37 protein-coding genes, 4 tRNA genes and 2 pseudogenes are annotated in these 52600 nt (G+C 41.0%); 20 read left to right on the top strand and 23 right to left on the bottom strand.

Going from position 1 to position 52600, the window contains the following annotated elements:
* Window positions 1–475: pseudogene (locus tag H140_RS16430) on the top strand (RNA-guided endonuclease InsQ/TnpB family protein); the annotation flags it as partial.
* Window positions 476–563: 88 nt separating this feature from the next.
* Window positions 564–1904, top strand: a complete 1341-nt coding sequence (locus H140_RS0109385) for a S1C family serine protease (protein ID WP_019673401.1) — start codon at window positions 564–566, stop codon at window positions 1902–1904.
* 150 nt (window positions 1905–2054) lie between these two features.
* Here H140_RS0109385 and yfaE read toward each other — a convergent pair whose 3' ends face one another.
* The 3 genes from yfaE to H140_RS0109370 all read right to left on the bottom strand — a co-directional run bounded on the left by yfaE (window position 2055) and on the right by H140_RS0109370 (window position 4289).
* Window positions 2055–2312, bottom strand: a complete 258-nt coding sequence (yfaE, locus tag H140_RS0109380; RefSeq protein WP_019673400.1) for a class I ribonucleotide reductase maintenance protein YfaE — start codon at window positions 2310–2312, stop codon at window positions 2055–2057.
* A gap of 56 nt (window positions 2313–2368) precedes the next feature.
* Window positions 2369–3502, bottom strand: a complete 1134-nt coding sequence (nrdB, locus tag H140_RS0109375; RefSeq protein ID WP_019673399.1) for a class Ia ribonucleoside-diphosphate reductase subunit beta — start codon at window positions 3500–3502, stop codon at window positions 2369–2371.
* Between the two features lie 256 nt (window positions 3503–3758).
* The gene (locus H140_RS0109370; protein WP_019673398.1) at window positions 3759–4289 is read right to left on the bottom strand and encodes a DUF6985 domain-containing protein; all 531 of its coding nucleotides are present in this window, start codon (window positions 4287–4289) and stop codon (window positions 3759–3761) included.
* Window positions 4290–4844: 555 nt separating this feature from the next.
* Between H140_RS0109370 and H140_RS16130 the strand changes: the two genes are divergently transcribed.
* On the top strand, window positions 4845–5045 hold the full coding sequence (locus H140_RS16130; RefSeq protein WP_208596156.1) for a hypothetical protein: 201 nt from the start codon (window positions 4845–4847) through the stop codon (window positions 5043–5045).
* A 62-nt stretch (window positions 5046–5107) separates the two neighbouring features.
* Here H140_RS16130 and nrdA read toward each other — a convergent pair whose 3' ends face one another.
* The 5 genes from nrdA to H140_RS14375 form a co-directional block, all read right to left on the bottom strand.
* Window positions 5108–7384, bottom strand: a complete 2277-nt coding sequence (gene nrdA, locus H140_RS0109360) for a class 1a ribonucleoside-diphosphate reductase subunit alpha (protein WP_019673396.1) — start codon at window positions 7382–7384, stop codon at window positions 5108–5110.
* A gap of 711 nt (window positions 7385–8095) precedes the next feature.
* Window positions 8096–8416 (bottom strand): YbeD family protein, encoded by a 321-nt coding sequence (locus H140_RS0109355; protein WP_051086888.1) that lies wholly within the window; start codon window positions 8414–8416, stop codon window positions 8096–8098.
* Window positions 8417–8616: 200 nt separating this feature from the next.
* The gene (gene rpoD / locus H140_RS0109350; RefSeq protein ID WP_019673394.1) at window positions 8617–10482 is read right to left on the bottom strand and encodes an RNA polymerase sigma factor RpoD; all 1866 of its coding nucleotides are present in this window, start codon (window positions 10480–10482) and stop codon (window positions 8617–8619) included.
* A gap of 569 nt (window positions 10483–11051) precedes the next feature.
* The gene (dnaG, locus tag H140_RS0109345; RefSeq protein WP_019673393.1) at window positions 11052–13346 is read right to left on the bottom strand and encodes a DNA primase; all 2295 of its coding nucleotides are present in this window, start codon (window positions 13344–13346) and stop codon (window positions 11052–11054) included.
* A 276-nt stretch (window positions 13347–13622) separates the two neighbouring features.
* Window positions 13623–14867 (bottom strand): outer membrane protein assembly factor BamD, encoded by a 1245-nt coding sequence (locus H140_RS14375; RefSeq protein WP_019673392.1) that lies wholly within the window; start codon window positions 14865–14867, stop codon window positions 13623–13625.
* A gap of 867 nt (window positions 14868–15734) precedes the next feature.
* On the opposite strand from H140_RS14375, the gene H140_RS0109335 reads away from it, so the two are divergent.
* The 3 genes from H140_RS0109335 to H140_RS0109325 all read left to right on the top strand — a co-directional run bounded on the left by H140_RS0109335 (window position 15735) and on the right by H140_RS0109325 (window position 18690).
* Window positions 15735–16787: an RluA family pseudouridine synthase gene (locus H140_RS0109335; protein ID WP_156819143.1), complete on the top strand. Its 1053-nt coding sequence runs from the start codon at window positions 15735–15737 to the stop codon at window positions 16785–16787.
* Between the two features lie 73 nt (window positions 16788–16860).
* Window positions 16861–17814 (top strand): polyphenol oxidase family protein, encoded by a 954-nt coding sequence (locus H140_RS14370; protein ID WP_019673390.1) that lies wholly within the window; start codon window positions 16861–16863, stop codon window positions 17812–17814.
* Between the two features lie 246 nt (window positions 17815–18060).
* Window positions 18061–18690, top strand: a complete 630-nt coding sequence (locus H140_RS0109325; RefSeq protein WP_019673389.1) for a flavodoxin family protein — start codon at window positions 18061–18063, stop codon at window positions 18688–18690.
* A 28-nt stretch (window positions 18691–18718) separates the two neighbouring features.
* Here the strand turns inward: H140_RS0109325 and H140_RS15905 are convergent, their stop codons facing one another.
* The 5 genes from H140_RS15905 to tolQ are packed head-to-tail and all read right to left on the bottom strand — an operon-like array spanning window position 18719 to window position 22398.
* Complete coding sequence (locus H140_RS15905) at window positions 18719–18883, bottom strand: hypothetical protein (protein ID WP_019673388.1); 165 nt, start codon at window positions 18881–18883, stop codon at window positions 18719–18721.
* Window positions 18884–18915: 32 nt separating this feature from the next.
* Entirely contained in the window at window positions 18916–20226 is a 1311-nt protein-coding gene (locus tag H140_RS0109315) for a PD40 domain-containing protein (RefSeq protein ID WP_019673387.1), read from the bottom strand.
* Window positions 20227–20277: 51 nt separating this feature from the next.
* Complete coding sequence (locus tag H140_RS0109310; RefSeq protein ID WP_019673386.1) at window positions 20278–21168, bottom strand: hypothetical protein; 891 nt, start codon at window positions 21166–21168, stop codon at window positions 20278–20280.
* 24 nt (window positions 21169–21192) lie between these two features.
* The gene (gene tolR / locus H140_RS0109305) at window positions 21193–21645 is read right to left on the bottom strand and encodes a protein TolR (RefSeq protein ID WP_019673385.1); all 453 of its coding nucleotides are present in this window, start codon (window positions 21643–21645) and stop codon (window positions 21193–21195) included.
* Window positions 21646–21663: 18 nt separating this feature from the next.
* Entirely contained in the window at window positions 21664–22398 is a 735-nt protein-coding gene (gene tolQ / locus H140_RS0109300) for a protein TolQ (RefSeq protein WP_019673384.1), read from the bottom strand.
* A 338-nt stretch (window positions 22399–22736) separates the two neighbouring features.
* On the opposite strand from tolQ, the gene H140_RS0109290 reads away from it, so the two are divergent.
* The 6 genes from H140_RS0109290 (at window position 22737) to H140_RS0109265 (ending at window position 29076) form a co-directional block, all read left to right on the top strand.
* Complete coding sequence (locus H140_RS0109290) at window positions 22737–24032, top strand: NCS2 family permease (RefSeq protein ID WP_019673382.1); 1296 nt, start codon at window positions 22737–22739, stop codon at window positions 24030–24032.
* Between the two features lie 79 nt (window positions 24033–24111).
* The gene (locus H140_RS15200; protein WP_156819141.1) at window positions 24112–24342 is read left to right on the top strand and encodes a hypothetical protein; all 231 of its coding nucleotides are present in this window, start codon (window positions 24112–24114) and stop codon (window positions 24340–24342) included.
* Between the two features lie 63 nt (window positions 24343–24405).
* Window positions 24406–24534, top strand: coding sequence for a hypothetical protein (locus tag H140_RS16395; RefSeq protein WP_265088603.1), 129 nt, complete (start codon window positions 24406–24408; stop codon window positions 24532–24534).
* A 394-nt stretch (window positions 24535–24928) separates the two neighbouring features.
* On the top strand, window positions 24929–25684 hold the full coding sequence (locus H140_RS0109275; RefSeq protein ID WP_019673380.1) for a hypothetical protein: 756 nt from the start codon (window positions 24929–24931) through the stop codon (window positions 25682–25684).
* A gap of 184 nt (window positions 25685–25868) precedes the next feature.
* The gene (locus H140_RS0109270) at window positions 25869–27848 is read left to right on the top strand and encodes an AAA family ATPase (RefSeq protein ID WP_019673379.1); all 1980 of its coding nucleotides are present in this window, start codon (window positions 25869–25871) and stop codon (window positions 27846–27848) included.
* A gap of 67 nt (window positions 27849–27915) precedes the next feature.
* Window positions 27916–29076: a type I glyceraldehyde-3-phosphate dehydrogenase gene (locus tag H140_RS0109265; RefSeq protein ID WP_019673378.1), complete on the top strand. Its 1161-nt coding sequence runs from the start codon at window positions 27916–27918 to the stop codon at window positions 29074–29076.
* A gap of 191 nt (window positions 29077–29267) precedes the next feature.
* On the opposite strand, the gene H140_RS0109260 is transcribed toward H140_RS0109265, so the two are convergent.
* The 7 genes and pseudogenes from H140_RS0109260 to H140_RS0109225 form a co-directional block, all read right to left on the bottom strand.
* A tRNA-Ser gene (locus H140_RS0109260) sits at window positions 29268–29358 on the bottom strand.
* Between the two features lie 192 nt (window positions 29359–29550).
* Window positions 29551–29641, bottom strand: a tRNA-Ser gene (locus tag H140_RS0109255).
* A gap of 274 nt (window positions 29642–29915) precedes the next feature.
* Window positions 29916–30245: a hypothetical protein gene (locus H140_RS14360; RefSeq protein WP_051086887.1), complete on the bottom strand. Its 330-nt coding sequence runs from the start codon at window positions 30243–30245 to the stop codon at window positions 29916–29918.
* Between the two features lie 379 nt (window positions 30246–30624).
* A tRNA-Asn gene (locus H140_RS0109245) sits at window positions 30625–30700 on the bottom strand.
* Window positions 30701–31160: 460 nt separating this feature from the next.
* Window positions 31161–32852: pseudogene (locus H140_RS0109240) on the bottom strand (flotillin); the annotation flags it as partial.
* A 253-nt stretch (window positions 32853–33105) separates the two neighbouring features.
* The gene (locus tag H140_RS14355; protein ID WP_019673374.1) at window positions 33106–33894 is read right to left on the bottom strand and encodes an OB-fold-containig protein; all 789 of its coding nucleotides are present in this window, start codon (window positions 33892–33894) and stop codon (window positions 33106–33108) included.
* 223 nt (window positions 33895–34117) lie between these two features.
* A tRNA-Asn gene (locus H140_RS0109225) sits at window positions 34118–34193 on the bottom strand.
* A 400-nt stretch (window positions 34194–34593) separates the two neighbouring features.
* Here H140_RS0109225 and H140_RS0109220 point away from each other — a divergent pair.
* The 4 genes from H140_RS0109220 (at window position 34594) to uvrB (ending at window position 39123) form a co-directional block, all read left to right on the top strand.
* Window positions 34594–35157, top strand: coding sequence for an acyl-CoA thioesterase (locus tag H140_RS0109220; protein WP_019673373.1), 564 nt, complete (start codon window positions 34594–34596; stop codon window positions 35155–35157).
* Window positions 35158–35256: 99 nt separating this feature from the next.
* Window positions 35257–35859: a DUF2059 domain-containing protein gene (locus H140_RS0109215; RefSeq protein ID WP_019673372.1), complete on the top strand. Its 603-nt coding sequence runs from the start codon at window positions 35257–35259 to the stop codon at window positions 35857–35859.
* Window positions 35860–35889: 30 nt separating this feature from the next.
* Window positions 35890–36573, top strand: a complete 684-nt coding sequence (locus H140_RS0109210) for a DUF2059 domain-containing protein (protein WP_019673371.1) — start codon at window positions 35890–35892, stop codon at window positions 36571–36573.
* Window positions 36574–37005: 432 nt separating this feature from the next.
* Complete coding sequence (gene uvrB / locus H140_RS0109205) at window positions 37006–39123, top strand: excinuclease ABC subunit UvrB (RefSeq protein ID WP_019673370.1); 2118 nt, start codon at window positions 37006–37008, stop codon at window positions 39121–39123.
* 15 nt (window positions 39124–39138) lie between these two features.
* On the opposite strand, the gene nirD is transcribed toward uvrB, so the two are convergent.
* Window positions 39139–39516 (bottom strand): nitrite reductase small subunit NirD, encoded by a 378-nt coding sequence (gene nirD / locus H140_RS0109200; protein ID WP_019673369.1) that lies wholly within the window; start codon window positions 39514–39516, stop codon window positions 39139–39141.
* A 72-nt stretch (window positions 39517–39588) separates the two neighbouring features.
* Window positions 39589–42225 carry a nitrite reductase large subunit NirB gene (gene nirB / locus H140_RS0109195; RefSeq protein WP_019673368.1) on the bottom strand — a complete coding sequence of 879 codons (2637 nt, stop codon included), beginning with the start codon at window positions 42223–42225 and terminating at the stop codon, window positions 39589–39591.
* A 925-nt stretch (window positions 42226–43150) separates the two neighbouring features.
* On the opposite strand from nirB, the gene H140_RS0109190 reads away from it, so the two are divergent.
* The 4 genes from H140_RS0109190 (at window position 43151) to H140_RS0109175 (ending at window position 52089) form a co-directional block, all read left to right on the top strand.
* Window positions 43151–44656 carry a NarK family nitrate/nitrite MFS transporter gene (locus H140_RS0109190; protein ID WP_019673367.1) on the top strand — a complete coding sequence of 502 codons (1506 nt, stop codon included), beginning with the start codon at window positions 43151–43153 and terminating at the stop codon, window positions 44654–44656.
* A 199-nt stretch (window positions 44657–44855) separates the two neighbouring features.
* Window positions 44856–47096: a protein kinase domain-containing protein gene (locus tag H140_RS0109185; protein ID WP_019673366.1), complete on the top strand. Its 2241-nt coding sequence runs from the start codon at window positions 44856–44858 to the stop codon at window positions 47094–47096.
* Between the two features lie 120 nt (window positions 47097–47216).
* Window positions 47217–48689, top strand: coding sequence for an NAD(P)/FAD-dependent oxidoreductase (locus H140_RS0109180; protein ID WP_019673365.1), 1473 nt, complete (start codon window positions 47217–47219; stop codon window positions 48687–48689).
* 232 nt (window positions 48690–48921) lie between these two features.
* Window positions 48922–52089: a molybdopterin-dependent oxidoreductase gene (locus H140_RS0109175; protein ID WP_019673364.1), complete on the top strand. Its 3168-nt coding sequence runs from the start codon at window positions 48922–48924 to the stop codon at window positions 52087–52089.
* A 248-nt stretch (window positions 52090–52337) separates the two neighbouring features.
* On the opposite strand, the gene H140_RS0109170 is transcribed toward H140_RS0109175, so the two are convergent.
* On the bottom strand, window positions 52338–52600 hold a 263-nt coding region (locus H140_RS0109170), incomplete at its 5' end, for a transposase (protein ID WP_019672900.1).

Raw genomic sequence — 52600 nt, 5'->3', positions numbered from 1 at the left:
ACCAAACAGGCAAAAAGGCACTTAAATCAACCATTCAGCTGTCACTGGTCAAAGGTAAAAAACACAAGATTAGATGCAATACACAAATTCACCACCCAATTAGTTAAGGACAATGCCTTAATTGTGGTTGGTGATGTTAAATCACGCTCACTTACAAATTCGATGACCAAACTGGCTAAATCAACATACGATGTAGCATGGTTTGAATTTAAGCGACAACTGGAATATAAATGCAAATATACAAGTATGTAAGTATGCAGGTTGTCAGCCTGAGATAGTAAATGAGAGTTACACTACCCAAATCTGCTCACACTGTGGCAAAATAAGCGATAGTAGTCCGAAAGGTAGAGCAGGTCTTGGAATAAGAGAATGGAGGTGTGCTGAGTGTGGCACATGGCATGATAGAGATATCAACGCCAGTAAGAACATTCTTGCGGTCGGGCTTGACCGTCTTGCGGAAGGAATCCCCTCTTAGCGAGGGGAGGAAGTCAAATATCCAGTTATAACTGTATCCAAAACCATATATCATTAGCCTTAGCTTAGTACTACTATCGAGGAGTGACATGTCTGCATCTTCAAAATCAAATATCATTTGGAGGATTTTACCCTGGCTTTTATTGCTTGCGGTGTTAGTGGCTTTTATTTGGGTTTATATTGACCAGAAAACACGCCAACAAGCGACTTGGCAACCGCCACGTAGTGAGACCACATCGATTCCATTAGGTTCAGAGAGACTATCTGACAAACCAGAACCTATCGTATCCTATCACAACGCAGTGGTTCAAGCAGCACGCTCTGTGGTTAATATTTATACCACCCAAACGGTTACCCACAATCCGTATATGAATGATCCTATTTTGCGTCGTTTTTATGAGTTTCATGGACAAGCACCGCAAGCTGGTTCAGAAACTAACTTAGGCTCAGGGGTGATCGTTTCCACAGATGGATATATCGTCACTAATGCGCACGTAATTGCCAAGGCAGATGAAATTGTAGTTGCTTTAAATGATGGGCGTAAAGCAGTAGCAGAAGTAGTAGGTACAGATCCAGATAGTGACTTGGCAGTGATTAAAGTAGAGATGTCAGGGCTTGAGCCGTTGGCTTTTAGAGAGCGTCCCATTGAAGTGGGTGACGTGGCGCTTGCGATTGGTAATCCCTTTGGTGTAGGTCAGACAGTAACGCAGGGTATCATTTCCGCTACTGGTCGTACTGGATTGGGAGTGAATACTTTTGAAGATTTTATTCAAACTGATGCGGCTATCAACCCAGGTAATTCAGGTGGTGCTTTGGTCGATGCTTATGGTGAGTTAGTGGGGATTAATACTGTTATTTTCTCACGCTCAGGGGGATCAATGGGGATAGGTTTTGCTATTCCAACTGCTTTGGTTGAGCAGGTAATGAATGCTATTATTAAAGATGGTAAAGTAAGTCGCGGCTGGCTAGGTATCGAAGTATTGTCGCAGTTGCGGGATCCAACCAAGTTGGATAATTCTACGGGTGTGTTGGTGCGTAATATCATTCCCGCTAGCCCAGCAGCCAAAAGTGGGTTACAAATTGGTGATATTATTCTATCTATTGATGGCGTGGAGATGACAGATGCTAATAGCCTGATTCAATATGTTGCACGCAAACTGCCAGGCACGGTATTGTCAGTACAAGTATTACGTAAGTCACAAAATATGAATATTAACATAACCTTGGCTGAGCGTCCGACTCAAAATGACTTGATCATGCCACAGATTGAAGATGATCCTGGTAGCTTATTTGATCACCCAGAAGGATCAGTGCCATTGACTCAAGAGCAGCGTGAACGGATGCGTGAGGAATTGATTGAGCTGTTTGAAAATGGTGCTAGGCCCAATGTAGATCCTATATTACCTGAAGAAGATGGCGAGTTTGAATAATATTTTTGCAGTTGCCATAGCAAAATTAAAATCTACTTCAAAAAACCACTACTGACCTTCAGTAGTGGTTTTTAAATCGGTTACTAGGGGTTACAGTATAGTTTTTTAGTAGCTCAATATAGCCACAGGGCATTAGCAAGGGCAATATAGTCAGCGAACATCTTTGAGCCGTATTACTCCTTGAATCTGACAGCAACAAGGCAATATCTCTGAGTCATCAATCATTGCCAGTGGTGGTTTGGCATAAGTTACTGGATAAGAGGCTGCGGTTAGGGTCACTCGGCAACTACCACAATAACCTTCTTTGCATTGATAGTTAATATCATGTCCAGTGCGTAATAGCCCGTCGAGTAAGCTTTCACCATCATGCAAATAAAAGCGTGTTTTTGCAGTAATTACCCAAGTCATAACAAACCAACCGCTGCCTGTATTTTGAAAATATCCTAACTTGTTTTGATTATGGCTTATAACTCAAAATCATCAAAGTCAGCATCAGATAAATCAGAATCAATCTGACCTACTAAGTAAGAGCTAATCTCTGTCTCTTGTGGCGCAACTTGGACATTATCTGATGACAGCCAGGTATTAATCCAAGGGATTGGATTGGTTCTTGAGTCAGGGAATAGGGCGGGTAAGCCAACCGCTTCCATACGCAAGTTGGTAATATACTCCACATATTGGCACAAAATATCTTTATTAAGCCCGATCATAGAACCATCTTTGAACAAATAACCTGCCCAGTCTTTTTCCTGCTCAGCTGCCTTACGGAAAATATCAATACTGTCCTCATAACAGTCTTTTGCAATTTGAACCATTTCTGGATCATCTTTACCCGATGCCATGATATTGAGCATGTGCTGGGTACTGGTCAAATGCAGCGCTTCATCACGAGCAATTAGCTTAATAATTTTGGCATTACCTTCCATAAGTTTGCGCTCAGCAAAGGCAAACGAACAGGCAAAGGACACATAAAAGCGAATTGCTTCTAATACGTTAACAGCCATCAAGCATAGATACAGCTGTTTTTTTAGTTTAGCAAGATCTACATATTTTTCCTCACCATTGATGATGTGAGTGCCTGCTCCAAATAGGCTGTATAGCTGCGAGCTTTGATACAGATCGTCATAATAATAGGCAATATCTGAGGCACGTTGTAAGATGTGCTCATTTTGCATAATGTCGTCAAATACCACAGATGGATCGTTGACGATATTACGGATAATATGGGTATAACTGCGTGAGTGAATGGTCTCAGAGAATGACCAAGTTTCAATCCAAGTCTCAAGTTCAGGGATAGATACCAGTGGCAACAGCACCACGTTCGGACTACGACCTTGAATAGAGTCTAGTAGGGTTTGGTACTTTAGGTTACTGATAAAGATATGCTGCTCATGTGCGGAAAGGTTGGCATAATCAATACGGTCTTTTGACACATCAACCTCTTCTGGACGCCAGAAAAAGGAGAGTTGTTTTTCAATAAGTTGCTCAAAGACGGGGTGTTTTTGTTGGTCATAACGAGCAACGTTGACGGGTTGACCAAAGAACATTGGCTCTTTGAGCTGATCATTTGGAGTTTGGCAAAAGATTGAATAATTCATGATTTTACCTTTCGTTTTTGGGTTTGTTTAACTGTTTATTTCTTAAATTTTAAAGCCGTTTTTATTTTGGGTAGGGTGCGCCCCGCGCACCGATTTAATCATAATGTTTTATTGGTGCGTGAGACGCACCCTACGGCTTATTAGCTTACAGTAGGTTGGTGTCGAGGTACGAGACCCAACAATGCTTAAAGTTTGAATCGTTGGGTGTCGCTAGATTCACCCAACCTACAATTCTTTTATGAGGGTGTCAGCTCTATTAGTTAGAAAATGAATGATACACAACATTTTCAAGTTTTGGGTCTGCATAGCTATCAGCGTAAGATAGGTGACCATCATACTCACCTATTTTGCTAACGAATAGTCCTTGTTTAAATATAATTTGCAAGCCGTGTTCAGGCTCCCAATCGCACTCAGATTCTAATGATATATAAACCGCTTTATCACCATATGGGCGACGCTGGACAATAGGTGTATCACCTAATTGAATATGATGCCAGACATCACTTGGGTTATTAATTTTGACGATATCATCTTCATCTAATAACGCTTTGATATCTTGATAATATCGATAGATATCATTTTGAGCTTGCTTGAGAATACTTTCATCTATGGACAAAAAATTAGCTATGGCTTGATGATATTCTTCCTTATTTTCATCTTGCTCATAGTCATCTAAAATAAAGCGACATTTTTTATCGCCTAAAACTTTGACAGTTATGGGTTGGCTAATTAGCCAGTTATCACAACTGTCTTTCTCAAGTTTGCCTAAATAAGGAACATCGACCATTTGAATACCTTTGTTTAGTTTTCAATATAATAAATAAGTTCAAGCATAGGGTATTAATTATAGTGTAATGTTTAATTGGTGGGTTTCACTGCGTTGCACACACGCTACGTTTGCTAAAATTGACTTCTAAAATTATTATCAAACTTTATTGCTTGCCAAATTAAAAAACTCAAACTTGAAAATTTAATTGTAACTATAATCAACGAAAGTATTATCGTTAGACCACTTGCTATATTGATATTGAACGCACTATATAAAACACTAACAAAAAGAAATATTGCATTTAATATATAGATTGAAGTAGTTTTCTGGTAAACAGATTGATTATTACCAAAGAAAATATCGCTTAATAAATTCAAAATTTTATATTTCATTTCAAGTCCTTATTAAGTTATCGCTTATTAATAGAGAGGTGTTTAATTCGTGTGTTTCACTGCGTTGCACCCACGCAACGCTTGCTTGCTACTTATGATGGTATTACGACAGCATATTTTATAAAGTATTCATATTGAGACTTAGTGAGTATAGGAAGTTTGAAGTTCTAGTATAGTCGCCTTGGGGTGCGGTTTAGCCCCGACAGTAGCGGGTATCCTTGGTGAGGCACAGGGTTGCGGGTGCTTGGTGAAGGGCGTTATCGCTGAGTCAGGAACGCACTTCACCATTAGCAACCGCCCCTGTGCAAACCAAGATATGAGCGTATGGCGGGATTGGCTACATCCTAAGCTTTTAAAGCATGCTCCTTTAAATATCCCCTAAAAAAGGGGATGTTTAGGGTAATGCAAAATCTAAAGAAGTTTTACAAACAGGGGCTTTAAGGATTAAAGCTTACAAGCACCACTGGCACAGCTATCATCGATATCAGCTTGAGCGTCATTAGCACCATCTCGAGTGTTGTGATAATAAAGTGTCTTAATGCCTAGTTTGTATGCCATGAGAAGGTCTTTAAGTAGTACTTTCATTGGTACACGATTGCCCTCAAAGCGAGATGGGTCATAGTTGGTATTGGCTGAGATACTTTGGTCGATGAATTTTTGCATGATACCGACCAGTTTTAAGTAGCCATTGTTGTTTGGCATTTGCCAGAGTAATTCGTACTGATCTTTTAAGTTTAAGATATCAGGTACGACTTGTTTTAAAATACCGTCTTTTGAAGCTTTTACCGATACCAGTCCACGTGGTGGTTCAATACCGTTGGTCGCATTGGCAATTTGGCTTGAGGTTTCAGATGGCATCAAGGCAGATAGAGTAGAGTTGCGAAGACCGTGCGCTTTAATATCGCTACGCAAGGTTTCCCAATCTAAGCGTAATGGCTCTTGGCATACTTGGTCTAAATCAGACTTATAGGTGTCAATTGGCAAAATACCTTGAGCGTAGGTAGTCTCATTGAAGGCTGGGCAAGCCCCTTTTTCTTTTGCTAATTTATTCGATGCTTTTAATAAGTAATACTGTAATGCCTCAAAGGTTTGGTGAGTAAGACCTAGTGCTGAGCCATCTGAGTATCTGACTCCATTTTTTGCTAAGTAATAGGCATAGTTGATTACGCCAACGCCTAGTGTACGGCGGCGCATACTGCCATTTTCAGCCGCTTTGACTGGATAGTCTTGATAGTCTAATAGTGCATCTAGGGCACGTACAATCAGTTCTGCTGGTTCTTCGATATCATCTAAGTTTTCGACTTCACCGAGGTTGACAGCTGATAGAGTACACAGAGCGATTTCGCCGTTTTCATCATTAATATTGTCTAGTGGCTTGGTTGGCAAGGTAATCTCCATACACAAGTTAGACTGACGAATTGGGGCAACGCTTGGATCAAAGGCACTGTGGGTATTACAGTGATCTACGTTTTGGATATAGATACGTCCAGTGCTGGCACGCTCTTGCATCATCAGGCTAAATAAGTCTGCTGCTGGTACGTGACGTTTGCGAATATTTTCATCTGCTTCGTACTTGTGGTATAGCTCATCAAACTTATCTTGATCTGCAAAGAAGGCTTCATATAAGCCTGGTGTATCAGATGGTGAGAAGAGGGCAATGTCCTCACCCTTGATTAAGCGGGTGTATAAGGTTTTGTTAATTTGTACCCCATAATCCATGTGGCGAACACGGTTGTCTTCAACACCACGGTTGTTCTTTAGGACCAATAGTGACTCAACTTCTAAATGCCACAGTGGGTAGAATAAAGTAGCTGCACCACCACGCACACCGCCTTGCGAGCAGCATTTAACCGCAGTTTGGAACAGTTTGTAGAAAGGAATACAGCCGGTGTGCTGTGCTTCACCGCCGCGAATTGGACTGCCGAGCGCACGGATGTTACCTGCGTTAACACCGATGCCAGCACGCTGTGACACATAGCGAACGATGGCGCTGGTAGTGGCGTTAATAGAGTCTAGGCTGTCGCCACACTCGATTAACACGCACGAGCTAAACTGACGTGATGGGGTACGCACGCCTGACATGATCGGGGTTGGTAGGGAGATTTTGAAGGTTGAGGCAGCGTCATAAAAGCGTTTGACATAGTGCATACGCTCAGACTTATCGTATGAGGCGAACAGACACATACCGACCAACATATACAAAAACTGCGGGCTTTCATAAACGGTTTTGGTTACTCGGTCTTGTACTAAATACTTACCCGCCATTTGCTCAGCAGCAGCGTAGGCTAGGTTCATATCACGCCAGTGATCGATATAGTCGTTTAGCTCATCAAACTCCTCACGTGAGTAGTCTTGCAAGATGTGCTCGTCATATTTGCCATCTTGGGTCAGCTTGGTGACATGATCAAATAAATGAGGTGGCTCAAATTGATTGTAAGCAATTTTACGTAAGTGAAAAATTGCCAAGCGAGCAGCTAGGTATTGATAATCTGGCGTGTCTTCAGAAATTAAGTCAGCAGCAGCCTTGATGATGGTCTCATGGATATCACGAGTCTTAATACCATCGTAAAACTGAATATGTGATTTTAATTCAACTTGTGATACAGAGACATTATCTAGCCCTTCCGCAGCCCAAGTAATAACCTTATGGATCTTGTCTAAATTGATTGGCTCTAAACGGCCATCTCTTTTTGTTACGCTTAGTTTATCCATATTTGTCATTGCTGTCTCCACTAGTTATTACGATATTTATAGAGTAAAAGCGTTCAGATTAAAGAAATAGTCCTGGTATCAATGGTGGCTGTATTTTAGCATAACCACAATATATAGGGCTAATTCCATGCTTTAGACACAATATAAAGGAAATTTTTTTATTTTTCCATATTGACAAATGGCAGTTAAGAGGTTCAGAACATCAGCTGGATGGCGATGACTTGGTTATAAAAAGATATTAACTGTTGGCAACTGCCGAGCGGCTATTGGTTAGCGACGAATTGCAAAAATCAGTAAGGGTTAAAAAATGAAGAAAAAGCTGTTTTTAAAAAATTGTAAACGAAAGGGTCATGATTAAAGTTTTTTCACGCTAAACTGCAAAAGCAAAAAATAAATTCAGTTTAATAGGTTCGCCAAATTTGTTTCCTAAAACTGTGAAAAATGCAACTGCTAAATAGGGGTAAAAAATGATTTCAGCAAAACATGTTTGACTCATAATAAATTGTTATTGGTTACTCAAAAAAAAGCAAAAGAGCCAAACTCTTTTGCTTGTTATAGTCGTAGTTAATAAATTAAGTTACAAGACAATTATAAGATAACCGTATGAAAGTACTACTGTCGTAAGCTAAATGAGGCTCACATTGCAACTCTTTTGTTTGCCTAAGTGGAAGATCAAAGTCCATGCCTGTCCATGATACTGAGTTAGTAAAGTGGTTAAGCTTAAACGACTGTACGTACAGTTTTGGCCTTGTCTAAGGCGGCATACAGCTCATTTACTTGCTCTGCTTCAGTAAAGTAGAGTTTGACCCGTACTGAGCTAAAACGACCAGTGCTTGATTTTTTGACCTTGATGGTTTCGTGATCAAAGTCTGGGAACTGAGTACCCAAGATCATTTTCACCTCATTGATTAGTGTGTCATGTTCGCCTTCATGACCGATGATGCTCATCGGATAGTCCATTGGAAAAGCCCAAAGACTTGGGTTTTGAATGTCTGTTTTTTTGGCAAATGGATTGCTGTATAGCGTTAAATCACGAGTCATGTCGATGTTTTTATTGTTGTTAGCCATGGTATCTCCAATATAATAGTTTGTTTTTTGCCATGGCAATTATATGGGGTTATTTGGGCTAAACTTCAAGCATATCCAGTGTAGTCAGCGAACTGCTTAAATGTTAGCCATAAAAAAAGCTGAGAGATGTCTCCCAGCTTTTTTCATATCTAACGATTAAACTAAATTGAAGATTAGTCGTTTTCTAAGAATGAACGTAAGTGCTCTGAGCGAGAAGGGTGGCGCAGCTTACGCAACGCTTTGGCTTCAATCTGACGAATACGCTCACGGGTAACGTCAAACTGCTTGCCCACTTCTTCTAGAGTATGATCCGTTGGCATGTCGATACCAAAGCGCATACGTAATACTTTCGCTTCACGCTCGGTCAGATTACCTAACACATCACGTGTGGCTTCTTGTAGACCAGCAGCTGTGGCATCTTCCACTGGGCTTGAAATGGTCTGGTCTTCAATAAAGTCACCTAGGTGCGAATCTTCATCATCACCAATGGGTGTCTCCATAGATATTGGCTCTTTGGCAATTTTTAATACCTTACGAACCTTAACCTCGTCCATTTCTAAACGTTCGCCCAATTCCTCTGGTGTCGGCTCACGTCCCATTTCTTGAAGCAACTGACGAGACACACGGTTTATTTTGTTAATGGTCTCAATCATGTGCACAGGAATACGAATGGTGCGTGCTTGGTCAGCAATCGAGCGGGTGATTGCCTGACGAATCCACCAAGTGGCATAGGTTGAGAACTTATAACCACGGCGGTATTCAAACTTATCTACCGCTTTCATCAAGCCAATATTACCTTCCTGAATTAAATCAAGGAACTGTAAGCCGCGGTTGGTGTATTTTTTGGCGATAGAAATTACCAGACGTAAGTTGGCTTCGACCATCTCTTTTTTGGCACGGCGGGCTTTGGCTTCACCGATTGCCATACGACGGGCGACTTCTTTCATTTCAGTGATTTCCATGCCCAGCTTGTCTTCATGGTCACGGATACGGCGCTGTAATACCACCACATCATCAACAACTTTGGCCAAGCTTTCAGCAAATTTTGGATTGCCCTTAAGACGATCCGTTAACCAGTCAACGTTGGTTTCGTTACTTGGGAAGGTTTTACGGAATTCAGCACGAGGCATCTTACCGCGGCGAATAACCAAGCGCATGATTTGACGCTCTTGCTTACGCACATCATCGTAGACATCGTGCATAATCGCCATGACATTATCTGACATGCGGTTGTTTAGCTTCAATAACATAAAGCGATCTGCCATCTGTGCATACGCTTCTTCCGCTTGCACACTGCCACGACCATAGTCATTCAATGCTTGTTTGGCGACAGTGAATAGCTCACGGATTTCTTCAACACGTTGACGCACCACTTCTGGGTCAAGGCCGCCAACTTCTTCGGCTTCTTCCTCCTCTTCCTCTTCTTCTTCGTCCTCATCATCAATGTCTTTGGCTTTTGACTTGCTGGTGATGACAGGGATTTTTTCCTCTTCTTCTTTGATATCAGACTCTTGCTCTTCAGGGTCTAAAAAGCCGGTAATCACATCCGATAGCTTCTTTTCACCTGCTTCAACTAGGTCGTATTCATCAAGAATAAACTGAACAGTACCCGGCCAATACGCCATCGCATGCTGGACGTCACGGATACCTTCTTCAATGCGTTTGGCAATGACAATCTCGCCTTCACGAGTCAGTAGGTCGACTGTACCCATTTCACGCATGTACATACGTACAGGGTCAGTGGTACGACCAGGTTCAGTTTCTACAGCGGCCAGAACAGCGGCGGCTTCGTCTGTGGCCATTTCGTCATCGTTGGCTTCATCATTCATCAAGATATCATCTGCATCTGGCGCAGATTCGAAGATTTTAATACCAACGTCCGTTAGCATTTGAACGATGTCTTCAATTTGGTCGCTTTCGGTAATAGAGGCGGGGAGTTGGTCATTCACCTCAGCATAAGTCAAATAGCCTTGTTCCTTACCCATTTGGATAAGTGTGGCTAGTTGAGAGGTAGATTGAGAGGCTGCCTTATCGGTCATAATATCTCGCTTGCAATAGAAGATGTGGGTTAAAGGTAGAGTAAGGGGTGCCAGTTTTGTTTTATCTTCAATTTAGAATAAATCAGAATGAAATGCACTGTGATTCATTATTGATGGCAGAAGGTTGTCTTATTTGTGCGTTGTCATTTTTATAATCCTGTTGATAGCACTGAGTGATACAAGGGATTATAAAACTTGAGACATAACACTGAGCAACCTAGTACTTGCCAAACCTAGTACTTGCCAAACCTAGTACTTGCCAAACCTAGTACTTGCCAAAATAGGCGTTTGCCAAAATAAAAATGGGTCTGACATTATAACATAATATCTAAAATTGCACCGCAAATACCCGTATAGACAGTCGGCTGTTAGTGCTGTAACTGATCTATCTGGTGTATTTATTATTCTTTGCTAATAGTACAAACCACTATTAGCACTACCCGCGAATATAATTATACATGGGGGCTTTGCGCTAAATTTAAAGCCCTGTGCTGTATATTGATGGTAAACGAATGAGGGTTATACGCAACTACACTGAGTACAATTAACTTGAAGCAATTACAAAGCCTTTAGCTGTCAAGTTTTGTTGCTTGCTCGGCTTGTTGTTTTTTTAGCCAAATAGATAATGTTTGGCGCTGTTTATTTAACTGATCGGTAAGAACTACACTGTGTGAAAGTGATATCTTTTTGGATAGAGCTTGTAATATCAATTGTGCCAATAAGTCGTCTACCAACTCATCCACATCAATAATACCACGCTGATTTAAATTTGACCAAAATGAATACCAGCGTTTTGCTAAGTTTTGCTGCGCCTGAGCAGGCAGGTTGGCCATGATAAAGTGGGCAGCAGCATTGGTATCTTTTGGCAGATAAGGTAGTAAGCGTTTAATTACTTGTACTAGCTGCAATAGGCTTGGGGTGTTAAAGTCTTGCCAACCTGGTGCTGCTGGAAATTGCAGCGACTGCTGCATATGCTTTTTGCTTTGGTGTGGTTTAATAGCTGCCACCCCTGAATCTTGCCATAAGCGTTCAATGGGGTCTGGATCTAGTAAGTTGGGCGCAAATAACAAACATAACTCCAACTGGCGACTGACCGTCACTTCACTGTCGAAATTCAGCAAAACATCATGTGCTGCGTTTTTCTGTCCTTTACGGCCACCAAGCTTTTGATAAATGTCATTATTTAATAGATATTTAAAGCTTGAACCTTTGGGTAAATTATTGGTCAGTTGTCGCACTTGAGACATCAACTTGGCTTTGCCTTCGGCCATGGATAAATCGTAACGTTCGCTCAAATAGGCAAAGACATACTGAGACAGTGGCATGGCACGTTGGATTTGTTCCCGCATCGCCTCAACGCCATGAGCTGCGACATAAGTGTCCGGATCATGACCACCAGGTAAGGTTAAAAAGCGCAGCTCTTTGTCATCACTCAGGACTGGCAGGGCTACCTCAAGCGTGCGCCAAGCGGCTTTTTGCCCAGCGCTATCGCCATCAAAGCAAAGGGTCAACGTGGGGTTTAGCTGCAATAAGCGCGCAATTTGAGTCTCGTTAATGGATGTGCCCATAGAGGCAACTGCGCCATAGATACCAGCTTGATACAAGGCAATAACATCCATATAGCCTTCTACTACCAACCAGTCATTGGCACGGTGCTGGCGGGACTCATAGTAGCCGTAGAGGATATGCTGTTTATGAAACACAGGGGAATCACTGGAGTTGATATATTTTGGTTTGACCTCGTTGTCCAGCGCACGTCCAGCAAAGCCAATCACACGACCTTGGTTGTCACGAATTGGGAAGATGACCCTATCTCTTAGCAGGTCATAATCACGCCCTTTTTCTGACTTACGCACTAAGCCTAATATCTTTAAGCCTTCAATGTCATGCGGAAAGGCTTCTTCAAGGTGTTGCCAGCCACGTGGCGCATAGCCTAAGCCAAATTCTTGAATGGTTTTGTCCGATAAGCCACGTTCTTTGAAATAGCTCAATGCCAAGGCGTTGTTGTACAAATTGTGCTGATAAAATTGTGCGACACTAATCAGCAGGTCATATAAGTTACCTTCTTGTGCGCCCGGCACGTTTTGGTTGTTTGGCGCATGCTCATGCCCCTGCTGTCCAAAACCAGGATCAAAGTAGGCTTGAGTATCCATCATTGCAGGATCTGTCAGTGATGGGTCGCCAACATCGGGCCAGTCTGCTAATGGCGCATTGTCATAACCATAAAAGCCAGAGTCACTTGCGTAAGCAGCCTCATCGAAGTAGCCGTCGCTAGGTAGTGATTGAGTGTCGTCTATATGGTCAATACCCTCAGGATTATTCTGACCACCAAGAGGAGTTAGGCTGTCACGATTATCAAGATGAGTGGCGCTTTGGGTGGTGTTGTGAGTGTCTGGCGTTATTGATGTGCCAGCTTTGCCAGCAGCTACTTGGCTGCTGTCAGGGTTATGAGTCTGCGCTTGTTGTGGTTGCCGTGGTTGTGTAGCGGTAGAAGGCGGCTGAGTAGGGCGTGAGGGTGGCTGTGGCTGAGTAGGTTTCGCCCGGCGCTTGTATTGTAACTGTCGGTTGTCCTCTTTTGGAATATCAATTCCAGTTTGGCGTGAAAGCTCTTGTATGGCCTCCATAAAGGTAAGGTTTTCGTAATCACGCAAAAAGCTGATGGCATTGCCACCAGCGCCACAACCAAAGCAGTTGTAAACATTTTTTTGTGGATTGACATAAAAGGAAGGCGTTTTTTCACCATGAAACGGGCAGTTGCCTTTAAACTCTTTGCCAGCTCGTTTTAAGGTGGTATGTTTGCCAATAATTCCCACCAAATCTGCTTGGCTATTGAGCTGGTCGATAATATGGTTTGGGATGCTCATAGAAGACTTAGAAGATAGATGATCTAATGAAAAATAAGGGCGTATTAAAATGCAGCTTAAAGGGTGCTGAACACAGGCTTGTATAATTTATAGCGTTATTCAATGATTATAGCGTTATCGAATGATTTATAGCGTTATGCTGTATTGAATTTATATTGCAATCTCAACTCTTAACGTAAGCTGTGGCTTTAGCCCAGCATCTGTCATAAAGATTTATTCTTTTGCTGGGTTAAAAGCACCAGCCTACAGCAAATGCTAATAAGTTGAGAATGGGGATTAGTTACTTAGAGCAGGATCTGTCAATTCAATAGTAGCGTCTGTTGTATTGGGGGGCTCTGGCTGTGTGATCACACCGTCACTCTCAGGATACATATCGCGTGGACTTGATATTCTGCGAATTGGCTGAGGTGTGGTTTGAGGTGTGCCAGCGATATCATCCTCTGGTAAGCCAAGACCTAAAGTAATACCACGGCGGTTACTTGATAATGAAGGTGGCGTATTTGGCGTATTATGGTCATCTGGTAAGCTTAGCTGTGCTGCTTGCTGAATAACTTGTGTTTTAGTAGCACCAGTATAGGTGCTTAGGTTGCTTGGGCCTTGGTCTTCGTTTTTATCAGCACGGCCAAGTTTGCCATAAGTCATACGGTTGAGTAGGCTGCTGGTGCGATTACTGCTAATTTTGACCTTGCCGCTGGCAGTGAGCCATTCAGGATAGTTGATTTGTAATAAGGTGCGGTACTGCTGAGCTAAATCTGTCAGGCCTAATTGTTGGTTGCTATATGCTAAGATAGCAATGGCTTCAGGTACTTGTTCACTTAATGGATAATATTGGAATACCCATTTTGCACGGTTGGCAGCGGCTACATAGGCCTCCCGTTTGATATACCAACGTGCAGCAGCCAGCTCACTTTCAGCAAACTGGTTGTAAATATAAGTCAAACGTTGCGCTGCATCTGGTGCATAGCTACTGGTAGGGTAGCGACTGATCAACTCTTGAAAGTTGTTAAATGCTAAGCGATAGTATGAGGTATCACGGTGCGCCTGATCCATACGCGCAAAGCTTAATAGACTGCTGGTACCAGCTTGCATATTTGCAACGCCACGCACATAGTAGGCATAGTCTACTTGGATATTACGAGGATATAGTTTAATAAATTGTTCGGCACTGGTGACAGCCAGCTCATATTCCTTGGTTTGAAATTGAGCATACATCAAGTCTAGCAAAGCTTGCTCAGCATAAGGACCTGTTGGATAGAAGGTGCGTAGTTCTGTTAGCTGTTCTACTGCCATCAGATAGCGACCTTTATCCATAGCCTTAACGGCATCTTCATAATATTGGGCATCTGACTTCTCTGCAGTGGCTACAGCATCGTTTTTGCCAGTGATATTTTTGAAAGTTTGACATCCAGTTAGGCTAAGCATGCTAGCAGTGAGCAGAGCAACAGCCAGTTTGGTTTTTTGTGATGGATAGAGTTTTTTATCAGTAGATGCTGTCATAATAGGAGTTGTTGCACGCTGCATGGAGGTCTCCGCAGAATATTTTAGTCAAATTTTAGTGGCACTAGTGTAGCACGTCAGCATAATATTTGGGTATAGGATTATTAGAGGCAGTATAGAATTCATTTATTAGCTCCGTAAATGAGCTTTATACGACCCCTAGTGATTATACCCTGATTAGAGTCTGTTGAACATTGATGGCGCAAATCTACCTATTATAAGGACCCCACTCTCAACTTATTACAATCCAATGTAGGCTGGTGCTTTTAGCTCAGCGAAACGTATTTGTTAACCAAGTATGCTGGGCTAAAGCCACAGCCTGCGCAAAGAGTTGAGAGTGGGGTTGCAAGTGTTACAGTTTGCAGTGTATTACAACTTGCAAGTAGCTTTTGTTCTTAAGTGCTATCTACAAATACTACTGTTCAACAGCCTCTAATATATAAGGCTATTAAAATATAGGATTGTCAAAGTATATGGCTATCTAGGTCACAGAGTCAAAGTAATATTTAATTAATGCTCACAGCCAGTCAGTGTTAAAATGCCAAATCATGCTACACTTAAAGGTGCAAGTTGATTAATTTACCATTTAAGTAAGTTACGAGCAAAGTATGGTTAAACGACTAGAAAAGCATGGCCGATGAGCGCAAAATAGCGCAAAACAAGCGAATAATCAAGCCAACATATCAAATCAACACAGTTACCTTCTTACAACCTAAAGTGAATACCATAGTGAAACAACAATATCAACAGATAGCGCAGTCTCCGAAAATATCAGAGCAAAAGACAGCACCCGAACAAGAGAGCGCAACAAAGAAGCTCTCTAGCAGTGAATTGGGCAACAGTAGTTTAGACAGCAGCAGTCCCCTAGAAAATAGCCAGTTAGAGGAGAGGATGTTGGATCTAGATGATGGTGATATAGACGATGACTTTAATGAAGCCGAGACACAAGTAATATCTAATGATCCAGCGCACATGACGCATACAGCTGAGATATTTGAGGTATATGCGGCACATTGTGTTATTGATACGCAAGCTGGTGAGCGCATTGACAAACTGGCAGCAGACGTATTTAGTGGATACTCACGAGCCCAACTGCAAGATTGGTTAAAGTCAGGCAATCTGCAAGTTAATGGTAATCAAGTGAAAGCCAAATATAGGGTCAAAGCTGGTGACCAGTTGTTACTTGAAGCCAAGCTTGAGCAACACGGTGGCGATAAACCAGAAAACATTGCATTAAATGTGGTATATGAAGATAACAGTGTGGTAGTGATTAATAAGCCTGTGGGTATGGTGGTGCACCCAGGCGCAGGCAACTGGACAGGTACTTTGGTTAATGGCCTACTATACCATTACCCTAATCAAGCGCATTTGCCAAGAGCTGGTTTGGTGCATCGGATTGATAAGAACACTTCTGGTCTATTGGTCGTTGGCAAAACAAAGGCAGCACAACTAGACTTGCAACAACAACTAAAAGATAAAAGTGTCTATCGTCATTACCAGTGTGTGGTGGCTGGAGATGTTGCTAGCTTAACCCGTCAGCGGACTATTGATGCGCCGATTGGTCGTCACCGTGTACAGCGCACCAAGATGACGGTGACCAGTACAGGAAAGCCTGCGGTAACCCATATTATGAAAATTACTGAGTTAAATTCTTCTTATAGCTTGCTTGATGTGCGTCTTGAAACAGGGCGTACTCATCAAATCCGAGTGCATTTAAGTCATATTGGTCATCCTATTATTGGTGATAACATTTATGGCAATCGTAATCAGCTTAGAGCAGGATTGACTGATATTCAGCGGCAAGCAATTCTCGACTTTCCACGTCAGGCACTACATGCTTATAAATTGGGTTTTATCCATCCTATAACTGGTGAACTTATTGAGGTAGCTGCCCCATTACCAGAGGATATGGTTCAATTGGTGCAAGTTTTAAGCGAACACTAACATTTATCAGATACTAGGGCGTGTCTCTAATACGTGGGTAGAATAAAAAAGGATATACAGTAAGGGTTAACAGATGATGCCAACTACCAAACTAAGACCAGTTTTTGACGTGCTGGTACATACGCCAGAGGTATTGGTACTACAAACCAATGCTGGTGAGTCTTTATTATTGACAGCTACTGACCCTGATACTTCGGCACCAACTAAAAGTAGTAGCTACGGATGTTTTAATCTAGGGCTGCACGTACAAGATGATGCACAAAAAGTGCTGGCCAATAGAGCTCAGTTATTAGCGCTGATTAATACATATCTGATGCAACAGGCAGATGTTAACTCACAGTCTCAAATAGAGGCTATTTACTGGTTAAACCAAATACACAGTAATCAAGTGCTACGTATCAAGCAGACAAGTCAGTTGGCCTTAAATGCGCCTAATGCCGATGCTATGGTTAGTGATTTGAGCAATCAAGCATTGGCTATTATGACTGCAGATTGTGTACCTATTGTCTTGTATGACCCGAACACAAAGCAGATAGCGGCTATTCATGCTGGCTGGCAAGGCCTAGCAAATGGCGTTATTGCTAGAGGCTATGCCGAACTGACCAAGACCAACAAACAACAGTTGCAACCCAATCTTGATACAATACATCAAGGACAACAACAGCCAGTGCAAGCGTGGATGGGTACCTGCATTAGCCAAGCCTGTTATGAAGTATCAACAGCGGTGGTAGATAAGATGTTGGCAGGTTGTGAGCGATTGGGTATGGATGTAGATGAGGTGAGACAACAAGTGGTTGATACGCACCAACAGGTGGGCAAAGCCTGGTTAGACTTACCCAAGTTGGCGCAGTTACAGCTACAAATCCTGGGTGCTCAGTTACAGAAATCTGGGACATCAGTAGAGGATTACAGCGGTGCTTATGCGTGTAGTTATGCTAATGACCGCTATTATTCATATCGGCGACAAACGCATTTGGGTGAGGCTAATACAGGACGGATGGCTATGCTGATTATGCGTTTAAGCTAAAAATGTTAGCTAGTTTTTTAGTTGCCTAGTTGCATTAATTGCTCTATTTATTTTCGGGTCTGTTCATCAGGCCCTCATCTATAATAGGGTATGTAGGCTATATAAAAGATGTATGTCATGTAAAGGGTATAAAGCACTTTAAGACAAAATTGCAATGAGAGATATAGGTACAATATTTTTTATCAAGTTAAGGTATTTTTTATCAAGTTAAGGTATTTTTTATCAAGTTAAGGACAGTTATCATTTATGATGGTACACAATACAAACTCTGAGCAATCAACACAGCCAGTATATAAGCTGGCTGTCATTTATCACAGTAATTATGGGCATACTCGCCGTGTTGCCTATGCTATCGCTGAAGGTGTACAAGACTATGCTACCAAGCATACTGCTAAGCAAGTAGAAGTAAAAGCACTTGATGTCGATGAGATGGATTGGGAGTTTGCTGATGCAGCGCAAATGTTGGTATTTGGCAGTGCGGTATATATGGGCAGTATTACTGCTGAGTTTAAGACCTTTATGGATAGCACCTCTAAACGCTGGTTTCATCGTAAATGGCATGGTAAATGGGCTGCTGGGTTTGCAAACTCGGGTGGATTAAGTGGCGATAAGTTGGCTGCTTTACAACAAATTTGTCAGTTTAGTATGCAACATGGTATGAATTGGACTGGATTTCCAGTAATGCCAACTGGGCATAGTGAGCAAGATATTAACCGTTTATCTAGTTTTTTAGGATTGATGACACAGTCATTAAATGCACCGCCTGAAGTAACGCCAGGGGAAGGAGATATTAACTCTGCTAAGTTGTTTGGCGAGCACTTGGTGCAGGTTTTGTTACATCAACCACCGCCAGTTTCACAATTGAATGCTCAATAGACCCTAGTCTGAGTCGTTGCTGTATTGGTCAGTTACGCCTATCCACCTGTGCTTGTTGCACAGGTGGTGTTTTTTTGTCTGCAGTGACAGGAATAGGACTACCAGCAATTTGAATGTGCTGACAGGCACTTAGGTTTAAGCTGATCCATACTAGGCTATATAATATAGGCAGGTTACGAATTAAGTTGCGCATGTTTTATTCTTAAAATTAGTTTGGAGTATGATTTAATTACCACTAGGTACCCAAGTTGGAGATTTGACCACGCCATTGCTAGATAAGGTCAGGGGTTGACCACCATCAAGATAGCGTATTATTAAGCGACTGTTTTTTGCTCCTTGTGAATATACGACACGCTCACCAAAGGGTGAAAAGCTTGGTGCTTGGTCTAATCCAGTATTGCCATAGTTGGCAATAATATTGCCCGACATATCCATAATAGCGGCATTACTGCCATTTAAGAAGGCAATTTTAGTGCCATCTGGGCTAACGTCTGGGTTGGTAGCATAGCCACCTCGAGAAATTCGGGTCGGCGCACCTGAGAAGTTGTAGCGGTAGATGCTAGGGCGATTTCCGATGTGATCAGAGACAAATACAAAGCTGCCATTTGGCAAGTATTTGGGGCTAACTTGGTCATATGGCAAGGGTATAATACGCTCAGCCTGTCCACCACGACTGCTGACACGATAGATGTCATGATTGCCACTGGCAGAGCTAGAGAACAAAATCATGCTGCCATCAGGTGAAAAGCTTGGGTTTAAGTTACTGCCCTTTAAGTTGACTAGCGGGTTGATTTGCTTGGTTTGTCTGTCGTATATATATAGATAGGCGTTATTGTTTTTTTGTTGTACTGAGTAGGCAATATAGCGCCCATCAGGTGAAGCAGTTGGTGCATAAATACTGGCATCTGTGACAGAAATTAAAGGCGTTGGATTGCTACCATCAGTGTTTCGTAGGATAAGGGTAGATGTTTTATTAGCGCCACTACCTTTTTCTTCGATATACAATAAGGATGCATTTAAATCTATCTTTTTACCAGTGATAAGTTCATAGATACGGCTTGAGGCTTTGCGAGCAGCAACTTTTGGATCTGAGTCATTAACACTTTGTTTGCCTTTGATAATTCTGCCTTGAGCCACTTCAATCACTTCAAAGTCTATTTGGGTATTGCCGCTGAGACTAGTGCTATTACCAACGACTAGATAAGGGATATCAAGCTGTTGCCATGCTGGTAAGGTCACTTTTAGATCATCTGAGGAGTGCGGCTGACCAATTAATCCTTGGCTGGTAATTTTTAATGGTGACGCTTGTAAGTCATTTTCAATAATAGTTGAGAGAGCACGGCTACCTGCAAAAGGTACAAAGGCGACCTGCTTGGCTGTTACTTCAACCTTTTTATCGATCGTTAAGTGCATAGCATCCTCATCTTGAGCATTGGCAAAACTAGGATGCGACAGTGCACATAGTGCTATAAGGCAGGTGGATACAGCCGATACAGTTACTAAACTTGATGTTTTGGCTTTAAACTTAATAATCATAATGTTAATCCGATAATCAGGTTGATTTGTTTAAATAAAAAATTTAATGACTTATTTTTTGGATACAGTAAAGACAATAATCACTTTTGTTTTTCCAGTGCCAACGACTGGAGGTAACTGACCGGCTTGGTAAATGGCCTGTTTTAAAGATAAGGCTAACTCATCATCACGGTTGGTGGTTACTTTGGTGACCACGCCATGCATATCAAAGCTAATGGTAGCGATTACCTCTTCACCAATGTTATCTTCTTTAGCCTGCCATAATGGATTAATAATATCAGATAGCTCAGAGGCAATCTGTTGCTCACTTTTATGGTTCGTTATTTTTTCATTACTTAACTTTGTGTTTGTTGTTTGTCCATCCGCCACAAAGCTATCTGTAACTCTGCCATTGTTATGTACAGGATTAGCGCCTTGAACTGGATCTTGTGTGGTATCGCCTGTTAGTGCTGTTACTTCACCTTCTATGTCAGCTGAGTTTTTCATCAATGGACTATTGGTAAAAGACTCATCAATTAGATCTTCTTCAAATGGATTAGTCTCTGTTGTAACTTCGTCAGCTTGTCTTCCAAATAAAGAAGACATTCTTTTAGCAAATGTAGATTCTGAGCCAATATATCTGGGTTCACTTATTGTAGGGGTGAGTACGGGCTGGCTGTCCATAGAGGATGTCGGTGATGTGAGGGCGGCCTGCTGAGAGGTAGAGGCAGCAGTCATCGCAGCACGGTTAGCGACAATATCAGCTTGCATTTGAGCAAGCTCTTGCGGAGTAACAATGCTAGTCTCTATCGGTGTCGCTGTTTTGATGCTAGGAATGTGGTGTGAGAGCACTATAAAAGCTATGATAGCGCCATGCACCATCAGGCTTAATATAACAGGCAGAGTGATACCATTATCTTCTGGCTTAACAGGTGTGTAAATCTTAGGTGTGCGGTTTAGCAAGAATATGGCCTCCAAGTTGGTAAGTTAATAACCTGCATCTAATGGCTGTCCTGTGAGTAGCCCTACTTTTTCTACGCCAGCTTGTTGTAGATTGGCCATGAGCTGCATGATCATACCGTATTGATTGTTTTGATCGGCATTAATCATTACCTTAACAGCATCGTCTGATGTCGCTTGGCTTTGTAAACGTATCAGAGTATCAATTAACTCAGCTTCAGATATGGGTGTATCAATATTATTTTCATAGCTGATAAAAAGCTCACCGTTGCTCATCAAGGATACGATTACCGGAAGCTGTGACCCTGTACCAATGTTTTCAGTATGCGCTTTGGGGAGATCGACATCGACCCCTGTGGTTAGCATCGGAGCGGTTACCATAAAGATAACCAGTAGTACCAACATCACATCAATATAGGGTACGACATTCATAGTGGCGTTAAGCTGTTGTTTGTGGCGTGAAAAAGGGCTAGATTTCATGTTGTTGCTCCTTTTTTACTATACCAAAGGTGACTGAAGGTTTTGCGCTGCTTGGATAGCGGTTTCTGCGGTTGGTATTGACGCTGACTCATAGGTTTCTCGTTGTAGGATACCTGTCATCTCGTCACAAAACAAAGCGCGACTGTCATAAAGGGCGGCGGCTTTGGCGGTAAAGTGATTGTAAGCCAGTACCGCAGGAATGGCAGCAAATAACCCCATGGCAGTGGCAATCAAGGCTTCAGCGATACCTGGGGCGACAGCCGATAAGCTAACCTGATCTGTCATCGACAAGCCCAAAAAGGCATTCATAATACCCCAAACAGTGCCAAATAGGCCAATATAAGGTGATACTGAGCCGATACTGGCCAACACCGCCAGACCAGACTCAAGTGCTTGCTGCTGTCTGCCAAGTCCTACACGAAGTTTGCGCTCAACACCATCGATAATCTGCTCTTTGGGTTGGCGCTTTTTGTTCATGCGCAAAAACTCAGAAAAGCCAATATAAAAGATGTTGGCCAAGCCATGCCGATCTGGTGAGTTTTGGATACCTTGGTACAGCTTTGCCAAGTCTTCACCAGACCAAAACCAGTTTTCAAAGTGCTGATCTAATTTTTTTGCGGTACCCAGTCTGGCGCTTAACCGAAAAATCAATACCCAGCAGATAATAGATGCTAATAATAAAATCCCCATTACCAGTTGTACCAGTAGGCTGGCTTCGGTTATTAAGGAGATAAGGTTAATAGACTCAGACATGAAAGACTCACTTGTTACCAAAAAAACAATAAAGAAAGGACACTAAGAGGTGATACTGTTTATAAGTTATAATGCGCTATTTTAATCTACAACATGGGTATAAGCATAGCAATCTTTAAAAACTTCTGCTTAAAGTGTTGTTAATGACAGAGGCCATCAAGGGCAACTACTACAAAACTGGTCAGATGTTGACAGGTCTACTGATTTTGCTACAAATACTTTATAATTTAATTTTTTTAGCGGCTATTTTATCAATAGCTGTTAGCTTTTAGCTTGTTACTTCTTGATCTTATCACCCAATACTCTTGGTTTTAATCGAAAACATTAGGCTAATCCTTATGAATGCAATTGAGCGCTACTTTGGTATTGATGGACAAAACACCACAATAAAAACAGAAGTCTTAGCGGGTATTACTACCTTTTTAACAATGGCTTATATTATATTTGTTAACCCGAATATTTTGGCAGATGCTGGGATGGATAGGGGGGCAGTATTTGTCGCTACCTGTTTGGCAGCAGCGATAGGCTGTTTTATTATGGGAATATATGCTCGCCTTCCAGTTGCTTTAGCGCCAGGTATGGGGTTGAATGCCTTTTTTACCTATGGCGTGGTATTAGGGATGGGTTATAGCTGGCAAACGGCACTGGGTGCGGTGTTTTTATCTGGCTGTATTTTTATTCTATTAAGTTTGTTTAAAATCCGTGAGTGGGTTATTAATGCCATTCCTAATAGCTTAAAACAAGGTATTGTTGCTGGTATTGGTGCTTTTTTGGCATTTATTGCATTAAAAAGCTCTGGAGTAATTATTGCTAATGAAGCAACCTTTGTTAGCCTTGGCGATTTGACTCAGTTTTCTCCGATGATGGCTGCGCTGGGTTTCTTTTTAATCATAGGTTTGGTATATCGTAATATACCAGGAGCAGTAACGATAGGTATCTTAGGAGTGACTCTGATTGGTGTTGTTATCGGTGAAGTGCCTTTTGCTGGTGTGTTATCTATACCACCTTCTGTGGCACCAACTTTATTGCAATTAGATATTGTGGGTGCTTTTGATGTGGCCATGATTAGCGTTATCTTTGCTTTTTTATTCGTGGACTTATTTGACACTTCAGGCACCTTAATCGGAGTGACAAGCAAGGGTGGCTTGGTTGATAAAGACGGCAATATTCCAAATTTAGATAAAGCCTTATTGGCAGACTCAACAGCAACAGTTGCCGGCTCACTATTGGGTACCTCATCGACCACAAGCTTTGTTGAAAGTACCGCAGGGGTCGCTGCTGGTGGACGAACTGGATTAATGGCAGTGACTGTTGGCGTTCTATTTTTACTCAGTATGTTTTTTGCGCCACTAGCGGGTATGATACCTGCTTATGCCACCGCAGGTGCTATCTTTTATGTGTCGGTATTAATGCTATATACCCTAAAGGATATTGACTGGGAAGATCTTACAGAAGCGGCGCCAGTTGCTGTGGTACTGTTAATGACCCCACTGACTTATTCGATTGCCGATGGTATTTCGCTAGGATTTATTACCTACACTGCGGTGAAGATGCTGACTGGAAAGTTTCAGCAAGTCAGTTCAGCAGTTTGGATATTGACCTTAATATTATTAGCAAAAATCGTCTTTTTATAAATTATTCAAACAGGCCACTGGCTGCCAGATTGTCGCAATTGACAATAGCCAGCAATGGTATGCTGGGGTTGGCGGGCGAGTGATGCATCTGATCGATACCAGCTTGGCGTATTGGGTGGCTCGGCGGTTAGGTCGTCCGACCAAGCGCTTATGGTATCCAGCACATTTGACGCCAGATATTAAAGTGGTCGATGGCAAGAGCTTGCCTTTTTTTGATGATTGGCAGGTGTTGGTGACCGCACAGGGCATACAAATCGTGACTTGTCTTTATATCATCCACAAACAGGACGCATTTATACTGAGGATTTGATTATTAAATTGCGTCACAAGTTCGTTGCGTGTTCCTATTTACTTACCTCAAGTTTATAAAGCCTTGCTAACTAGAGTTAAGCAGTTACAGTCAGTCGAGATTATGATGGCACATGGTGAAGTGCGCTTTATTGAACCAGAAGTGTTTGATGCCTTGATTGCAAAAGTGCCAAAAGTACCGGTTACTGTTTAAGATACCATAGAGAGCTACTTTGGTGGTTTAAAAAGCCGAAACCTACCTAAAAAATGATACAGACTGGATGTCAGGTTAAAAATAGCCTAAGCATCAGGTTAAAAATAGCCTAAGCAATAGCCAAGCAGTTGGTTGCAACTGCTTGGCTATTTTACTAACACTTAATTTTTTAATCTAAGCTAAGATTTAATTTTTTAATCTAAGATTAAAAATAAAGATTGGAGGTGCAGTTGGGTTTTGATTGATGATAATCATTAATACCTCAAGCCGTTACGACATTAACTGACGCATAAAAACTAAACGTAACGTTTATCCTCTTGTTAAGTGCATCAAAATTGCTTAATCTGCTTATTTATACAGCCTCTATAAACACCAACAAGGATATTGCTAAAATATGGAACCTATTTCATTTATTCCAATCACTTTGGCTTCAGTTATGGCCTCGTTTTCTGCAGATAATAGCAATGTAGAACAGGCAGTTATTAGTACGCATACCAGCCCTGAAATTGCAGGTATTTGGGAATTGGACTTGCAGGCCATACCAGATTTTGCACAGCCAGATGCGCAGCAACAGTTTGGTATTACTTCAGCGAGCTCAGAGCAACAGACTGCTAAAGAAAAAGACTTGCAACAGTTAATATTGGCTATTCAAGAAGTTAATAAAACTGAGCAAGAGCGAGCGGATAAGCAAGAAGTACAAGACAAATATATTCAAGATAAAAGTGCTCAAACAAGCAATACTCAAGCAAGCAGTGGCACAGATCTTAATCGCTTTGATTCCAATCAGAAAATTATACCGATGCAAGCGGGGTCAAGTCCTGTCGCACCAAAACCTGTTGCATCAAAACCTGTTGCACAATGTAAAGAGCGTTATAGCTTTGGTGCAGATAATATAATGGTCACCACCAGTGGTGAGGAGTGGACTTATGGCCGTTATATGTATCAGCACCAAAATCAGGGATTGCCGATCATTGCAATTACCACACAATATGATAACAATAAAATGGACTGCTCAGGGCAACAGATCGATCAAACTGGTGAGACACTACTTGCCTTTGTTGATTATCAGCCAGAAAACAACTTGATGCGCTGGTGTATAGATCCTGAAGGCAAAAATTGCTTTATGACCTTGCATAAGCTAGTGCCTTGATATTATGCTCATCAGTTTAACTTTTAAATATAGTCACAGCCATATAAAAGAGTTACAGCGTTAACCTCGTTTAGCCTACTTCAGTAGCACTTGCACTCGGTTGCCTTGTAACTCATTTATCTGACTACAACTATATATTCGCTCTTTAAACAGTCACCCTTGATTTTTATAAGACACCTTGCTCATGAAACAATCAACCGCTTTGGATATTCTGAAAACAGGTAAAAATGTATTTTTGACTGGATCTGCTGGATCTGGTAAGACCTATACCTTAAACCAATATATCCACTATTTAAGAGCCAGACGTGTCCCAGTAGCCACCACTGCCAGTACTGGTATAGCTGCTACCCATATGAACGGTATTACCATTCATAGCTGGTCGGGAATAGGTATTAAGGATGAGCTCAGTGAGCGTGATTTAGCCAATTTGTCACGAAAAAAGGTGCTCAAAGATAGGCTAAGAGAAACCGCTGTATTAATCATAGATGAAATCTCTATGCTACACGCCAAACAGCTTAACTTAGTCAATCAGGTGCTCAAACATATTCGTCAAAATGATCAGCCGTTTGGTGGCTTACAATTGGTAGCCGCCGGTGATTTTTTTCAGCTACCCCCAGTAGGCAGTCGTGGTGAGAGTAATAGAGAAAAGTTTGCTTTTATGTCGGAGGCGTGGCTAGAAGCTAGTTTTCAGGTATGCTATTTAAGTGAGCAGCACAGACAGCAAGCAGAAGATGAGGGTGCTCAGATTAGTTTGGATATGATTTTGAATCAAATCCGTGGTGAGCAGGGGGTAACAGCTGAAGCCATATATGCTCTACAAAATACTTATTATCAAGATGTCGATGTTAATCGTACTCGGCTATACACCCATAATGTGAATGTTAATAAAATTAATGAGAATGAATTGACAAAACTGTCGGGTGAAACTGTTGTTTATCATGCCATAACGCATGGTGACAACAAACTGGTTGAAACTTTAAAAAAATCAGTGCGTACCAATGATGAGCTGACGTTAAGAGTAGGTGCTAAGGTAATGTTTATAAAAAACAATACAGACCTTGGTGTCTCTAATGGTACCATGGGCGAGCTGGTCGGCTTTACTACCATTAAGCCACTGAACGGCAACAGCAGCGCCACAAAAGATGACGAGGATACATCTTATATACAAGCCGCAACAGAGATAAGTGATGTGGATACTGATACTAAGTCACAAGATGTACAAGAGATAGGCGAAGCATCTTCGGCAGTATCTTCGGACAGATATCCAGTGATCAAACTAAATACGGGTAGAAAAGTCATTGCTGAGCCAGAAGAGTGGATGATTGAGGATGAAAACGGTGAAGTGCTAGCCAGCTATACTCAAGTTCCCTTAACTTTAGCTTGGGCAATCACCATCCATAAATCTCAAGGCATGACCTTAGATGCAGCAGAAATTGATTTATCCAAAACTTTTGAGTTGGGACAAGGTTACGTGGCTTTATCACGATTAAAATCTCTAGAGGGGCTAAAGCTGCTAGGTATGAATGATCTAAGTTTGCGCTTAGACCCTTTGGCACGTGGGGCGGACTCTCGGTTTAAAGAGTTATCACATGAAGCGGAGCAGACCTTTGGTAATCTTGAGCCTGAAGTATTAAAAGAATCACATGATAGGTTTGTATTAATCTCAGGTGGAATACTAGATAAACAACAAATTGAAGCGTATGAGTCTCAACAAAAGACACGCCAACAAAGACAAGCTAAAAAACAAGCACAAAAAGAAAAGCTGGGCAACCAGCTTACAGATCACTCTCATAGTACCTTAATGACTACCAAGCTACTATTAGAAGAGAGCTTAACTATTGCTGAGGTAGCGGAAGAGCGTGGCTTAGCACAATCAACGATTATGGGGCATTTGTCACGTATTAAGCGCCAAAATCCTAGCTTTCAATGTGAGCATTTGCGTCCAGATGACAAGGTGATAAGGCTAGTCAGTGAGGCGGTAGATGCGATTATTGCTGCTGCAGATCCCAATGATTTTACTGGCAATACAGATGAGGCTGATGTGACTGAGGTAGGCAGAGACTTATTCACCAAAGAGCGGATAAAGTTACGGCCTATCTATGAGCATTTAAAGGAGCAAATAGACTATAATACCATCCGTATGGCGCTTATCTTCATTGATTAGGATATTGTATAAAATGCCCTATATGATGTTGTTTGGCTTATCATTTTTCTTTTTATAAGTGGTTACTATGTCTTTGTTACACGTAGATGCTGTTCAAGATATGCTTCACCCAAGACCTCCGTTGCGTGTGGCTATTAATGGCTTTGGACGCATCGGGCGTAATGTATTGCGTGCGCTTATCGAGCGCTTCGATGTGCTGGGCAAACTGGTGCATATTGTTGCTATAAATGATGTGGCGGATGTTGATACCTTATTACATTTATTAAAGTATGATAGCACTCATGGACGCTTGAGTCGGTTGGGAGTACAAGCCAGTATTTGTTATCCTAAAGTTGGGGGTAGAATAGAGGGCAGGGCTAGTAACGATACTCATAATGATCAACTACCACAAGCTGTACAGCTGTGTCTGACCAAAGATGATAAGACTTACTGTATAGACTTATTGGCAGAGGAAAAACCTGAAAATCTGCCTTGGCAAGCGCTGCAAGTAGATGTGGTGCTTGAGTGTACAGGTCACTTTCGCTCATATGCAGATGCCAGCCGTCATCTCACCGCTGGTGCCAAGCAGGTTATCGTTGGAGCGGCTCCGTTTGATAGCGTTGATGCCTGTATTGTGATGGGCGTTAATGACGCTGAGCTTACCCGCCAGTTGCCAATCATCTCGAGCGTCTCTTGTACCACCCAGGCCTTAGTGCCGCTCATTTATGTACTCGATAAAGCCTTTGGTACTCAGTCGGTTATGATGACAGAGATTCATGCCGTTACCGCTGATCAAAACGTGCTGGATCAACCGCACCGAGATAAACGCCGAGCACGAGCCTCGGGTCATAATTTTATTCCCACCACTTCCAGCAGTATTGCGGCTACTGAGCGCACCTTGCCTCACATGCTGGGCAAAATTGATGGTCATTCGATACGGGTGCCGACCATAGACGTGGCTGCTATTGATGTGACCTTTGTGTTTGATAAGCAAGTTACCTTAGATGAGGTAAGGGCAGTTCTGAAAGCAGCCTGTGCGCCTGAGAGTCGCTTGTATGGGATAATGGGTTACAGTGATGAACCATTGGTGTCTAGTGATTTTATTCATCAACCTGAATCACTAATTATAGATGATGAGCAACTGATGCAGGTAGGCAGCCAAGTTAAGGTATTTGCATGGTATGACAATGAGTGGGGCTATGCCAATCGTTTATTGGATATGTGCTTGTATTTGTATTATGTAGATTAGGGGCTGTATAGTAATCATTTACGTAACTGACAGAAAATTTTTTTAGTCATCTCGATGCATAAAATAGCAAGCTTAGTTATTCTAAGCGTCTATCTTAGACCAAGAGTGGGTTTAGACTAAGAGTGGGCAAATAGATATCAAGTACAAAACATAAAAAAAGGCCAGCTTAAATAAGCTGGCCTTTAAGTATCTGGCGGAGTCGGTGAGATTCGAACTCACGAAGGGCTATGAACCCTTGCCGGTTTTCAAGACCGGTGCATTCAACCGCTCTGCCACGACTCCAATAAGTGGCATATTATATACAAATGTCAGCCAAATGCAAGTAGAAATGTGAATTTAGTTTGAAGTCATACAAAGCTACCAGTGATATTGGTCAGTATATTAACATTCTAATATGCAAAAGGATTGCAAATAGCTAGAAATGATAAGACAAAAAAAAGCCAACTTTAAATAGTAAGTTGACTTTTAAGTATCTGGCGGAGTCGGTGAGATTCGAACTCACGAAGGGCTATGAACCCTTGCCGGTTTTCAAGACCGGTGCATTCAACCGCTCTGCCACGACTCCGTAGGTGCAGTATTATAGAGGATTTGATTTTGATTGCAAGTGCTTTTTTTAAATTTCGCACACTTTTTTAACGTTTACAGATAAATTCGTCAAAATCTTTATTTTTGGCTTTATAATTTATATTTATGATTCTATAACCCATTAACCCATTAACCCATTGCGCTAAGTTAGGACAATAGACATGTTAGGACAATAGACATTAAAAATATAGCCCTAACTTAGAATAGCTGCTTTTAGAATAGATACTTAATGCGCTAGGGCGGGGCTTGCCCGATTAGGTTTCGTTTTGTTCTTCAAGTAACCCTTTTGGTGCATAGCTGTTATGCGTATCAATAATGGCTTGCTCGATAATTGCGTTGCTCACACCTTTTGAGCGTAATTGCTCGATGAATAGCTCATCATCAGCTAAGGTATAGCCATCATGGTCTCTATCTAAGCCTTGTCTTATATAAAGGCGGATAAGACCTTGGATGCGCCTAAATCCATGCTCATGAGCGGTTTCTTCAAGTAGACTAATCATCTCTTCTGAAAGTCTGATGCTGATGGGACGGGTAATTTTTTGCGGATGATTGGAATATTTGTTGCGTATGTGTGGAGGTATTATAGCCATAATATCATCAATTCAGTGAAGTAAAATTAATTCATTATAAGTGAAATTTAAGTAAACACCAAGTAATATGCTGTGTTAGTCAGTATTAACTCTGTCAGAACCGTAACTCTGTCAGCTCTGCCAGGGATATTAATATATGCTGTATTATTAATATATGCTGTATAAAGGTGAACAACCTCTAACAACTGCTCTATAAATTAATGACTACTGATAACTCAGTTGCTTCGTACTTCAATGTTCTGACTATGACAGTCTGAAGCGCTGATAAGAATATACTTTTATTTAAGTGCATAAAAAAAGTCCTAATCACTTGATTAGGACTTTTTTACAAGGCTTTAATAGTTAAGCTATGAGGTTTAAGCCTTACTAAATTTGGCTCCCTAACCTGGGCTCGAACCAGGGACACACGGATTAACAGTCCGATGCTCTACCAACTGAGCTATTAGGGAATAAGTTATTGACACATTTCTTTTTGCAAAAAGGTCTTAACTAAGTGATGCGTATTCTAGCCAAGCTTAGAGCAGGTGTCAAGCCCTAACCTGAAAAATATGTAATAATTTTTTATTACCCAGTATTTTAATCTTTACTAGGCGCTATTTTTATATTACTAGTATGGTTACCTGGCTGACTATTACCGCCTTTATCACTGTAATTGGTAGAGCTTGAATCCGCTTTATTTATGGCTTTACTCACTCTTTGGTTAACCCCTTCAGGCAGTTCTAAAGATTGTAAATTACTGGTTGCAGGATTAGATTGCGAAGTGAGGTTTTTAGCATTATGATTTGCAGACTTAGCGTCATTATTAGGGTTATTATGAGTCGAATTGCTGTCCGTAAGGTGTGACTGTCTCGACTTGTTTACTTTTTGAGGGTTTTGGCTGCCGTCAGCTGGTTGAAACTGAGAATCTACCAAAGTACGGGTTAAGGCATTGATATCCCCGCCACCTGCTAGACCTAACTCCCCTAATAAATGGTCAATCAAAGGCGCTTGACTACGATAGCGTAAGGCTGAGCTAACCACTTCATCAGCCAAAGATCCGCCACCAGAAGTGGTTTGATTATTATCACCAGTAGTACTTCCTAACATACCGCCACCAGTTCCACCGACTTGTAGAATTTTAATACCATCGATATTTTCAATAGGTTTCACAGATTCGGCGATAATTGAGGGTAAGCGTTCAAGTAAGGCAATACGAACCTGCATATCAATTTGGTCTGGAGATAACACATTGGCTGCTTCATTGATGGCTTCAGTACCTTCTGCTTCTACGCGGTACTGTTCAGCCTTCGCTTTCGCAATCACTAATTGGGCATCGGCTTCACCCTGAGCGATTAAGCGTTGTTTGTCCGCCGCAGCTTGAGCTTCAATACGGACTGCCTCAGCTCTGTCTTTAGCTGCAATCTTGTCAGCTTCAGCAGCCACTTTGATATCGATGGCTTCTTTTTCAGCTTGTTCAGTGGCTTTAATCAGCTGTACTGCTTTAGCCCGCTCAGCAATCTCACGTTCCCGAACGGTAGCTACGTTTTCTGATTGTTGCACAGCCAAGGCTCTGGCTTTATCGGCTTCTGCTTTGGCAACTGATTCAGCTCGTGATTTTTCAGCAACTGCAATCTGGCGTTCTTGTTCCGCCAACTCTATGGCTTTTTGGCGTTCAATATTGGCTTGCTCAAGCGCTTGTTGTTTAATAATATCTTGACTCTTAATATCACGCTCAGCATTAATACGCTGTAAATCAATTTCACGTTCCGCCGCAATTTTTGCTTCTTCAGCTTCTCGTTGTTTCATGCTTTCTTCTGAAGCAATATTAGAAGATTGTTCAGCACGTCGAATCGAGATTTCACGTTGCTGCTCAAGTTTGGCGTATTCTTCTTCACGTACAATATCAATGCGACTACGTTCCGCTTCCAAATTTTTGGTCTTAATAGCCAGATCAGTTTCTTGCTCAATGTCATTGCGTAGTTTTAATCTATCTTGAATGGTTTTCGTTAACCGAGTCATACCTTCAGCATCAAAAGCATTTTGTGGATTAAAATACTCAAAGTTGGTCTGATCCAACCCAGTTAAAGACACGGTTTCAAGCTCTAAGCCGTTTTTAGATAAATCTTCTGAGACAGCACGTTGTACTCGTTGGACAAAATCTACACGCTGTTCATGCAGCTCTTCCATCTGCATCTCTGCGGCCACTGCGCGCAGAGCATCGACAAATTTACCTTCCACCAAGTTTTTTAGTTCATCTGGCGCCATGGTTTTCATACCCAAGGTTTGGGCAGCAGTGGCGATGGATTCTTTTAATGGGCTGACTCGCACATAAAATTCAGCTTTGACATCGACACGCATACGGTCTTTGGTAATGAGTGCCTCTTCATTTGCACGACGCACTTCAAGGCGTAAGGTATTCATATTAACGGGGATGACTTCATGTAATACAGGAAGTACAAATGCACCGCCGTTTAAGATGACACGTTCACCGCCCATACCCGTACGCACAAAAGAGACTTCTTTACTGGCGCGGGTGTAGAGACGGGTGAGTATAAATCCAATAAGTAGCAATAAAACAAAGATGACACCCGCAATAATAGCGTAGGTGATTAAGCCTGACATAAAATGTCCTTTTTATAAGAATTTTCTTTTAGAGTTATATTTCGTGCATCATGGAATAAAGCCAATGGCACAAATTCTGAAAACATAAGGGTTAGAAATTCACGAGAAAGTAAATGAGAGGGGAGAATGGGTAATTTAAAGGAAATAAAACGGTGGAACTTAAATTTAAAAGCTGAATACAGAGTCGGATTAAAAACAGAAAAACCAGAATTTGGCAGAAATAATTCTTTAATTAAGATCATATTAATTAAGGTCATACTTTTTTCACCCAATAACGCTCTCCCACTTTTTTAGTAATTATTAGCTTATCGTCACTGGTTAAGGTAAGTGATGCTGGAGGTTTAGTGGAGGGTAAAGAATCAGCTTTCGAGTTAGTGACAGAAGTAGTATCCATATCAATGGATGGCTGATTTAATTCTAATTCAAATGGCGAATGTGCTTGTGATTTATGACTTAGACCCATAAGTTCAGCATCAGGTTCAACCATAATATAATGAATTTGTCCGTGTTCATCTTGAGTTTTGGCTTGTGCTGGTTGACTAGGACTGGCATAACCAATCACAATGGTCGCTGATTGCCCCACTAAGGCATCACCACTTATCGCGGTCGTCTCATCTTTTGGAATAATGCGATAAAGAAGAGCGGCCAGTACCTTTAATAAGGGAATGCTAATTACTAAAGCATCAAGGCTTGCTAGCCAAGGAGAGAGATAGTTACCTAAAACAGATAAAGACAGTTGTTGTAATAAGATACCACTAATACAAAAACTACCAATAAACAAAATCAGCAATATCATGGTAGGAATTCGACCCACATACAACCAATCTAAGGCTTTAAGCCCTAGACTTAGATCACCGTCAAAATCCAGATCAACATCAGTATCTACATCGGCTTCAAGAAGTGAGTCAGGGACTAAATTATCTAAGAATCCGCTTAATCCTCCAAATACAAATCCTAAAACTTCTACAATTAACAATATAATGAGTACAAAGCCAGCGACGACAAATGGTGCAAAAGCAGGAGAATCAAAAAGTGGCCACATGATATAGTCTAATTATTTTAAAGGAAGAAAATCTAAGAAAAAGATAATTTAAGGATAAGTTTGTGGTTATGCGAAAGTGAGGTCTATATATTATTTAGTAAAATTAGCAGTATTTTAACTATTTTTCAAGAAAAAAAAGTCCTTATCTATATCGATAAGGACTTTGGCATTTGCCATAAGAGTATTGCTTTTGCAATGTTAGCATGTTATTCATGCTAGAATTTGGCTCCCTAACCTGGGCTCGAACCAGGGACACACGGATTAACAGTCCGATGCTCTACCAACTGAGCTATTAGGGAATAGTAGGTGTTAACAACGAGTTAGCTTATTTTGGCTAAAGCACATTGGGGTGTGCTGTTGTTGCTAAGTGGGGCGTATTCTATCAAATAATTTGCAGGCGTCAAGCCTTTTTTTGAAAAAAAGATAAAAAAAGCTGAAAAAAGTGGTTTTTGTGAGTAATTTTATGTATTTGCGTCTTTTGTGTGTGCTTTTGGCGTGTTTTGTGCTTATTGTTTGTTGTTGTGTTGATGGCGCTGGTTTCAACTGGTTTTAAATTAGGGGGTTGTGTTACAGTGCGCAACCGATGAGTCGGGCGCTTTATTGTTTAGTTTTTAAAAATTGGGTTAAACTAGATTTGCGTTAGACGATTGATGACTAATAAATAGATGAAAATGCTAAATAAATAAGAGGATGGTTTGTATGCCACAGTTAAATACGTTACCAAGTTCGAATGCGGTGAAAGCCCCGTTAAAGCATGAGTTATATATGTCGGTATTGATGACGCCAGATATGGCTAACTTTATCGGTAATGTGCATGGTGGGGATTTGTTGAAGATGCTTGACCAAGTCGCTTATGCCTGTGCCAGCCGTTATAGTGGTAGCTATGTGGTGACTTTGTCGGTGGATCAGGTGATGTTTTTAGAGCCTATTTATGTGGGTGAGTTGGTGACCTTTGCGGCCAATATTAACCATGTGGGTAGAACTTCGATGGAAGTGGGTATCCGTGTTGAGGCGGAAAATATCCAAGAGCGTACGGTGCGCCATACCAACAGCTGTTACTTTACTATGGTGGCGGTCGATGAAAATGGTAAGCCGACGCCTGTACCACCACTTGAAATTAAAGATTATGTGCAGCAGTGCCGCTTTGATGCCGCTGCCGCTCGTAAAGAGATGCGTATGCAGCAGTCAAATCGACCAAGTTGTGATTTGGATGATGCGCTTCCAGGTGGCTTAGATGGCTTTAAACCAAGCGATCAGATTTAAGCGATTAAACGCTTTAATACAATAACGCTTTAATACAATAACGATTTAATACCAATAACGTGTTTAATAACACAACAAAACTCTAATTAAGGATGTTGGATGCAAAAATTATTCAAGCTAAGTGGTTTGTCATTGGCGGCTATGCTGGTGGCAACCACGCCAGCGCTGGCTGAGCTAACGGTTGATAGTGCCACATATAAGGTTGGTAAGACGACTCACCTTGGCAGTGTCGGCCAGCAAGTGCCTAGCGATGCCTCGCTGGTGAAGCTGATGCAAATCATGCGTATGGCACAAATGATGCAGACGATGGCAGGGTCTCAAGGTGAGATGCTGGAGTCTGCCATGCAAATGGCGCTAAAAGATAAAGGTCTCGATGAGCTGACAGCGACTCAAAAACAGCAGATAGAAGAGGTGCTGACTAAGTATACGCAGCAGATGTTGACAGAGACCAATAGCAAGATTATTGATATTGCGCAACAGCACTTTTTAGTGGTGGCAAAAAAGCACTATAATCAAGCGGAAGTAGATGCTCAGATTCAGTTTTATAGTAGTGATATTGGTCAAAGCATACTCGATAAGCAGCCTGAGTTTATGCAAGAGTATATGATGGCAATGATGCCAGAGGCAATGACTGCTGCTATTGAAGCTCGTGAGAAGCTAACGCCAAAGCTGATGCAGGATTTACGTCAGATATTAAAGTAGGGCTGTTTTTAACTTTTAGGTAGAGATTGTATGGCACGTTTTCATTCTAGGGTATCCGCTAGGGTTACCCAAAAGTTGCAGTCCAAGCTATTGGCGTTAACTGCTACCGCTATGCTAACGGCAGTGACACCGTCTCATGCTGAGCTGATTATTTCAAATAGCGCAAATGTTGCTAACACGACCAATAATAGCCTAAGCAGTAGTGCGAAGATGGATACGGTTGTAAATCAAAATACAGCGGTTCCCAGTGAAGCATCTGTGATTAAGCTGATGCAGGTGATGCGCATTGATAAGCGAATAGAGGCGGTTATCGAGGGTAAGCAGGCGGCAACCGATGTTTTGCAAAATCAAGGGCAAAATCAGGACACAGACAAGCCAGCTGTTGATAAAAAAGTGCTCGAAGGTCAACTTAAAGGCATCTTGGCGCAGTATGCTCAGATTATTGTCGGAGGCTTGCAAAGTCATGGCAGTGTGGAGGAGTTAACTCAGGCTTATATTGAATCAGTGCAAGCGCACTATACTCAGCAAGAAGTGGATGCGCTCATTGCTTTTTATGATACGCCGATGGGGCAGAGTATCTTGGACAAAAATCCAAAGGTGGCCGCAGACTTTATGCAAAAGTCATTACCAGATGAGGATCAGATGCAGCAGACGCAAGATCAGTTTGAGCAAATGTTGCCACAGTTAAAGCAGGTGATTAAAGACGCATTTTAACCACTTGTTTGCTATATATATCAACTAACCGAATTTGCTATGAAATGGCGATGGTCGCATGAGGCCGTCGCCTTTTTTATGCCTGTTCTTTGTGGTTTATATCTTTATGGCTTATAGTTAGTGGCTTATGGCTTATGGCTTATGGCTTATGGCTTATGGTTGCTGGTCTATGGCTGCTATCTTGCGTTTTTTATAGCTAGAGTTGTATAGCTGGCTTTAGCTCATTTGGGGAACGGAACTCATCTGGCAAACAGCAACTGTGGCTTTAAAAGTTAAAATTTACCCCCATAAATAAGCTAACCAACACCCAAACTTTAAAAGGCAACTAGTTTTAAAAGCACCCAGTTTCATAAGATAGTCCAGATAATAAAAAATTAAACCTTATTCAATTTATTTAAATAACGAAACTTAGATAAAGAAAAGACAATAACTATGCGCATGCCAGAACCAAGATCATCAAGACAATTAAACCAACTTGCCACTCAGCTGCAAGATGAAGCAGAGATTACCGGTGTTAACGTCTCGGGTACCCAAATCTCGAGCCGTGCCTTTGAAATGGTCACCGACTTCGAGCCAGCTGGTGATCAGCCGCAAGCCATTGAAAAGCTAGTAAAAGGCGTTGAGTCTGGGATGGATGCGCAGTTGCTGCTTGGGGTAACTGGCTCTGGTAAGACTTATACCATGGCCAAAGTCATCAGCGAATGTCAGCGTCCAACCATCATTATGGCGCATAATAAAACCTTGGCGGCTCAGCTGTATGGCGAATTTAAGTCCTTCTTTCCGCACAATGCGGTAGAGTATTTCGTCAGTTATTATGATTATTATCAGCCAGAAGCTTATGTCGCTGCCAGTGATACTTTTATCGAAAAAGACAGTGCCATTAATGACCATATTGACCAAATGCGGCTGTCAGCTACCCGTGCGTTGCTTGAGCGCCGTGATGCGATTATTATATCTTCTGTGTCGTCGATTTATGGTTTGGGTGACCCCGAAAGCTATTTAAAAATGCTGCTGCATTTGGTGGTTGGTGATATTGTAGATCGCAAAGCACTAGTTAAGCGTCTAGTAGCGCTTCAATACACCCGTAACGAGCTAGACTTTGATCGAGGCACCTACCGTTTAAGGGGTGAAATATTAGATATCTATCCTGCTGAATCTGAACAACTAGCGGTACGTATTAGTATGTTTGATGATGAGGTGGAAAAAATCAGCTGGTTTGATCCACTAACTGGCAAAACGGTACGTAGTGTGCCACGTATCACGATTTATCCAAAATCACACTATGTTACCCCTCGTGAAAAGCTAGAAGCGGCCAGTAATACCATTCGAGCTGAATTAGAAGAGCGTCTTAAATATTTTCGTGATAACGATAAGTTAATCGAAGCTCAGCGTATCAAAGAGCGGACACAGTATGACTTGGAGATGATTCAGCAGCTCGGCTACTGTAATGGTATTGAAAACTACTCGCTCCACTTATCTGGCCGTAAGGCAGGAGAGCCGCCACCGACTCTATTTGATTATATTCCACCTGATGCGTTGCTCTTTATTGATGAGTCCCATGTGACCGTCCCGCAAATTGGCGCTATGTATAAAGGGGATCGATCACGAAAAGAGAACTTGGTGAACTATGGCTTTAGATTGCCGAGTGCGATGGACAACCGCCCGATGAAGTTTGAAGAGTGGGAGCGTATCAAGCCTGCCACAATTTTTGTTTCAGCCACACCAGCGCAATATGAGCTGGAAAAAAGCGAGCAAGTGGTGGAGCAAGTGGTGCGTCCAACCGGCTTGATTGACCCTGAGATTGAGATACGTCCGGTATTGACTCAGGTTGACGATGTGTTATCTGAGATTACAAAGCGGCGTGAAGTTAACGAGCGGGTGCTAATCACTACCTTGACCAAGCGCATGGCAGAAGACTTGACCGATTATCTCAAAGAATATGATGTCAAAGTCGCTTATTTGCATTCAGATATTGATACGGTTGAGCGAATGCAGATTATCCATGAGCTGCGTACGGGTGTCCATGATGTGTTGGTCGGGATTAACCTGCTTCGAGAAGGCTTGGATATGCCTGAAGTGTCATTAGTAGCGATATTTGATGCCGATAAAGAAGGCTTCTTGCGCTCTGAGCGTTCGTTAATTCAGACCATAGGTCGTGCCGCACGTAACTTACATGGTAAAGCAATCTTGTATGCCGATAAGATAACGCCAAGTATGGAAAAAGCGATTGAAGAGACCGAGCGCCGCCGTGAAAAACAGATTGCCTTTAACCTAGAGCACGGCATTACACCAAAATCAGCGACACGTAGTATTACTGACAAGATTGATACTGGTGAGGATGAGCAGGATATCAATGACAATCAGTCGATTCCTACCAGCTCAGGCTTGCCAGATGTGGATATTGAGATTTTACGCAGTCCAGATTTGCTCGCCAAAGAGATTAACCGCTTAGAAAAACAAATGAAACAGCTGTCACGTGAGCTTAAGTTTGAAGAAGCGGCCAAGATACGGGATACGGTATTGGAATTAAAGACTTATATTGTTCAATAATAATTTGAAGTAAGTTTATGCTGCTAAGCTATCTTTTAGACAGATTAACACATCATTATCTTTTAAAATAATGGTATGGCTATTGAGCTTAATGCCATCATCATCCAAACATTGACCAGTGGCTAGATCAAAACGCTGTTTATAAATGGGTGAAGCGATATAAATTACCTCACGTTTTATCGTAGAGCCATCTTCGGCTGTGTCCTCCAAGAAGGTTCCTCCGATTAAGCCACGAGATAATACATTAGCCTTACTAAAAGGGTCATAATTATCAAGGGCAAACAACTGATCGTCTTTAGTGCGAAAAATAGCTACTTGTTTGCCTTCAATTAGAGCGCAAACCCCGCCTTCAGGTATAATATCTTCAAGTTTGCATATTAGTTGAGTAGTCATACAATTTTCCTTAATGTATATTGTCATAGAGATGGGGGTAAAAGTTTTAAATATTTTTAGGAAACATACAAATCAACCTACAGTTTCTAAAACTTGTTTCTCATCTTCAGTTGCAGGACGAATCTGTTCACGTTCGGTCACAAAGACTACATTGTCATCACCAAGCTCGCTGTTAACAAAATGACGGAAACGTTTTAACTTCTCTTTGTCGGTAATGGTCTCCTTCCACTCACAAACATAATTATCAACCAGTAACTGCATTTGATCTTCTAACTCTTGTGCGATACCTAAGCTGTCGTCGATAATAACTTGTTGTAAATATTCTAAACCACCTTCTAAGCTTTCCCGCCACTTTGAAGTGCGTTGTAATTTATCCGCTGTTTTAATGTAAAACATCGTGATACGGTCGATATATTTGATTAAAGTCTCAGTATCTAAATCAGTGGCAAATAATTCACCATGACGAGGTACCATACCGCCATTACCTGCGACATAAAGATTCCATCCATTTTCGGTAGCAATAATGCCGAAGTCTTTAGATTGGGCTTCCGCACATTCACGGGTACAGCCTGAAACGCCCATTTTAATTTTATGCGGTGAACGCACCCCTTTATAGCGGTTCTCTAAAGTTAGGGCCAAACCTACACTGTCTGCTACACCATAACGACACCAATTCTCCCCGACACAAGATTTAACGGTACGCAGTGATTTGCCATAAGCATGGCCAGTCTCAAAGCCTGCTTCGACCAAACGCTCCCAGATATCAGGTAACTGTTCTAAACGTGCCCCAAACAAATCAACACGCTGTCCACCAGTAATCTTGGTATAAAGATTAAAATCTTTAGCGACTTGACCTAATACGATAAGTTTGTCAGCCGTTATTTCACCACCTGCAACACGTGGCACTACAGAATAAGTACCGTCTTTTTGGATATTACCTAAATAGTAGTCATTGGTTTCTTGTAGGGGTGCAAGATCAGTTTTTAAAACGTAGTCATTCCAGCAAGACGATAAAATTGAAGCGACTGCAGGTTTACAAATTTCACAGCCATGACCACTACCATGTTCAGTTAACAATTGATCAAAGGTTCTTATGCCTTGCACACGCACTAAACTGTATAACTCTTGACGAGAATAGGCGAAGTGTTCGCAGAGATCATTGTTTACTTCAAAACCCAGTTCGGTAAGCTGATAGCCCAAAACATCTTTAACCATAGGAGCACAGCCACCACAACCGGTTCCTGCTTTGGTACAACTTTTGACCTCAGCTAGAGAATAAGCACCATCTTCTACTGCACCACATATGGCTCCTTTGGTAACATTAAAACAGGAGCAAATAGTGGCTGTATCGGGTAAGTTTTCTACGCCCATTGCAGGCTTTTCAACGTTGGGTAATATTAAGCTTTCAGGATGCGCCGGCAGGTCAATATCATTTAGGAATAATTGCAATAAATTATTATAGTCTTCAGTATCACCGACCATAACTGCACCAAGTAGTTTTTTATTATCGCTACTGGTCACCAGCTTTTTATAGATGCCCTCATTAGGATTTTGATAGACATAACTAAGACTGCCTTCGGTTTTTGCATGGGCATCGCCAATACTACCGACATCAACACCCATTAGTTTAAGCTTGGTGCTCATATCGGCACCAGTGAAGGTTTTTTCTGTATCACCAGCGATTTGAGCAGCACAAATACTGGCCATAGTGTAACCAGGGGCTACCAAACCAAAGACTTTATTGTCCCAAACGGCACATTCGCCGATGGCATAGATGTCTTCATTATTGGTCTGACAAAAGTCATTGATTAATATGCCACCCCGACCACCTAAGGTTACACCGCACTCGGGATTATTTTTCATAATGCCATCTTGGGGACGTATGCCGGCACTAAATAAGATTAAATCTGTATCCAGTTCTGTATCATCAGTGAACTTCATGGTCAAAAAGGTATCTTTTTCTAAATGAATACCAGGCTGTTCCGCTGTTTGATGGATATCGTGATTCATTGAAATACAGCGGTTATGAACGATTTCTTTGGTGTTTTTGCCTGTTAAAACCGTTACTCCTAAAGCTTCAATTTTTTTCTTTAAAATCTCACCACCAGCAGGATCTAGCTGAACGCCCATCAACTGAGGAGCAAATTCAACGACGTAGGTATCAAGTCCTAAGGTCACTAATGCTTTGGCAGCTTCTAAACCTAACAGCCCGCCACCGACCACAACGCCTTTTTTTACATTTGATTTTTGTGCCGTTTCTAAAATTTTTTCTAAGTCAGCAATGGTACGATAGACATGACAATGGGAATGATCTCGACCTTCAATAGGAGGGACAAAGGGGTAGGAGCCAGTGGCTAACACCAATTTTTCATAGGTAACGCTTTCGCCACCTTCTATCGTAATACTGTGGTTCTTACTATTGATATCTACAATACGTTGGTTTAAATGTAGTTTTATTGCAGTCGTATCATAATGTTCAATATCTACAAGGTTGAGTTTACTGGCATCTTTATGCTCAAAATAACTGGATAAATAAACCCGGTCATAAGCGGGGCGATCTTCTTCAGCAAAAACATGAATGTCATAGGTGTCATTTAAGCCAAGTTCAATGGCTTTTTCTACAAAATGATGCCCCACCATGCCATTACCTACCACTACTAGGTTGGGTTTGTTTGTGCTGTTTGTATTACTCATATCTGCCTTACTCATGAATTATTCCTTTATGTGGGGTTATGCTGTAGGCTCGATACTGAACTAAGTGTCGATTAAATTAAGACCTGATTTGATGCCAATAATTAATGTCAACAATTAATACATTTTAAAATCATGCTTACCGCCTAATGCCTAACGTAATACATACAATAATCGTGCCATATATTCTAAGTAACGAATATTCAGCAATTATTTAGAATTATTTTGATTAGGTTTATTTTCAAGGAGGTGCGACTTATAAGACTTATAAATAGTTGTTGCTATCTATAGGGGTAAGAATAGTACAAGACAGCTTCAAGTAAATGGCTATATTGAATGACACCAGCAAATTAGAAATTAGAATTAACTAAATAAAAAATAGGTGGTTTAGTGGGAAATTAATTAAAAAAAGTATCAAATTAGTGCTAAATAAAATTAAAAGTAATTTTAAGTCATATTTTAGAGCATAACTTTGTAACAAAAAGCAGCTGTTTAAAAATTAAGAATAATAAAATAAGAGAAGTCGTAAAACTAATAACAAATATTTATAAATAAGTAGGATAAGAATAGTAATTATATTCTAATAGTCGAATATATATAGTTTAGACAAATATTGGGGAAGTAAATTTTAATGGGGTAATCTAAGGGGTAATGGCTATAAAATAGCTAATTAGTCTGAAAATACTAAGCACATGGCACAGGGATTGCAATATTCACTTATGTAAATATTAGTTTAATTTTAGCAACAAGTTAATGGCTAGTTTTATTAACTAGTTTTAGAAGCTTAGAAACAGCTCAGATTTTAATAACTTTTTTAACTGTAAGAAATTAAATTAATTTGAAGTGAATGAGTACTTATTTTTAGTTTTTAAATATTAAAGGTCATTTTAATAATTAAAAACTGTGAATTGAGCAAACTACCTATATCTTAAGGAAGCATTAGATGTCATCTGCTACCCCAGTCCCACCCAGTAAGAATAAACTCAATATCTTTTCCTTTGCGGGAAAAAATAAAATCCTTCATCTAGGTTGGATGGCGTTTTTTCTAACCTTTTTTGTGTGGTTTAACCATGCTCCCTTTCTATCAGCTATTGGTGAAACTTTAGATTTAACCAAACAACAAGTAAAAACACTACTAATCTTAAACGTAGCCTTAACCATTCCAGCTCGTGTCATAATAGGGATGTTGACCGATAGATTTGGACCGAGACTGGTGTATACCTGTATCTTAGCCATTGGCTCAATACCCTGTTTTACCTTCGCCTTTGCTCAAGATTATGAAACGCTAGCTTTGTCACGTTTCTTAATGGGCTTTATCGGTGCCGGCTTTGTGGTCGGGATTCGCTTAATCAGTGATTGGTTCCCTTCAAATGAGCTAGGCACTGCAGAAGGTATTTATGGTGGTTGGGGTAACTTTGGTTCAGCTGCTGCTGCCATGTTATTACCCACAATGGCCATCGGCTTTGCAGCTTGGTTTGGTGGCGCTGAAGGCTGGCGTTATGCTTGTGCCACATCAGGTGCAGTGATGGCGTTATATTCTATTATTTTCTATATAAAAGTTCGTGATACGCCTAAAGGTTCTACTTATTTTAAGCCTAAGAAAAATGGTGCGATGACCGTTACTTCAAAAGGTGACTTTTGGTTGATGATGGTATTTAAGATTCCTATGTATCTGGCCTTAGCTATTCTTGCATGGAAGCTTTCTCCAACGGGTGTGAGTCTACTCAGCCAGTCTACAGTAAACATTATCTACGTATTGCTTGGCATCCTATATGTATATGAATTTATAAGTAGTTATCGCCACAATAAAGAAGTTTTTCATACCGAAGTTCCAGAAGCACAACGTTATGATTTTAAACAAGTTGGTGTGTTAAATATCTTATACTTTGCGACCTTTGGTTCAGAGCTAGCGGTAGTATCAATGCTTCCTTTGTTTTATCAAGAAACCTTTGATTTATCGATTGTGGCGGCGGGTTTATTGGCGTCATCATATGCCTTTATGAACTTGATGTCTCGTCCAGGTGGCGGTTGGTTAAGTGATAGATTTGGTCGTAAGACAACTTTACTTATACTTACAGCAGGCCTAGCAGCGGGTTACTTCCTAATGGGTATAGTAGATTCTGGTTGGCCTATCGCTATGGCGTTATTAATCACCATGTTCTGTTCATTCTTTGTGCAAGCTGGTGAAGGTGCAGTATTTGCGGTTATTCCATTAATTAAACGTAGTATGACTGGACAATTCGCGGGTATGGCCGGTGCTTATGGCAATACGGGTTCAGTGGTTTATCTGACAGTGTTAAGTATGGTTAGCTATCAAACCTTCTTCTTCGTTATAGCGATAACTGCAATTGTTGGTTTTATCGCCTTATTTTTCTTAAAAGAGCCTTCTGGGGTGATCGTAGAAGAAATGCCGGATGGGACCTTTGCAGAGATCAAAGTTAGTCATTAATTTTGCAAATATTTATTAAGCAGACTGACCGTACTGACTATGAATATAAATGATCCGTTTAGTTCAAACGCAATCAGTTTGCAAATAATAGTTCTACAAATAATCACTTTTAGAGAGATAAAGCTTAAACTCTGGCTTTATCTCTCTTTATACCTTTTTCTTTATGTTATTAATGTGGTTTTTTTTAAAAGGAACCTTTGTGCCAAATCTAGGAAATATAGTAGAGCCTAACTTTAACCTCAATAAAAATGAGATAGAGCAAAACGACTTAAATAAAGCCGAACCAGAAAAAATTAAAACCCAAACTACAACAATTTTTGGAAATAATTCAAACCATTATTCTAGCAATAAGTCCACTTGGTGGTTCGATTTTCACACCATGGCTGGCCGTAAAAAGGAAAATCAAGACAGCTTGATGATGACTACCTGTCTTTTAAATTATATTGAAAGCAAAGCTGAAGCAAACATAGATTTAAATACCAACCCAACCCAATTAATAACTCAAGCACATCAATTACCTGTATTAGCAGTTTTGGCCGATGGGGTCAGTGCCTGTCAATTCCCGAAACAAGCCAGCAAGTTAGCAGTAGAAATTGTGACCGAATACATCATCAAAGGATTAAATCATTTGTACCGTCAGTCTATATTAGACAAACAACAAATGAATGAGCAGTTACCAAAGAAAGTTTTTGATGATGAGAGAGTTGCCGGGATTATCAAATCAGCGGTGGTTAAAGCCAACGATTCAATGTATTTCTCACAATCCTACCAGCGGGTGCCACCCTTATTATCCACGTTATCTGGTGTGCTATGTATAGAGGATAGGGTTTATCTATTTCACACCGGAGATTCGCGGATATATCGATTTAGTGCAGAGACGACAACCGTACTTAGTGAAGATCACCGTATTCATCACGGTCAAGATAAGGGGGCTCTATCTGCAGCGCTTGGGGCAGATACTCGTATTGATTTACAACAAAGTGTATTTACCATGCACCAAAATGAATACCTCGCTTTAATGACAGATGGGGTTTATGAACATCTTAATCCTGTTGATATGCAATATGAATTTAATGCTGCTACCACCAAATTAGAAAATACTAAAAATTGGCAGTTTATTAAAAACTGGGATTTAACTAAAAAGTTATGCCACCAAGCTTATGAAGAAGGCAGTAATGATAATTTGAGTATTATTATGCTGGGTATGGGGCTTGCTAAGAGCCTAAATGGTGCAAAAGATATGATAGACAATAATGACGGTACGTTAAATACGGGTGTAACAACAAATGGAACTGACTCAATTGGTAAGGATGATCAAAGTCAGCCGATACAATTTAAGCTACCAACGGGATTAGAAATCAATGACAGTATAGATGGTTTTAAAGTAAAAGCGATTATAGCTCGTACTGCAAGAAGTGAAGTGTACCTAGTAGAAGATGATACTGGTCATGAGTATGTTTTAAAATCACCAAGTTTAAGAACGGTAGATGATGGAGAGTATCTGCGTAGCTTTTTAAAAGAAAGAAAAATAGGTTTAAGCCTTTCGAGAAATAGGCGGGCAGGCGAGTCAGCTTATAATCAGACCGATCCCAACTTTATTATTAATAAATCCAATGTCCCTCTAAATAGCCTTAATGACTCTAATAATAGAGAGAATTCAGGCAATAGGGGGAAAGCTAGTAATAAATCTACACGAGGGTCAAGTTCTGCTTTAGGGGAGTCTGGGTTACTACGCTATTACCCCGTACCTGCCAGCTCAATTTATTTGTATCACCTGACCGAATATATCGAAGGTGAAAGTTTACGCGTCTTTATGGATAGAAATGGTCCTTGTGACGTGTGGCAAACCCATGATTTATTGACCAAAATAGGTATGGCGGTTCGGGTTATGCACCGTAATTACCTATTACACCAAGACATCAAGCCTGAAAACATTTTGTTAACAAAATCAGGGGCAGTAAAACTCATTGATTTTGGGTCAGTAGCTTCCTCAATTTTAAAAGATAATACCCGTCCACCAGTAGGTGATTTACACTATGCTGCACCAGAATACTACACTGATGCACCAAAAGGTGTGCATTCCGATTTATTTTCGATTGCCGTCATTGGTTATGAATTGCTGACTGCACAGCGCCCTTTTACTGCACAAGAGCTGATGTCGGCGACCTCAACATTGATAGTTCCGACGCAATTAATGAGTCAAAAGCAAGTCCCAGCCACCAGTCAGCAAGCATTACTTCGTGCATTACACAGAAATACCAATGCCCGTCATCAAGCAATCGGTGAGTTTTTACAAGACTTTAATCCCGATAATTCAGCATCATTAACTGATCCTGAGCCGTTAATTAAACGCAATCCCTTATTGGTGTGGCATGGCATTTGCTTGGTACAGAGTATAATTATTATTTTTTTACTTATTAAGTTTGTACCAACGCTTTAAGCTTATAACTTTTTTACGAGAATTTTATTCTTTGAAGCCGTTTGATTATAAGGCCTAATGGTTATAAAAAATCAATAAGCAAACTTATTTCTGTTGCCGCAAATGTGGCTAAGGTATCGCATGCCAGCTCTAAATAAAGCCAGCACCATCGCAAAATTAGACAAGCTTCTTGACCAAAATGATCAAGTTTCGTTTAGTGATGTGGTTATAGTTGGTGCAGGTATGGCAGGTAGTCGCTTAGCCATCAAACTTGCGACATTATGGAAGGATACAACTTGTAAAAGCCCAAAAATTACTTTAATTAGTAAAGAAAAAGAAGTGGGTTATAACCGCATTATGTTATCCCCAGTATTGGCGGGGGAAACCGCTTTCGAAACTACTTATTTATATGACAAACAACAATACCAACAGTTGGATATTAATGTCTTAGCGGGTGTAAGTGTAGATAAAATAGATACTAAAAATCAGCAATTATCATTAGATAGTGGTGACACACTGGGTTATGGCAAGCTGGTTATTGCTACAGGGTCCACAGCACGCGTTATTCCTTTTCCTAATCATCAAGCCAAAGGGGTCCACGTCTTTCGTGATGTGGCAGATGTGGCTGTACTCACTGAGTATGCTAAGCAAGGTAAAACTGGATTGGTCATTGGCGGCGGGGTATTAGGATTAGAAGCTGCTTGTGCTTTATCTTTACAAGGTGCGGCTATGAGCGTAGTGCATGTCGATAACTACGTACTCAATCGACAGTTGGATCAACCAGCAGCGATGATGTTACAACAAGAGTTATTGCGTAGAAAGGTTAAGCTAGAAACTTCTGCCTCAACCACTACTATTGAGGTAAATAGTTGTAATGAAGTGACTGGACTTAGTTTACAAGATGGCAGGACATTGCCTGCTGATTTTATCGTTATGGCAGTGGGTATTATTCCCAATACTAAGCTGGCAATCGATGCAGGTCTTAAGGTTAATAGAGGTATCTTGGTAGATGAATATATGCATACCAGTGCCAAAAACGTTTATGCCATCGGCGAGTGTGTCGAAATAAACGAAGAGCTTTTTGGTATGGTTTCATCAGTAAATCAACACGTTGAAGTTCTATTACAAGTGTTGACCGAGCAACATTCAAAACAGCAATGGCTTCCCTTTATAAGCGTGCCTTTAGCATTGAAGCTCAAGGTGTCAGGTATCGCTGTGTTCTCTTCAGGTAAAATTAGTTTTGATGAGACGGAGTTAGAGGCTATCGAAAAAATTGAGTATAGACATATTGAGGATGAGCATTACCAATGTTTGTATATTAAAGACAACCATCTGGTCGGGGTAGTGCTGTATGGTGAAACTGGTGATGGTAACTTTTATAGCCAGCTTATTAATGAACAAATTGATATCTCTAAATTTAAGCAAGACCTTATTTTTGGAACAGCTTATTGCCAGTCGTTATTAGAACAAAATGATGGAACTGTTTCACATACTCTAGTAAATAGTCCAGCTAAAGCTTTAACAGGGAACGAAAATAATAAACTTAATTTAGAGTTCACATCTGAATCAGCCACAGAATCAGCTTCAGAAACCGATATTACTTCAGTTGCTTAGGAATAGAATTGTCAGCGTTACTGTTATTCATTTATAGATTTACCCCAAAAGCCAAAGTAAAAATAGCGAGAATATTATCAAATCCAGTCAGGCCAGTACGTTTAAAGCCAATACCTCTTCAAATACTATTACCACCTTAACCTTGGAAAGTGATAGCGCCTCCCTTTTACAAAAAAATAATGCAACTAAAACGGTGCGAACCACTTGTCCTTATTGTGGGGTAGGTTGTGGTGTGTTGGCAACCGTAGATAACAGTACGGGTAAAGTAAGTGTAAAAGGTGATCCAGAGCATCCAGCTAATTTAGGTAAATTGTGCTCGAAGGGTAGTAATCTGGCTGAAACTTTAAGGGAGGATCGCCGCTTAACCTATCCTTATTATCAAAATAAACAGATCAGTATGCAGAACAGTCTGCCTCATGATTTAACAAATAGTTTGATAGAGGATTCTCAGTCACAGCAGGCGGATCATTGTTTAGCTATACAACAAATCGACTGGGAAACTGTTATCACCGATGTGGCGACTCGACTAAATGACACTATTAACCAGCATGGCCCTGAAAGCGTGATGTTTTATGTATCAGGCCAGCTTCTTACTGAAGATTATTATGTTGCCAATAAATTAATGAAAGGCTTTATCGGTAGCAATAATATAGACTCCAATTCTCGCTTATGTATGTCTTCAGCGGTTGCAGGTCATAAAAGAGCCTTTGGGGCAGATATAGTACCGGGTAGTTATACTGACTTTGAGGATTGCGATTTATTAGTATTAGTGGGCTCCAATATGGCTTGGTGTCATCCCATTTTGTTTAGCCGTTTTTTGAAAGCCAAGCAAGAGAATCCAACCAAAAAATTAGTTGTTATAGATCCAAGGCGTACGGATTCTTGCGAATTTGCGGATTTACATTTGCCTATTGTGGCTGGTAGCGATACCCATTTATACAATGGCCTACTCAAGTATTTAAAGGAGAAGGGGTGTGAAGATGTTGAATATACTGCTGATTGTGTAGGTATGCAGCAAGCCATTGATAGTGCCCAAAAATGGAGTATTGAAGCAGTAGCCGAAGCCACACAAGTTGATGCTGTGCAAATAGAAAAATTTTATCAATTAGTGGCTGCTAATAACAAAACAATTACCGCTTTTAGTATGGGAGTTAATCAATCTCGTAGTGGCACAGATAAGGTCAATGCCATTACTAACACTCATTTATTTACTGGCCGAGTAGCTAAACCTGGTGCCAGCCCGTTTTCATTGACAGGTCAGCCTAATGCCATGGGCGGCAGGGAAGTAGGGGCTTTGTCTAACTTGCTGGCAGGTCATCTAAGTTTAGACAGTTTAGAGCATAGACAAGCTGTGGCTGAATTTTGGCAATCACCTAAGCCTATTGAACCTGAAACTGGGGTCAAAGCTTGCGATGTGGCTGATGCTATCCTTGAGGGTAAAGTAAAAGCGATATGGATAATGGCTACCAATCCTGTGGTTAGCTTACCTGAAGCGGATAAATTCCGTAACGCTTTAGCGCAATGTGATCTGGTTATTGTATCTGAATGCTCTAAAGACAGCGACACTATAAGATGTGCTGATATTGTATTGCCAGCGCAAGCATGGAGTGAAAAATCTGGAACAGTAACTAATTCTGAGCGACGTATCTCGCGACAACGCAGTCTTTTGCCCGGCGTTGGGGGCTCAAAGCCAGATTGGTGGATACTATCGCAAGTAGCAAAACAAATGGGATTTGAGGGTTTTGATTATACTCAGCCTAGTGAGATTTTCTTAGAACACGCTGCCTTGACTCGATATAAGCAGGATGAGTATCCTCGGCAACTGGATTTGGTAACTGACTTTGAGCGTCATGGTCAAGATTATGAGTTAATGACCCCTTTGCAATGGGGCGGTAAGCATATCGATGTAAACAGTAAACAGTATAAACAAGGTGCACCTAAGTTCATTGCAATAGAACCTCCCAAACAAGCTGGCGCGGTGAATAGTTATGGCATGTTAAATAGTCATTTAAAGCAAAAAAGTGAAGCAAACCTTAATTTAGAATCTGAAAGTGAAACTAGCACAAAAAGGACAAGTAAAAATATAAATCTTAGATTAATAACAGGCAGATTGCGCGATCAGTGGCATACCATGACCCGAACTGCTTTGGCGCCGAAGCTTAATCAGCAACAAGCTGTGCCAACTCTTACTTTACATCCAAGAGATGCCGAAAAGTTGGGTGTTGATAACGATAGCTATGTGCTAATGAACGCAGACTTGTCACAGTTGGGTCTATTATCTAATGACAGCGCTTTAAACAATAGCTCTTTAAATAATAGCTCTTCAAATAACAAATTACCTAAATCATCTACTAAACCACAAAGTGCGTCAAGTCTAAAAACCTCTCACGTTGTTGCCCAAGTAAAAGTCAGTAATGAAATGCGTGTAGGGGATGGGTTCATGCCTATGCATTGGAGTGATGCTTTTGCTAGCTTAGCGAGAGTAGGTACTCTGATTCCCACTAAAGTAGACCCTATATCATCTCAACCGGAACTGAAAAATTCAGCGATAACAGTAAAATCACTTAATATAAAATCAGTAGGCTGTATTTTGGTGCATCCTGATTGGATGGATGCTGTATTGGTGCAATTACGTCAATTGGCCGACAACAACCAAAACCACTCAGAACCAGAATTCATTTGGAGTCTAAGTAGACAACAAGACTGTATTTTAATAAACATGGGGGTTTGTAGTGACTCATTGCATAAAGATTGGTTAACAGCAGATTTTTGGCAGCAATGGGTAGCCCGTCTTACTCATTTAAGTCAAAGTTTTAAAACTAAAAGCGCTCAAACTACTATTTCTAAAACTACTATTAAAAATAGAGATTTAAAAGAAGTAAGTGAAGATAACGCAATAGCCACAAGTTTTATGGTGAATTCTAGTGCAGAGCAGTTGCGTTTAGTGGTTAGTCAAAGCACAACAATCGAGCCCGAATTTAAATATAACTCTAAGTCTGCAGCTAAACCTACACCTATTTCTATACCTAACTCTAAAGCTGTCCTATCTGAATTATCTGAGCAGCTTATGATGGCAGTTTATATTGCTCCTAACTTAGAGCAGTTACCGAGTGCCCACTGGTTGAATAGTTGCTTTGAAGATATGAGTCAAGTGCCTTCGGTTAAGTGGTTGTTAGCGGGACGACCAGCCAGTGGTTACGTAGATCCTGGTCCTATAGTGTGTGCCTGTATGGGGGTAGGTGAGAATACCATTATTGATACCATTATTTCACAGGGCTGCAGTGATGCAAGTGCAGTGGGTAGCTTATGTCAAGCGGGTACCAATTGTGGCTCCTGTATAGGGCAAATAAACGAGCTCATTAAAGAACATCAATTAAATAGAGCAACTGAAATGGCTTAAACTGGCATGTAACTTGCTTAGTTATGGTTAGATAAAGTACACAAATTAATTAAATAGCCAGTAAAAAAATACCAGCTAAGCCGTTTACGATGCCAGGAGCTCACCAAGCATGCCCGAATTTAGTTTTCAAGAGGTTAACCTTTCAAAGAACAATAGCTGTTTTATTACCCAGTTTACAACCCATACCTCAGTTGAAGACGGTTTAGATAACGATAGAGGGCAAAATGATATTATACCAAACCCAATAATTAAAGTTGAGCCCAAGCACGAGTGGTTAAAGTGCGAATTCTTTGTGGCTGTTTGAGCAGATTATTCCAAGCCAAACAAGCGGCATCAACAATAGCTTCATAGCTTTCATAACAGCGATTAGATAACTCATTTTGCTTCAGGTACTGCCATACGTTCTCAGAGGGGTTAAGCTCAGGTGAATACGGTGGTAATTTAAGCATAGTGACATTCCCCTGATTCAAGCTTGGTTGATGCCATAATGCACCGTCCATTACCACCACCG

It is taken from the genome of Psychrobacter lutiphocae DSM 21542 (assembly GCF_000382145.1).
GTDB lineage: Bacteria > Pseudomonadota > Gammaproteobacteria > Pseudomonadales > Moraxellaceae > Psychrobacter > Psychrobacter lutiphocae.
The sequence above is the reverse complement of the archived record's forward strand: the minus strand, read 5'-3'. Positions and strand labels throughout refer to the sequence as shown.

What these genes read in the sequence shown, in the direction of transcription:
- H140_RS0109355 (WP_051086888.1), bottom strand. Translation starts at nt 8,416, where the DNA reads ATGACTCGTGATTTAACGCTATACAGCAATCCATTTGCCAAAAAAACA.
- nirB (WP_019673368.1), bottom strand. Translation starts at nt 42,225, where the DNA reads ATGAGTAAGGCAGATATGAGTAATACAAACAGCACAAACAAACCCAAC.
- nrdA (WP_019673396.1), bottom strand. Translation starts at nt 7,384, where the DNA reads ATGACAAATATGGATAAACTAAGCGTAACAAAAAGAGATGGCCGTTTA.
- tolQ (WP_019673384.1), bottom strand. Translation starts at nt 22,398, where the DNA reads ATGTCTGAGTCTATTAACCTTATCTCCTTAATAACCGAAGCCAGCCTA.
- H140_RS0109325 (WP_019673389.1), top strand. Translation starts at nt 18,061, where the DNA reads ATGATGGTACACAATACAAACTCTGAGCAATCAACACAGCCAGTATAT.
- H140_RS0109370 (WP_019673398.1), bottom strand. Translation starts at nt 4,289, where the DNA reads ATGGTCGATGTTCCTTATTTAGGCAAACTTGAGAAAGACAGTTGTGAT.
- H140_RS0109215 (WP_019673372.1), top strand. Translation starts at nt 35,257, where the DNA reads ATGCAAAAATTATTCAAGCTAAGTGGTTTGTCATTGGCGGCTATGCTG.
- rpoD (WP_019673394.1), bottom strand. Translation starts at nt 10,482, where the DNA reads ATGACCGATAAGGCAGCCTCTCAATCTACCTCTCAACTAGCCACACTT.
- H140_RS0109275 (WP_019673380.1), top strand. Translation starts at nt 24,929, where the DNA reads ATGGAACCTATTTCATTTATTCCAATCACTTTGGCTTCAGTTATGGCC.
- yfaE (WP_019673400.1), bottom strand. Translation starts at nt 2,312, where the DNA reads ATGACTTGGGTAATTACTGCAAAAACACGCTTTTATTTGCATGATGGT.
- uvrB (WP_019673370.1), top strand. Translation starts at nt 37,006, where the DNA reads ATGCGCATGCCAGAACCAAGATCATCAAGACAATTAAACCAACTTGCC.
- nrdB (WP_019673399.1), bottom strand. Translation starts at nt 3,502, where the DNA reads ATGAATTATTCAATCTTTTGCCAAACTCCAAATGATCAGCTCAAAGAG.
- H140_RS0109335 (WP_156819143.1), top strand. Translation starts at nt 15,735, where the DNA reads ATGTTGGATCTAGATGATGGTGATATAGACGATGACTTTAATGAAGCC.
- H140_RS14370 (WP_019673390.1), top strand. Translation starts at nt 16,861, where the DNA reads ATGATGCCAACTACCAAACTAAGACCAGTTTTTGACGTGCTGGTACAT.
- H140_RS15905 (WP_019673388.1), bottom strand. Translation starts at nt 18,883, where the DNA reads ATGCGCAACTTAATTCGTAACCTGCCTATATTATATAGCCTAGTATGG.
- H140_RS14355 (WP_019673374.1), bottom strand. Translation starts at nt 33,894, where the DNA reads ATGTGGCCACTTTTTGATTCTCCTGCTTTTGCACCATTTGTCGTCGCT.
- H140_RS0109290 (WP_019673382.1), top strand. Translation starts at nt 22,737, where the DNA reads ATGAATGCAATTGAGCGCTACTTTGGTATTGATGGACAAAACACCACA.
- H140_RS0109265 (WP_019673378.1), top strand. Translation starts at nt 27,916, where the DNA reads ATGTCTTTGTTACACGTAGATGCTGTTCAAGATATGCTTCACCCAAGA.
- H140_RS0109210 (WP_019673371.1), top strand. Translation starts at nt 35,890, where the DNA reads ATGGCACGTTTTCATTCTAGGGTATCCGCTAGGGTTACCCAAAAGTTG.
- H140_RS0109220 (WP_019673373.1), top strand. Translation starts at nt 34,594, where the DNA reads ATGCCACAGTTAAATACGTTACCAAGTTCGAATGCGGTGAAAGCCCCG.
- H140_RS0109385 (WP_019673401.1), top strand. Translation starts at nt 564, where the DNA reads ATGTCTGCATCTTCAAAATCAAATATCATTTGGAGGATTTTACCCTGG.
- H140_RS0109180 (WP_019673365.1), top strand. Translation starts at nt 47,217, where the DNA reads ATGCCAGCTCTAAATAAAGCCAGCACCATCGCAAAATTAGACAAGCTT.
- H140_RS14375 (WP_019673392.1), bottom strand. Translation starts at nt 14,867, where the DNA reads ATGCAGCGTGCAACAACTCCTATTATGACAGCATCTACTGATAAAAAA.
- dnaG (WP_019673393.1), bottom strand. Translation starts at nt 13,346, where the DNA reads ATGAGCATCCCAAACCATATTATCGACCAGCTCAATAGCCAAGCAGAT.
- tolR (WP_019673385.1), bottom strand. Translation starts at nt 21,645, where the DNA reads ATGAAATCTAGCCCTTTTTCACGCCACAAACAACAGCTTAACGCCACT.
- H140_RS0109190 (WP_019673367.1), top strand. Translation starts at nt 43,151, where the DNA reads ATGTCATCTGCTACCCCAGTCCCACCCAGTAAGAATAAACTCAATATC.
- H140_RS0109270 (WP_019673379.1), top strand. Translation starts at nt 25,869, where the DNA reads ATGAAACAATCAACCGCTTTGGATATTCTGAAAACAGGTAAAAATGTA.
- H140_RS0109315 (WP_019673387.1), bottom strand. Translation starts at nt 20,226, where the DNA reads ATGATTATTAAGTTTAAAGCCAAAACATCAAGTTTAGTAACTGTATCG.
- nirD (WP_019673369.1), bottom strand. Translation starts at nt 39,516, where the DNA reads ATGACTACTCAACTAATATGCAAACTTGAAGATATTATACCTGAAGGC.